Source organism: Devosia sediminis, from assembly GCF_016411825.1.
In the GTDB taxonomy this organism is placed as follows: Bacteria; Pseudomonadota; Alphaproteobacteria; order Rhizobiales; family Devosiaceae; genus Devosia; species Devosia sediminis.
This window is the reverse complement of the sequence record NZ_JAEKMH010000004.1, coordinates 1-56605: the sequence shown is the minus strand read 5'-3', so window position 1 is coordinate 56605 and position 56605 is coordinate 1. Positions and strand designations below refer to the sequence as shown.

The 56605-nt window shown below is 64.1% G+C and carries 55 protein-coding genes; 36 read left to right on the top strand and 19 right to left on the bottom strand.

The window, feature by feature from the left end; translation table 11 throughout:
- Window positions 1-130: 130 nt before the first annotated feature.
- The 5 genes from JEQ47_RS21200 (at window position 131) to JEQ47_RS15975 (ending at window position 4396) form a co-directional block, all read left to right on the top strand.
- Entirely contained in the window at window positions 131-355 is a 225-nt protein-coding gene (locus JEQ47_RS21200; RefSeq protein WP_407931789.1) for a hypothetical protein, read from the top strand.
- On the top strand, window positions 352-1260 hold the full coding sequence (locus JEQ47_RS15990) for a site-specific tyrosine recombinase XerD (RefSeq protein WP_198877432.1): 909 nt from the start codon (window positions 352-354) through the stop codon (window positions 1258-1260). The genes JEQ47_RS21200 and JEQ47_RS15990 overlap by 4 nt, the downstream gene beginning before the upstream one ends.
- A 156-nt stretch (window positions 1261-1416) precedes the next feature.
- Window positions 1417-2370, top strand: a complete 954-nt coding sequence (locus tag JEQ47_RS15985; RefSeq protein WP_236020920.1) for an acetyl-CoA carboxylase carboxyltransferase subunit alpha — start codon at window positions 1417-1419, stop codon at window positions 2368-2370.
- Window positions 2371-2583: 213 nt separating this feature from the next.
- Window positions 2584-3621, top strand: a complete 1038-nt coding sequence (locus JEQ47_RS21090) for a L,D-transpeptidase family protein (protein WP_198877431.1) — start codon at window positions 2584-2586, stop codon at window positions 3619-3621.
- Window positions 3622-3868: 247 nt separating this feature from the next.
- Window positions 3869-4396 (top strand): hypothetical protein, encoded by a 528-nt coding sequence (locus JEQ47_RS15975; RefSeq protein WP_198877430.1) that lies wholly within the window; start codon window positions 3869-3871, stop codon window positions 4394-4396.
- Here JEQ47_RS15975 and JEQ47_RS15970 read toward each other — a convergent pair whose 3' ends face one another.
- Both JEQ47_RS15970 and secA read right to left on the bottom strand, forming a co-directional pair.
- Entirely contained in the window at window positions 4397-4807 is a 411-nt protein-coding gene (locus JEQ47_RS15970; RefSeq protein WP_198877429.1) for a cytidine deaminase family protein, read from the bottom strand. It abuts the gene before it with no gap.
- A gap of 80 nt (window positions 4808-4887) precedes the next feature.
- Window positions 4888-7584, bottom strand: coding sequence for a preprotein translocase subunit SecA (gene secA / locus JEQ47_RS15965; RefSeq protein WP_198877428.1), 2697 nt, complete (start codon window positions 7582-7584; stop codon window positions 4888-4890).
- A gap of 400 nt (window positions 7585-7984) precedes the next feature.
- Here secA and JEQ47_RS15960 point away from each other — a divergent pair, with 400 nt between their 5' ends.
- On the top strand, window positions 7985-8974 hold the full coding sequence (locus JEQ47_RS15960) for a peptidylprolyl isomerase (RefSeq protein ID WP_198877427.1): 990 nt from the start codon (window positions 7985-7987) through the stop codon (window positions 8972-8974).
- Window positions 8975-9025: 51 nt separating this feature from the next.
- Here the strand turns inward: JEQ47_RS15960 and JEQ47_RS15955 are convergent, their stop codons facing one another.
- Complete coding sequence (locus tag JEQ47_RS15955; RefSeq protein ID WP_198877426.1) at window positions 9026-9652, bottom strand: TetR/AcrR family transcriptional regulator; 627 nt, start codon at window positions 9650-9652, stop codon at window positions 9026-9028.
- A 98-nt stretch (window positions 9653-9750) separates the two neighbouring features.
- Here JEQ47_RS15955 and JEQ47_RS15950 point away from each other — a divergent pair, with 98 nt between their 5' ends.
- The 6 genes from JEQ47_RS15950 to JEQ47_RS15925 all read left to right on the top strand — a co-directional run bounded on the left by JEQ47_RS15950 (window position 9751) and on the right by JEQ47_RS15925 (window position 15291).
- Window positions 9751-9984 (top strand): hypothetical protein, encoded by a 234-nt coding sequence (locus JEQ47_RS15950; RefSeq protein ID WP_198877425.1) that lies wholly within the window; start codon window positions 9751-9753, stop codon window positions 9982-9984.
- 101 nt (window positions 9985-10085) lie between these two features.
- On the top strand, window positions 10086-12086 hold the full coding sequence (locus tag JEQ47_RS15945; RefSeq protein ID WP_198877424.1) for a BCCT family transporter: 2001 nt from the start codon (window positions 10086-10088) through the stop codon (window positions 12084-12086).
- 442 nt (window positions 12087-12528) lie between these two features.
- Window positions 12529-13764 (top strand): bifunctional glutamate N-acetyltransferase/amino-acid acetyltransferase ArgJ, encoded by a 1236-nt coding sequence (gene argJ / locus JEQ47_RS15940; RefSeq protein WP_198877423.1) that lies wholly within the window; start codon window positions 12529-12531, stop codon window positions 13762-13764.
- Between the two features lie 134 nt (window positions 13765-13898).
- Entirely contained in the window at window positions 13899-14657 is a 759-nt protein-coding gene (locus JEQ47_RS15935; protein WP_198877422.1) for a GNAT family N-acetyltransferase, read from the top strand.
- Window positions 14654-15061 (top strand): 8-oxo-dGTP diphosphatase MutT, encoded by a 408-nt coding sequence (gene mutT, locus JEQ47_RS15930; RefSeq protein ID WP_198877421.1) that lies wholly within the window; start codon window positions 14654-14656, stop codon window positions 15059-15061. Before JEQ47_RS15935 ends, mutT begins: the two co-directional genes overlap by 4 nt.
- 32 nt (window positions 15062-15093) lie before the next feature.
- Complete coding sequence (locus JEQ47_RS15925) at window positions 15094-15291, top strand: Flp family type IVb pilin (RefSeq protein ID WP_198877420.1); 198 nt, start codon at window positions 15094-15096, stop codon at window positions 15289-15291.
- A gap of 31 nt (window positions 15292-15322) precedes the next feature.
- On the opposite strand, the gene JEQ47_RS15920 is transcribed toward JEQ47_RS15925, so the two are convergent.
- Window positions 15323-16759, bottom strand: coding sequence for a M48 family metalloprotease (locus tag JEQ47_RS15920; protein WP_198877419.1), 1437 nt, complete (start codon window positions 16757-16759; stop codon window positions 15323-15325).
- Window positions 16760-16797: 38 nt separating this feature from the next.
- Window positions 16798-17610, bottom strand: coding sequence for a thermonuclease family protein (locus tag JEQ47_RS15915; RefSeq protein WP_236020919.1), 813 nt, complete (start codon window positions 17608-17610; stop codon window positions 16798-16800).
- Between the two features lie 154 nt (window positions 17611-17764).
- Between JEQ47_RS15915 and JEQ47_RS15910 the strand changes: the two genes are divergently transcribed.
- A complete protein-coding gene (locus JEQ47_RS15910; protein WP_198877418.1) occupies window positions 17765-18595 on the top strand; it encodes a DUF72 domain-containing protein in 831 nt (276 codons plus the stop codon).
- A gap of 78 nt (window positions 18596-18673) precedes the next feature.
- Window positions 18674-19180, top strand: a complete 507-nt coding sequence (locus JEQ47_RS15905) for a disulfide bond formation protein B (protein WP_198877417.1) — start codon at window positions 18674-18676, stop codon at window positions 19178-19180.
- Between the two features lie 21 nt (window positions 19181-19201).
- On the opposite strand, the gene JEQ47_RS15900 is transcribed toward JEQ47_RS15905, so the two are convergent.
- A complete protein-coding gene (locus JEQ47_RS15900) occupies window positions 19202-19837 on the bottom strand; it encodes a queuosine precursor transporter (RefSeq protein WP_198877416.1) in 636 nt (211 codons plus the stop codon).
- Between the two features lie 229 nt (window positions 19838-20066).
- Entirely contained in the window at window positions 20067-20351 is a 285-nt protein-coding gene (gene rpmB, locus JEQ47_RS15895; protein ID WP_198877415.1) for a 50S ribosomal protein L28, read from the bottom strand.
- A gap of 240 nt (window positions 20352-20591) precedes the next feature.
- Here rpmB and JEQ47_RS15890 point away from each other — a divergent pair, with 240 nt between their 5' ends.
- The 5 genes from JEQ47_RS15890 to JEQ47_RS15870 all read left to right on the top strand — a co-directional run bounded on the left by JEQ47_RS15890 (window position 20592) and on the right by JEQ47_RS15870 (window position 27132).
- The gene (locus JEQ47_RS15890; RefSeq protein WP_198877414.1) at window positions 20592-21374 is read left to right on the top strand and encodes a DUF3108 domain-containing protein; all 783 of its coding nucleotides are present in this window, start codon (window positions 20592-20594) and stop codon (window positions 21372-21374) included.
- Window positions 21375-22314: 940 nt separating this feature from the next.
- Window positions 22315-25299, top strand: a complete 2985-nt coding sequence (locus tag JEQ47_RS15885; RefSeq protein WP_198877413.1) for a helicase-related protein — start codon at window positions 22315-22317, stop codon at window positions 25297-25299.
- Window positions 25300-25301: 2 nt separating this feature from the next.
- Window positions 25302-25712 (top strand): RNA-binding S4 domain-containing protein, encoded by a 411-nt coding sequence (locus JEQ47_RS15880; protein ID WP_198877412.1) that lies wholly within the window; start codon window positions 25302-25304, stop codon window positions 25710-25712.
- A gap of 153 nt (window positions 25713-25865) precedes the next feature.
- A complete protein-coding gene (fdxA, locus tag JEQ47_RS15875) occupies window positions 25866-26204 on the top strand; it encodes a ferredoxin FdxA (RefSeq protein WP_198877411.1) in 339 nt (112 codons plus the stop codon).
- A gap of 358 nt (window positions 26205-26562) precedes the next feature.
- Window positions 26563-27132: a CarD family transcriptional regulator gene (locus tag JEQ47_RS15870; protein ID WP_198877410.1), complete on the top strand. Its 570-nt coding sequence runs from the start codon at window positions 26563-26565 to the stop codon at window positions 27130-27132.
- A 227-nt stretch (window positions 27133-27359) separates the two neighbouring features.
- Here the strand turns inward: JEQ47_RS15870 and JEQ47_RS15865 are convergent, their stop codons facing one another.
- The 5 genes from JEQ47_RS15865 to JEQ47_RS15845 all read right to left on the bottom strand — a co-directional run bounded on the left by JEQ47_RS15865 (window position 27360) and on the right by JEQ47_RS15845 (window position 32367).
- Entirely contained in the window at window positions 27360-28316 is a 957-nt protein-coding gene (locus JEQ47_RS15865) for an ABC transporter substrate-binding protein (RefSeq protein ID WP_198877409.1), read from the bottom strand.
- Window positions 28317-28388: 72 nt separating this feature from the next.
- Entirely contained in the window at window positions 28389-28778 is a 390-nt protein-coding gene (locus JEQ47_RS15860; protein WP_198877408.1) for a cupin domain-containing protein, read from the bottom strand.
- Between the two features lie 102 nt (window positions 28779-28880).
- A complete protein-coding gene (locus JEQ47_RS15855) occupies window positions 28881-30893 on the bottom strand; it encodes a methyl-accepting chemotaxis protein (RefSeq protein ID WP_236020917.1) in 2013 nt (670 codons plus the stop codon).
- 98 nt (window positions 30894-30991) lie between these two features.
- On the bottom strand, window positions 30992-31540 hold the full coding sequence (locus tag JEQ47_RS15850) for an AAA family ATPase (protein ID WP_198877407.1): 549 nt from the start codon (window positions 31538-31540) through the stop codon (window positions 30992-30994).
- Window positions 31537-32367 (bottom strand): methyltransferase domain-containing protein, encoded by an 831-nt coding sequence (locus JEQ47_RS15845; RefSeq protein WP_198877406.1) that lies wholly within the window; start codon window positions 32365-32367, stop codon window positions 31537-31539. The genes JEQ47_RS15850 and JEQ47_RS15845 overlap by 4 nt, the downstream gene beginning before the upstream one ends.
- 45 nt (window positions 32368-32412) lie before the next feature.
- On the opposite strand from JEQ47_RS15845, the gene JEQ47_RS15840 reads away from it, so the two are divergent.
- Genes JEQ47_RS15840 through JEQ47_RS15815 form a run of 6 tightly spaced genes read left to right on the top strand, consistent with a single transcriptional unit; the run spans window position 32413 to window position 36002 of the window.
- Window positions 32413-33210: a ComF family protein gene (locus tag JEQ47_RS15840; protein ID WP_198877405.1), complete on the top strand. Its 798-nt coding sequence runs from the start codon at window positions 32413-32415 to the stop codon at window positions 33208-33210.
- Between the two features lie 36 nt (window positions 33211-33246).
- On the top strand, window positions 33247-33501 hold the full coding sequence (grxC, locus tag JEQ47_RS15835) for a glutaredoxin 3 (protein WP_198877404.1): 255 nt from the start codon (window positions 33247-33249) through the stop codon (window positions 33499-33501).
- Window positions 33502-33505: 4 nt separating this feature from the next.
- On the top strand, window positions 33506-34333 hold the full coding sequence (locus JEQ47_RS15830; protein ID WP_268905782.1) for a carbon-nitrogen hydrolase family protein: 828 nt from the start codon (window positions 33506-33508) through the stop codon (window positions 34331-34333).
- Entirely contained in the window at window positions 34330-34752 is a 423-nt protein-coding gene (locus JEQ47_RS15825) for a DUF1178 family protein (protein ID WP_198877402.1), read from the top strand. The genes JEQ47_RS15830 and JEQ47_RS15825 overlap by 4 nt, the downstream gene beginning before the upstream one ends.
- Window positions 34749-35102 (top strand): MmcQ/YjbR family DNA-binding protein, encoded by a 354-nt coding sequence (locus JEQ47_RS15820; protein WP_198877401.1) that lies wholly within the window; start codon window positions 34749-34751, stop codon window positions 35100-35102. The genes JEQ47_RS15825 and JEQ47_RS15820 overlap by 4 nt, the downstream gene beginning before the upstream one ends.
- Window positions 35103-35135: 33 nt before the next feature.
- Window positions 35136-36002 (top strand): aldo/keto reductase, encoded by an 867-nt coding sequence (locus JEQ47_RS15815; protein ID WP_198877400.1) that lies wholly within the window; start codon window positions 35136-35138, stop codon window positions 36000-36002.
- Window positions 36003-36178: 176 nt separating this feature from the next.
- On the opposite strand, the gene JEQ47_RS15810 is transcribed toward JEQ47_RS15815, so the two are convergent.
- Together JEQ47_RS15810 and ilvD are read right to left on the bottom strand one after the other, a co-directional pair.
- Window positions 36179-36331 carry a hypothetical protein gene (locus JEQ47_RS15810; RefSeq protein ID WP_198877399.1) on the bottom strand — a complete coding sequence of 51 codons (153 nt, stop codon included), beginning with the start codon at window positions 36329-36331 and terminating at the stop codon, window positions 36179-36181.
- 101 nt (window positions 36332-36432) lie between these two features.
- Window positions 36433-38286, bottom strand: coding sequence for a dihydroxy-acid dehydratase (gene ilvD, locus JEQ47_RS15805; protein WP_198877398.1), 1854 nt, complete (start codon window positions 38284-38286; stop codon window positions 36433-36435).
- Window positions 38287-38468: 182 nt separating this feature from the next.
- Between ilvD and JEQ47_RS15800 the strand changes: the two genes are divergently transcribed.
- Together JEQ47_RS15800 and JEQ47_RS15795 are read left to right on the top strand one after the other, a co-directional pair.
- Entirely contained in the window at window positions 38469-38834 is a 366-nt protein-coding gene (locus tag JEQ47_RS15800) for a YciI family protein (RefSeq protein WP_198877397.1), read from the top strand.
- A 302-nt stretch (window positions 38835-39136) separates the two neighbouring features.
- The gene (locus tag JEQ47_RS15795) at window positions 39137-40051 is read left to right on the top strand and encodes a hypothetical protein (RefSeq protein ID WP_198877396.1); all 915 of its coding nucleotides are present in this window, start codon (window positions 39137-39139) and stop codon (window positions 40049-40051) included.
- 67 nt (window positions 40052-40118) lie between these two features.
- Here JEQ47_RS15795 and ubiG read toward each other — a convergent pair whose 3' ends face one another.
- Both ubiG and JEQ47_RS15785 read right to left on the bottom strand, forming a co-directional pair.
- The gene (gene ubiG / locus JEQ47_RS15790) at window positions 40119-40862 is read right to left on the bottom strand and encodes a bifunctional 2-polyprenyl-6-hydroxyphenol methylase/3-demethylubiquinol 3-O-methyltransferase UbiG (protein ID WP_198877395.1); all 744 of its coding nucleotides are present in this window, start codon (window positions 40860-40862) and stop codon (window positions 40119-40121) included.
- A 66-nt stretch (window positions 40863-40928) separates the two neighbouring features.
- Window positions 40929-42119: a hypothetical protein gene (locus JEQ47_RS15785; protein WP_198877394.1), complete on the bottom strand. Its 1191-nt coding sequence runs from the start codon at window positions 42117-42119 to the stop codon at window positions 40929-40931.
- Between JEQ47_RS15785 and JEQ47_RS15780 the strand changes: the two genes are divergently transcribed.
- The 6 genes from JEQ47_RS15780 (at window position 42106) to JEQ47_RS15755 (ending at window position 49115) form a co-directional block, all read left to right on the top strand.
- Entirely contained in the window at window positions 42106-42264 is a 159-nt protein-coding gene (locus tag JEQ47_RS15780) for a hypothetical protein (protein ID WP_198877393.1), read from the top strand. The genes JEQ47_RS15785 and JEQ47_RS15780 overlap by 14 nt on opposite strands.
- Window positions 42265-42388: 124 nt before the next feature.
- Window positions 42389-43654 (top strand): aspartate kinase, encoded by a 1266-nt coding sequence (locus JEQ47_RS15775; protein WP_198877392.1) that lies wholly within the window; start codon window positions 42389-42391, stop codon window positions 43652-43654.
- Window positions 43655-43722: 68 nt separating this feature from the next.
- Complete coding sequence (gene ptsP, locus JEQ47_RS15770) at window positions 43723-45990, top strand: phosphoenolpyruvate--protein phosphotransferase (RefSeq protein WP_198877391.1); 2268 nt, start codon at window positions 43723-43725, stop codon at window positions 45988-45990.
- Window positions 45991-46169: 179 nt separating this feature from the next.
- A complete protein-coding gene (gene prfA / locus JEQ47_RS15765) occupies window positions 46170-47246 on the top strand; it encodes a peptide chain release factor 1 (RefSeq protein WP_198877390.1) in 1077 nt (358 codons plus the stop codon).
- Window positions 47243-48184 carry a peptide chain release factor N(5)-glutamine methyltransferase gene (gene prmC / locus JEQ47_RS15760; RefSeq protein ID WP_268905796.1) on the top strand — a complete coding sequence of 314 codons (942 nt, stop codon included), beginning with the start codon at window positions 47243-47245 and terminating at the stop codon, window positions 48182-48184. The genes prfA and prmC overlap by 4 nt, the downstream gene beginning before the upstream one ends.
- 343 nt (window positions 48185-48527) lie before the next feature.
- Window positions 48528-49115 carry a DUF4167 domain-containing protein gene (locus JEQ47_RS15755; protein ID WP_198877388.1) on the top strand — a complete coding sequence of 196 codons (588 nt, stop codon included), beginning with the start codon at window positions 48528-48530 and terminating at the stop codon, window positions 49113-49115.
- Window positions 49116-49175: 60 nt separating this feature from the next.
- Here JEQ47_RS15755 and JEQ47_RS15750 read toward each other — a convergent pair whose 3' ends face one another.
- The gene (locus tag JEQ47_RS15750) at window positions 49176-50159 is read right to left on the bottom strand and encodes a phosphatase PAP2 family protein (protein WP_198877387.1); all 984 of its coding nucleotides are present in this window, start codon (window positions 50157-50159) and stop codon (window positions 49176-49178) included.
- A gap of 270 nt (window positions 50160-50429) precedes the next feature.
- Between JEQ47_RS15750 and clpB the strand changes: the two genes are divergently transcribed.
- The 3 genes from clpB to JEQ47_RS15735 all read left to right on the top strand — a co-directional run bounded on the left by clpB (window position 50430) and on the right by JEQ47_RS15735 (window position 53912).
- A complete protein-coding gene (gene clpB / locus JEQ47_RS15745; protein ID WP_198877386.1) occupies window positions 50430-53063 on the top strand; it encodes an ATP-dependent chaperone ClpB in 2634 nt (877 codons plus the stop codon).
- Between the two features lie 95 nt (window positions 53064-53158).
- On the top strand, window positions 53159-53560 hold the full coding sequence (locus tag JEQ47_RS15740; RefSeq protein ID WP_198877385.1) for a DUF6157 family protein: 402 nt from the start codon (window positions 53159-53161) through the stop codon (window positions 53558-53560).
- A 10-nt stretch (window positions 53561-53570) separates the two neighbouring features.
- Entirely contained in the window at window positions 53571-53912 is a 342-nt protein-coding gene (locus JEQ47_RS15735; RefSeq protein ID WP_198877384.1) for a VOC family protein, read from the top strand.
- A gap of 2 nt (window positions 53913-53914) precedes the next feature.
- Here JEQ47_RS15735 and JEQ47_RS15730 read toward each other — a convergent pair whose 3' ends face one another.
- Together JEQ47_RS15730 and JEQ47_RS20500 are read right to left on the bottom strand one after the other, a co-directional pair.
- Window positions 53915-55873 carry a M23 family metallopeptidase gene (locus JEQ47_RS15730; RefSeq protein WP_198877383.1) on the bottom strand — a complete coding sequence of 653 codons (1959 nt, stop codon included), beginning with the start codon at window positions 55871-55873 and terminating at the stop codon, window positions 53915-53917.
- A gap of 543 nt (window positions 55874-56416) precedes the next feature.
- A partial coding sequence (locus JEQ47_RS20500; protein WP_210338040.1) for a hypothetical protein occupies window positions 56417-56605 on the bottom strand: 189 nt, incomplete at its 5' end.

The following is a 56605-nucleotide window of genomic DNA, read 5'->3' as shown; positions in this document are numbered from 1 at the left end:
GGCCCCCACTGTCAAGCACACCCCATGTCGCGGTTGCTTTGCCCACCTGCTTGGGTCAAGCTGGCGGGACAACAGAACGGCAACCTTTTGCCTCTAAAGTGTTGGCACCCGACCCAATCGGAAGCTCTTTATGCCCTCGCTGATCCGCCTCGTCATTGTCCTGCTTTTTCTCGGCGGCCTGGTCTTTGCGGGCATGTTCGCGCTCGTCACCTTTGTCGAGCCGACGCCCAAGGAAGTCAGCCAGCGCATTCCGACGCGTGATCTGCTGGGCGAGACGGGGCCGGAGGGTGGTGGTGGTGCCGGCGCGGCCCTGCCGCAGCCCAATGTGACATCCGAGCCCAGCACCGCCCAATGAGCGGCGGGCACCTGATTTCGAGTTTTCTCGAAATGATGAGCGCCGAGCGCGGTGCGGCGGCCAACACCATCGAGGCCTATCGCCGCGACCTTTGGCGCTATGCCGATTTTGTTGCTTCGAAAGGCCAGACCCTCCTCACCGCGCCGCGCGAGACGGTGACGGCCTGGCTCGACGATCTCAAGGGCGAGGGGCTTTCGGCGTCCTCGAGCGCCCGGCACCTTTCCGCCATCCGCCAGTTCCACAAGTTTCTCTGCGCCGATGGCCTGCGCGGGGACGACCCGACCCGCATCGTCGCCAGCCCGAAGTCACGCCGCGCCTTGCCGAAGGTCCTCTCGGTATCGGAGGTCGACCGGCTGCTGAGCCTTGCCGAACGAGAGGCCAATGAGGCGGCCGAAACGGACAGGCAAGTCGCGTCGCTGCGGCTCTATGTGCTGCTCGAACTGCTCTACGCCACGGGCCTGCGCGTGTCCGAACTGGTGAGCCTCCGCCGCTCTGCGGTGATGCGCGAGGGCGCTTTTCTCACCGTCGTCGGCAAGGGAAACAAGGAGCGCGTCGTGCCCATGAACGACCGCGCCCGCGATGCGGTGCGGCTCTGGGTCAAGACGCTCGAAGCCGGACCGTTCCTGTTTCCGGCCAAGGGCGAGGACGGCTATCTCAGCCGCCAGGTCTTTGCGCGGGACCTCAAGGCGCTGGCGGCCCGCGCCGGTATTTCTGCGAACCGGGTCGCTCCGCACGTGCTGCGCCACGCCTTTGCCAGTCATCTCCTGGCCGGTGGTGCGGACCTGCGCGTGGTGCAGATGCTGCTCGGGCACGCCGATATTTCCACAACGCAGATTTATACCCATGTGCTCGACGAGAAGTTGCGCAGCCTCGTGGAAAGCCACCATCCGCTCGCCAATGGCTGAATGCGGATATGTGAATCCCAATCATTTCGTGCCCGAAGCTTGACTTGCCATTGCTCCGTCGCCACTTTCCGGCCACTTTAAAGGGCAAGAGCAGCGGGCCAATCACGCATGGGCCGCTGGGCCTTGCCGGAAACGATGACCCTTACGGGCGGTGGGATGCAGTCTTATCTCGATTTTGAAAAGCCGGTCGCCGATCTTGAAGCCAAGATCGCCGAACTGAAATCGCTGGCCGCCACGGATCAGGCCGTCAGCATCGACGAGGAAGTCACCCGTCTTTCCGCGCGTGCCGACGAGGCGCTGGTCGAGATTTATCGCAAGCTGACGCCCTGGCAGAAGACGCAGGTCGCGCGCCATCCGCAGCGGCCGCATTTTTCCGATTATGTGCGCTCGCTGATCACCGAATGGACGCCCCTGGCCGGCGACCGCAAATATGGCGAAGACGCAGCCCTCCAGGCCGGCTTCGGCCGCTTCAACGGCACGCCCGTCGCCATTCTCGGCCAGGAAAAGGGCAATTCCACCGAGACGCGCCTCAAGCACAATTTCGGCATGGCCAATCCCGAAGGCTATCGGAAGGCCGTCCGCATCATGGACATGGCCGACCGCTTTTCCATTCCAGTCATTTCCCTGGTCGACACCGCTGGCGCCTATCCCGGCATCGGTGCCGAGGAACGCGGCCAGGCCGAGGCCATTGCCCGCTCCACCGAAAAGGGTCTCGAACTGGGCGTGCCGAACCTTGCCATCATCATCGGCGAAGGCGGTTCGGGTGGGGCCATTGCCATTGCCACCGCCAATCGCGTGCTGATGCTGGAAAATTCGATCTACTCGGTGATCTCGCCCGAGGCCGGCGCCTCGATCCTGTTCCGCGACGCCGCGCGCGCCCAGGACATGGCCACGGCCCAGAAGATTACTGCCCAGGACCTGCTCGGTTTCGGCGTGATCGATGCCATCATCCCCGAACCGGCTGGCGGAGCGCATCGCCACCACGGTGCGATCATGGAGGCGACGGGCGGCGCCATCGGTACTTTCCTCAAGGATTTTGCCGGCAAGTCGCGGCTCGAAACCCGCGAGCACCGCCGGGAAAAATTCCTCGCCATCGGCACCAATCTCTAGAGACCAGCCGCCCCGGTCCGCCCTTCGATTTCAAAATGTCCGTCGGCTCAGGCCTGCGGGCATTTTTCTTGGCCGGATGGCACACATCCGTGTGATCGGAGGCTGCTTCCGGCGGCAAAAGCCGCGTGGTAAAGGCTTCGTTCACCGCATGGGCTCATATTGCGCTAACCTTTTCGCCCGGCTGCGGGCTTTTTCACTGACGGGCTGATCGTTTTGACTGCCACCTTTTTTCACCGCCTCGGCGCCTTCGTGATCGTTCTCTGGCTCGGTGTTGGCCTTGCCGCCTGCTCCAACTTCGTCAAGGGCGGCGACAACCGCCATAATATTCCGCTTTCGGGCGGCGTGGTGCAGGGTCTGCGCAATATGGGATCGTCGCCCGCCGAGGGCATGATGGTGCGCATCTTCAAGGAAGAATCCACGCTCGAAGTCTGGAAGAAGACCAGCGGGGGCACCTATCGCCTCTTCAAGACCTATGAGATCTGCGCCTATTCGGGCGATCTCGGGCCGAAGTTCAAGGAAGGCGACCGGCAGAGCCCCGAAGGCTTCTATACGATCACGCCGGGGCTGATGAACCCGCGCTCGAGCTACTATCTGGCCTTCAATACCGGCTTTCCCAACAAGTTCGACCGCGTGCATGGCCGCACCGGATCTGACCTGATGGTGCATGGCGATTGTTCCTCGCGCGGCTGCTACGCCATGACCGACGAGGGCATTGCCGAGATCTATGCCTTGGCGCGCGAAACTTTCCGCGGCGGCAATACCAGCTTCCAGCTCCAGATTTTCCCCTTCCGCATGACCACCGCCAATATGGCCAAGCATTCCACCAGCCCGCATATGGACTTCTGGAAGGACATCAAGGAAGGCCACGACTATTTCGAGTTGACCAAGACCCCGCCGGTCTGGGACGTTTGCGAAAAGCAGTACATCTTCAATCCTTCCAGCGCCGGCCCGCTCGATGCCGCCGGCATCTGCCCGCCCTCCGTGCAGAATGCGGCGCTGACCGCCAAGCTGCAGGCCGACGAGGCCGACCTGGCCAACAAGGCGGCGTCCGCGCAGCAGGCCGCCGAACGCAAGGCCGCCGAGGAGGCGGCGCTCAAGGCGCGCGGCGAGGCAGTCAACGGCTTCTTCTCCGGCATCGGCACCAATATCGGTGGGCTCTTTGGTGGCAATCCGGGCCAGGATCCCAACCTTGCCCCGGTGATTTCGGGCAAGCCGGCCAGCCTGCCGACGCCATCGACGCAGCGGCCCTGACGGTTCCGCCGCTCTTCCGGCATCGGGCTTGTCCCTGCCCCGCTTCGGCCCCACTTGGGTGAAAGGGCAGTAAGGCCCAATTCGGAGACGCAGAGTGGACCAGCCAGAGAGTGTCGCACCGGCAAACAGTGCCCGGGTCACGGTGACGCCCGACATGCGTCCGCTCGCTTCGGAGCGCGGGGGGCCGTTACCTTCTCCACCACCGCCCACGCCCGCCCCAAAAACGAGCGGCCGTTGGGGCATCGCAATGGGTCTCGGCGGCCTCGCCGCGGGCCTCGTGGCATTGGGCTTTGCCGCCTGGAGCTATGGCGAAGGGCAGAAGGAAATCCTGAGACTATCGACCGAAGTCGCGCAATTGCGCGTCAGCCTGGATCTTTATGCGCGCAATAGCCCCGGCGCCGACCTCGCCCAGTTCGGCGATCGGCTCACGGCGCTCGAGCAGGGCGCGCTGGGCACCACCGTGCCCATGCCCGGCACCGGTGCTGCGCCCCAGTCCGGCGAAGCGCCCGCATCGGCCAGCACTCCCGCCGAGGACTGCCTGCCGGCCGGCATGCGCCTGCTTGTCGCGGCCGGTGACAGCTACCCAATCTGCGACCAGGATGCCGAGGTCACGGTCAGCGCCGTCGCCAATGGCTATATCACGCTCAGCGACGGCACCTCGGTCGCTTCGGGCGGCACCACGCCGCTGCCGGGCCTGCCGGCCTGTACCCTGGCGGTCACCTCCGGTGGCGATGAGGGGCTGACGGGTTATGCGGAGATCCGCGTCAACTGCTGATCAGCCGTCCGAGAGCGGCGCCGGCCAGGCGTGTTCGGGCAGGAGCTCGGCCAGCGTCTTGCCGCTGTTCCGTCCCAGGATCACCAGTGCCGACAGATTGGCGTCGTCGAGCTGGCGCATGAAGTCGCGGCACACCCCGCAGGGCGGCAGCACATGAAGGGCTTCGGTTTCGGGATGGCGCCATACGGCGACGACCGAGCGGAAGCGATATTCCCCGGCGCTGACCATGGCCGCCAGCGCACTGCGCTCGGCACAGAGGCCCCAACTGGCCGTGTCCACGCAGACCCCGCCATAGACCGTGCCGCCTTCCGAGACGACCACGGCAGCCACATCGCCGATCAGCCGGCCCGCGCCGGTCGTATGGGGCTTGAGCAGCGCGCTGGCCTGCTCGATGAGGTGGGTGTGGGTCATGCCTGAGGCTAGCGCAGGATGGCAGACGCGAAAAGGGCGGCACAAGGCCGCCCTTTCTAGTCCATCCGGTCCTCACGCCCTCAGGCGAAGGCGCCGTGGCAGTGCTTGAACTTCTTGCCCGAGCCGCAGGGGCAGGGGGCATTGCGCGACACGCCGAGCAACAGCTTGGGGTCGATCGGCGGCAGGCCCTCGCGGCTCGCCACGGCATCGCCCGCGGCATCGTTCTCGCCGGTGATCGGATCGATATGGGTCTCGGTCAACTGGCTGGGATCGGGCGCCTGCGGGGCGTCCGGCTGGCGGATCGTCAGTTCGACATGGCTGATCTGGGTGGTCACCAGCTCGCGCAGGTTTGCCAGCATGGCCTGGAACAGCTCATAGGCTTCCTGCTTGTATTCGTTGAGCGGATCGCGCTGGGCGATGCCGCGCCAGCCCACCACCTTCGAAAGGTGATCCAGCATAACGAGGTGTTCGCGCCAGAGCCCGTCCACCGACTGCAGCAAGATGGACTTTTCCACCTGGCGCATGATCTGGGCCGAGTACTTTTCCGTTTTGGCCGCGATATGGGCGTCGGCGGCGGCGCGCACGCGCTCTTCCACGTCCTCGGGGCCGATGCCTTCTTCCTGCGCCCATTCGGCGGCGGGAATTTCGACATTGAGGTAGGTTTTGGCGGCGGCGGCGAGCTGCTCGGTATTCCACTGCTCGGGGAAGGAGCGCGGCGGGCAGGCCTTGGCGACGATGTTCTCGACCACGTCATGGCGCATGTCGGCGATGGTCTCGCTGACATCTTCCTCATCCATGAATTCGAGACGCTGCTCGAAGATCACCTTGCGCTGATCGTTCATGACGTCGTCGTATTTGAGGATGTTCTTGCGGATGTCGAAGTTGCGCGCCTCGACCTTGCCCTGGGCGCGTTCGATCGCCTTGGTGACCCAGGGATGGGTGATGCTCTCGCCCTGTTCCAGCCCCAGCTTGCCGAGCATGGAATCCATGCTGTCGACCGGGAAGATGCGCATCAGGTCGTCCTGCAGGGACAGGAAGAATTTCGAGTGCCCCGGATCGCCCTGGCGGCCGGAACGGCCACGTAACTGGTTGTCGATGCGGCGCGATTCATGGCGCTCGGTGCCGATCACCATGAGGCCGCCGGCGGCCAGCGCCTTCTGCTTGTCCTCGGCGATCCTCGCCTTGATCTGGGCGATCTTGGCCTCGCGCGCTTCGCCCTCGAGTTCGCTCGCCTCGCGCTGGATGCGCATCTCAAGATTGCCGCCGAGCTGAATGTCGGTGCCGCGGCCGGCCATGTTGGTGGCAATGGTAATGGCACCCGGCAGGCCGGCATCGGCCACGATGAAGGCTTCCTGCTCGTGGTGGCGGGCATTGAGCACGTTCATCTGCCCCACATTCTTCTTGCGAAGGATGTCGGCGAGCATTTCGCTCTTTTCGATCGAGGTGGTGCCGACGAGCACGGGCTGGCCGCGATCCTGGCATTCCTTGATGAGGTCGGCGATGGCGTCGAACTTTTCTTCCGCCGTGCGGTAGATGGCGTCGTCTTCGTCGATGCGCTGCACCGGCAGGTTGGTCGGCACGGTGGTGACGCCGAGCTTGTAGATGTCGGCGAATTCCTCGGCCTCGGTGGCCGCCGTACCGGTCATGCCGGCCAGCTTCTTGTAGAGGCGGAAATAGTTCTGGAAGGTGATCGAGGCCAGCGTCTGGTTCTCGGCCTGGATCTTGACGCGTTCCTTGGCTTCCAGCGCTTGGTGCAGGCCTTCAGAATAGCGGCGGCCCGGCATCATGCGGCCGGAGAATTCGTCGATGATGACCACGTCGTCATTGCGGACGATGTAGTCCTTGTCCTTGCGGAACAGCTTGTGCGCCCGCAGCGCCGAATTGGCGTGGTGGACGAGGGCGACATTCTCCACGTCATAAAGCGACTCTCCCTTGAGCAGTCCGGCCTCGGCCAGAGCCGCTTCGAGCTTTTCCACGCCCTGGTCGGTATAGGTGGCGGCGCGGTGCTTTTCGTCGAGTTCGAAATCGCCCTCGCCGATCATCGGCATCAGTCCGTCGATCTTGATATAGAGTTCCGACCGGTCTTCGGACGGGCCCGAAATGATCAGCGGCGTGCGCGCTTCGTCGATGAGGATGGAGTCCACTTCGTCGACGATGGCGAATTCATGCCCGCGCTGCACCATCTGGGCGCGCGTATACTTCATGTTGTCGCGCAGGTAGTCGAAGCCCAGCTCGTTATTGGTGCCATAGGTGATGTCGGCGGCATAGGCGGCCTTGCGCTCGGTATCGCTGAGGCCGTGGACGATGACGCCCCAGCTCAGGCCGAGGAAATTGTAGATCTGGCCCATCCAGGCGGCGTCGCGGCGCACCAGGTAGTCGTTCACGGTGACCAGATGCGCGCCCTTGCCGGTCAGCGCATTGAGATACATGGGCAGGGTGGCGACCAGGGTCTTGCCTTCACCGGTGCGCATTTCAGCAATGGCGCGGTCGTTCATGACCATGCCGCCGATCATCTGCACGTCGAAATGGCGCATGCCGAGCACGCGCTTGGACGCTTCGCGCACGGTGGCGAAGGCAGGCACGATCAGGTCGTCGAGGCTGGTGCCCTGTTCGAGCTGGCGCTTGAACTCGGCGGTGCGGGCCCGGAGTTCGTCGTCGCTGAGCTTGACCAGTTCCGGCTCGAGCGCATTGATCGCCGCGACTTTGCCCTGATACCGCTTGACCTGCCTGTCCGACGGTGACCCGAAGATTTTCCGGGCAAGCGACGCAAGTGCCATTGTGTGGTCCTTTGTTTGTGAGCGGCGGGGCTGGTGGGGCGGGCTGCCTGCCGGAGCGGGCGCTGGCGGGCCTCGTTTCGCCTCGTCACAACTTGGGGAACCCTTCTCGGTTCCCGATGCGGATTATCGCCTGGCGAGCGCCGCCCGAACGGGCGCAGCCTCTCCCCAGGCTCTGTTGAAAAGCGGGTGAGATGTAAGATTGGGGGTCTGGCTTGTCAACGTATCCGAAATCGGCCACACCTTCGCAACCTTTTGACCGGCCGCGTATTGCGCTCTGGTTATGGCGCCGGCAAATGCCGGCCGAGGCGGCACAGTTTGGCCCACTTGCCATGCGAGTTCGGGCCGACAACTTTCTGACCATGCCGGCCTCTAGTGGTCCGGCCAAGGAGCACGTAATCCCATGTCGAACCCGACCCAGCGCCTTCTGCGCGCCGCCAGCCTCGCCGCCCTGCTCGTCGCCGTACCGGTCCTGTCGAGCGTGGCGCAGGATGCCCCGGCGCCTGCCAATGAAGCGGCGGCCCCTGCCGAAACCGCGCCGGCCGTCGATCCGGCCACCGTGGTCGCCACCATCGGCGACCAGTCCATCACCGAGGGCGACCTGGCCTTTGCCGCCGAAGACATGGCGCAGGACCTGGCGCAGATGCCACCCGAAGAGCGCCGCGCCTTCCTGGTGCGCATCCTCATCGACATGAAGGTCATGTCGCAGGCGGCGCGTGATGCCGGCATGGACCAGACCCCGCTCTTTGCCCAGCGTCGCGAATATCTCGAAGAACGTGCGCTGCGCCGCGCCTATTTCGCCGAGGCCATTGCCGGCGCCGTGACCGAAGAGGCGGTGCGGGCCAAGTATGACGAATTCGTCAGCACCTTTGTGCCGGCCGACGAAGTGCGCGCCAGCCACATCCTGGTCGAGACCGAGGAAGAAGCCAATGCGCTCAAGGCCGAACTCGATGGCGGCGCCGACTTTGCAACCCTCGCTCGCGACAATTCCATCGATCCGGGCGCGGCCAATGGCGGCGATCTCGGGTTTTTCGGCAAGGGCATGATGGTCGCCCCGTTCGAAGAAGCCGTGTTCGCGCTGGCCGAGCCGGGCGACGTCTCGGCGCCGGTGCAGTCGCAGTTCGGCTGGCACATCATCCGGCTCGAGGAAAAGCGCCAGTCCGCGCCGCCGACCTTTGAACAGGTCGCCGCACAGATCCAGAACCAGCTCCTGATGGAAACCTTCACCCAGAAGGTGGAAGAACTGATGGGCGGGGTCACCGTCGACATCGTCGATCCCGAGCTCAAGGCCAAGTTCGACGCTCAGGAAGCCGCCGAGGCTGCGGCCGCCGGTGCGGCTGCCCCGGAAGGCGCCGCTCCCGCGGACGCCACTACGGAAGCCGCTCCGCAGTAATCCTGAGCCTCAGGCCAAAGCTCAAAGCCCGGCCCAGCGCCGGGCTTTTCTTTATCCCTTGTAGCCCGCCACGCCGCGGAGGATGAGGTCGACGACGGCGGGCGCTTCGGCCAGGGCCGCGTCGAGCTGGCCCAGCAGCAGTTGATGCCAGGCATAGGAAACGACAAGGTCGATCACCAGCGCGGAATTGGTGTCCTCCGGCACTTCCCCGCGCGCCTTGGCCCGTTCGACAATGCGCGCCGAATAGGCCTTGCGGTCGGCCTGGTAGGCGATCAGGACCTTGGCCGCCTCCCTGTCGGTCTGCGCTTCGGCGACGATGGCGCGATAGACGGTGCCGCAGAGGCTGTTGTTCCAAAAGCCCAGGAGGTGATTGTCGAGCAGGCTGACGAGATCGCCACGCAAGGTGCCGGTGTCGGGAAAGCCCTTGGTGTTCTTGAAGCGCCGGTAGACGTCGAGCATCAGCGCGGTGCGATGCGGCCACCAGCGATAGATGGTGGGCTTGCCGGCCCGGGCCCGCCGCGCCACGGCCTCGATGGAAAAGCCGGCAATGCCGCCTTCGCGCAACACCGCTTCGGCGGCATCGAGAATGGCTTCCTGGCTGGCCGGATTGCGCCGCGCGCCAATGGAGCGGCGCGTGCCGTCTTCGCTGTCTTCGGTCTCGGGCTGGGTACTGTTCATGGCCCATATATCGGTCAAAAAGAATGCAAAGAAAAGACTTGAACGAAACGGCTCGTTTCGATACATAACGAAACGTAGCGTTTCATTAAAGGTGCTTCATGTCTCTCTCCGCCCGCGCCCGCATGGCTTTCCTCATGAGCTTTGCCGTCTATCCCGTCGTTGTCGCCTATGCGACCCTCATCAGCCTGCTCACCCCCGGCTGGGAATTCTGGCAGCGCAGCTTCATCATTGTGCCGCTGATGGCCATCACCATCGTCTTCTTCATCGTTCCCTTCATCACCACCCGCTTCGGCGCTTTCATCGCCGGACGTCGCCCTGCCAAGGCCAACTAGCGCTAAGTTCCGCGACGGAACCAAACTGGCTCTGGCGCCTTTGGCCTGAGGCGCCTCCTAACCAAAACACCGCATCAGGTGCCCTGCGTCATAGGTGCCTCATGCTCAAGCCATTCATCATCAACCCACCCGTATTCTGGGGGGCGTTGCTGATCATCGGACTTTTCCTTGCAGTCGGCATTTTCCTGCCCGACCAGGCAGGCGAGATTTTTGGCGCCATGCAGGTGCTCATTCTGAGCTGGTTCGGCTGGCTTTACCTGCTGGCCGCCGGCATTTTCTTGGTTACGGTGCTGCTTCTTTGCCTCGGTCGCTACGGCCGCCTGAAGCTTGGACCGGACGATTCCAAGCCGGATTTCAAGTTCACCTCGTGGATAGCCATGCTGTTTGCGGCCGGCATGGGGATCGGCCTCATGTTCTATGGGGTGGGCGAGCCCATGAGCCATTTCCTCGCGCCACCGACCGGAGAGCCCGGTTCGGTCGCGGCGATGCGCGAGGCCATGAGCATTACCTTCTTCCATTGGGGCATCCACGCCTGGGCCATTTATGCCGTGGTTGGCCTTGCCCTTGCCTATTTCGGCTACCGCTACAACCTGCCCCTCACCATTCGCTCCGGCCTCTACCCGCTGCTCAAGGAGCGGATCAACGGGCCCATCGGCCATGCCGTCGATATCTTCGCCATCGTCGGCACCATGTTCGGCATTGCCACCAGCATGGGTACGGGCGTCACACAGATGAATGCCGGCCTGTCGTTCCTGCTCGGCTGGCCCGCCGGCCCGACCATCCAGCTTCCGTTAATCATCATCGTGACCGGCTTTGCCATTCTTTCGGTCACCACTGGGCTCGATAAAGGGGTGCGGATTCTGTCCGAAACCAATCTTGTCGTCGCGATCTGCCTCATGCTGTTCGTCCTCCTCGTCGGGCCAACGGCTGAGCTGTTCCGCGATTTTGTCCAGAATATCGGTCTCTATCTCGACCGTCTGGTTTTGCGCACGTTCAACATCTATGCCTATGAGCCCACGCCCTGGGTGGATGCGTGGACCTTGTTCTACTGGGCCTGGTGGATTTCCTGGTCGCCATTCGTCGGCATGTTCATCGCCCGCATCTCGCGCGGCCGTACGGTGCGCGAATTCGTCTGTGCGGTGCTGTTCATTCCAGCAGGCTTCACCTTTTTCTGGATGACCGTCTTCGGCAATACCGCAATTTTCATCGATACCGGTATTGCTGCCGGCGCCCTGGGCCAGGCGATCACCACCGATGTGTCGACCGGCCTGTTTGTCTTTTTCCAGTACCTGCCCTGGCCGATGGTAACCTCGACCCTCGCGGTCATCCTCGTCGGCATCTTCTTTGTCACCAGCGCCGACTCCGGCTCGCTGGTCATGGATGCCATCTCCGCAGGCGGCGAAACCGAAACCACCACGCTCCAGCGGGTTTTCTGGTGTGTCATGGAAGCGGTGGTCGCCGGTTCGCTGTTGCTGGCGGGCGGCTTGACCGCCTTGCAGTCGGCTACAATCGCGACCGCCCTGCCATTCACCTTCGTCCTTCTGGCCTTGGTATGGTCCCTGATACAGGGCATGCGATCGGACCTGGCCCAGCAATATGCCCAGATCGCTCTCGTCGCCCCATCACCCGTCACCAACCAGCCTGCCGCGGGCCTCACTTGGCAGAGGCGGCTGTCGCTGATGCTCAATGCACCAAGCCGGCGCGACGTCCTCGAATATATGGGCAAGAAAGTCCGTCCGGCACTGGATCAGGTCGCCGAGGAACTGACCCGCCGTGGCCGGCCGGCCAATGTCCAGCAGCAACCCGATGGGACGCTCGAACTGCGCTCACCGGCCGAGAATGTGCGCGACTTCGTCTATGGCGTCAGCCTCGTCTCGGAGCCGCTTGCCAATTTCTCGCCCATGGCGGCCAGCAAGCCCGAACAGCGCTACGAGGCCCGCACCTATTTTTCGAGTGGCGGCCGCGGTTATGACATCATGGGCCTGCACCGCGACCAGTTGATTTCGGACGTGCTCGCCCAGTTCGAGCGCTATCTGCAACTGGTTCAGTCGCCTGAAGTTCAGCTCGTGCACGCCGCGCCCGAGCACCCGGCGGGCAGTTGACCTCGACGCCGCCTTGCGCACCTTGCGCCTCCGCGCGAGCCTAAGAGCGTTCTACGTCCGCCGCATGCGACAAAGATATCCCCGCTTTCGGAGCGTCCCCCATAATGCCCCGCATCTCCCGGCGCGGCGGCCTGCAGGCGAACAGTGGCCGGGTGAGCCGGGTGGGGTTTTTGCCTGTCCCACAGGTTCCAGTCCGGCCGCGACGGGACGAGCGATCCCCCGCCGCCGGACAGTTCCAAAAACCGGCGCCCCGAGGCGGTAGGCGTCTCATTTTTTGTTCTCATGGGGCGCTATCCGCCTCGGGGTCCGTCGAACAACCGTCCAACCGGAGGCCGACAGCCGACCGGCGCCACAACTTGCCGAAAGCTTCGCCCGCTCCTGCCTTGCGCACGTCACACCTTTGAGGCACACCGGAGCACCAATCGTTCGCAAGGTTCTGACCATGGCTGCAATTCCGGTTTCGCCCCTCGCCCCCCAGTCCTATCCGGACCTGCCCGAAATCGCGGGCGTGCGCTTTGCCACGGCCGAAGCCGGCATCAAGTACAAGAACCGCACAGACGTCCTGCTGATGGAATTCGACGAGGGCACCACGGTTGCTGGCGTCCTGACCCGCTCCAAATGTTCGTCGGCTGCGGTCGACCTCTGCCGGGCCAACCTGCCGGGCGGCAAGGCGCGCGGCCTTGTCGTCAATTCGGGCAATTCCAATGCCTTTACCGGCATGAAGGGGCGCGAAAGCGTCCAGCATATTGCCGATATCGCCGCCAAGGCGCTCGGCTGCCCGGCCTCGGAAGTGTTCATCGCCCAGACCGGCGTCATCGGCGAGCTGATCGATGCCAGCAAGTTCGACGGCGTCCTTGATCAGGCGGCGACGCGGATGAACGCGCTGCCCTGGATCGAGCCGGCCAAGGCGATCATGACCACCGATACCTTCCCCAAGCTGGCGGGCGCGGTGCTCGAATTCGACGATGTCGAAGTTCGCATCAATGGCATTGCCAAGGGTTCGGGCATGATCGCGCCCGATATGGCCACCATGCTCTCCTTCGTGGTCACCGACATGCCCATCGCGGCCGATGTGCTGCAGGCGCTGCTCAGCGAGCATGTGCAGAAAAGCTTCAATTCCATCACCGTCGACAGCGACACCTCGACCTCAGATACGCTGCTGGCCTTCGCCACCGGCAAGGCCCAAGTCGAGCCGATCACCAGCCTGTCCGACCCGCGGGCGCAGTTCTTCGGCGAAGCGCTGTTCGACGTGCTGTTCGAGCTCGCCATTCTCACCGTGCGCGATGGCGAGGGCGCGACCAAGCAGGTGTCCGTCCATGTCGAGGGCGCCGTCTCCGACGAAAGTGCCTTCCGCATCGCCAAGGCCATTGCCGACTCGCCGCTGGTCAAGACCGCCATTGCCGGCGAGGACGCCAATTGGGGCCGCGTGGTCATGGCCGTGGGCAAGGCCGGCGAGCCCGCCGATCGCGACAAGCTGTCCATCCGCTTCGGTGATCTGCTTGTGGCCAAGGATGGTGAACGCGCCGCCGGTTACGACGAAAAGGCCACCAGCGCCTATATGAAGGGCGAGGACCTCGAACTCACCGTCAGCCTGGGCCTGGGGGAGGGGAGTGCCACGGTCTATACCTGCGACCTCACCCATGGCTACATCACCATCAATGGCGACTACCGGAGCTGATTTCAGCCCTTTCGGAGGCCTTGCCTCACCCTCGACTGTCACCCCGGCCTTGAGCCGGGGCCCATCCCGCGATCTCAGGATGGATCCCGGCCTGCGCCGGGATGACAGCCGGTGGATGAATACGGAAATAGATCATGACATCATCCACCCTCCCCACAGTCGAAAGCTTCGAGCGCGCCGGCCTCAAGGCCTGGCCGGGCATCGAGGAAAAATGGGACGGTTCCTGGGTCCGCCGCGCCGCAGGGGGCTATACCAAGCGTGCCAATTCCACCCAGTGCTTCGATCCCGATGATTTCGAGGACGCCGATATCAGGGTGATCTCGGCAAGCACCTGGATGGTGATCCGCAAGATCAAGCCGGTCTTTCGCATCACGCCCCTGTCGAGCCCCGAGCTCAATGCGACGCTGGCGGAGGCCGGCTGGGTCGAAATCGACCCCTCCCATCTCTATGCCATGGAGCTGGGCGAGCACGAGCCCGATTCCGGCGCCGAGTACCTGCCGGTTCTCGATCCGAAATTTCTCGCCGTGGCGCAGCGCCTCCAGGGCTATGACGATGCCGCCATGACGGCGATGAAAAACCTCCTCGCCGTGTTCCAGGTCCCGGCGGTCGGCGTCGTCCTCACGCGCGATGGCGAGGCGGTTGCCTCCTCGATCATGGCGGTGGCCGACGGCATCGTCATTACCGGCAATGTGGTCACCGATCCCACCCGGCGGCGGCAGGGTCTTGCCGGCGCCATGATGCGCTCGGGCCTTTATTGGGCCCGCGGAGAAGGTGCGAAATTTGCAGCGCTCAATGTGCAGGCGGACAACGCGGCCGCCAAGGCGCTCTATGCCGGCCTCGGCTATGCCCACCAGTACGACTACGCATACCGCATTCCGGGAGAAGCCAAGTGAGCGCCAAACCGCTGCTGCTGGTCGTCGCCTGCGCCCTCGTGGACACCGACCGCCGGGTGCTGATTGCCCAGCGGCCGGAAGGCAAGTCCATGGCCGGCCTGTGGGAATTTCCCGGTGGCAAGGTGGAGCCGGGTGAAACGCCGGAAGCGGCGCTGATCCGCGAACTCCATGAAGAGCTGGGCATCGAGACCAAGGAAGCCTGCCTCGCGCCGCTTTCCTTCGTCAGCCACGCTTACGAAAACATTCACCTGTTGATGCCACTTTACGTCTGCCGGAGATGGCAGGGCACTCCCGAGGCCCGCGAGCATATTGCCCTCAAATGGGTGCGCCCGCAGGCCTTGAGGGATTATCCCATGCCGCCGGCAGACGAACCCCTGATCGCGGCCCTCTGCGATCTTCTGTGATGGCCAGAAGGCCACAAGTGCACGGAGCGACCATGCTGGCGCAAGCAATCAGGCGATTTGCAGCCGACGAGAGTGGCGCGACGGCCATGGAATATGCCCTGCTCGGCACCCTGATTGGCGTGGCCCTGATCGCCACCTTTACCGTCGTCGGCAATAGCCTGGGCAATATCCTCGGCACCGGCGCGGGCGGAGCCGCCAATGTCATCTCAGAGGCGATGGAAGACCTCTGAAGCCCTCCAGTCGCGTCGCTGATCAGGCAGCTCAGGGCCGCCCGACGATCTTGTAGCGCTGCCCCGGTACTACCGGGTCGCCGGGATAGAGGTTGTTGAGGATATAGAAGAGATCGCGCCCGCCGGCGATGTCGGCCATCTGGCCGGCCAGCCGGTCGGCATTGTCGCCGGCCCGGGCCGTCACCAGCCGGATCGACAACTGGCGGATCTGCGCCAGGTCCGCCGCCGTGGTCGGGCGGAAGCTCTGGATTGTCGCATCGGCGCCCTGCTGGAAGCGCGGACTGTCGGCCTTGGCCGCGAAGATGAAGCGATACACGTCGCCATTGTGCCGCATCACCGCCACGCGGAAGAACCACTGATCGGTCTGGGCCAGGCCCGAGGCCATTTCGAGCCCGTTATGCTCGAGCGCCGTCACCGTCTCCGCCTTGAGCCCGGCAATCCAGCCGGACTTGAGATAGTCGGTGAGCGACATGTTCTCCTGCACCTGGGCGCTGTCGAAGCGCACGGCTTCGCCATCGCCGGCAACGCCTACCACCGCGCTCTGCGAGGTCTGAAGCGTATAGCCCTGCGGCACGGTGAAGGTGAACTTGTTGGCCGGGTGGATGAAGCGCTGGCCGACCACCGAGCCCTGAGACGGGCTGTCGCCGAAGGTGAGGCCCGAAATCGCCGAGAGATAGGCTTCGCGATCGGTTTCGCCGGCTTCGGCCGAGCCAAACATGCCCCGCGCCGTGGAAAGGGCCGTCTCGATGCGCGAGGGCGTCGAGGGGTGAGAGGACAGGAACCCTTCCCCGCCACTGGCCGCGCCGGCCGAGAAGGCGGCAAAGCGGCTCATGACGCCGAGGAAGCGCGCGGCGGCCTGCGGGTCGAAGCCGGCCTTACCGGCAAACTTGATGCCTTCCTTGTCGGCATCGAGTTCCTGGTTCTGGCTGAAGGCGGCGAGTTGTTCGCGGGTGCGGTTGGCGGTGGCGTCGGTCGAGGTGTCGCCGCCGAAAATGCCAGTAATGACGCGGTCGACGATCTGCGTCTGCCTGGTGCGGTCGGTCCGGGCCCGTGCATGGCGCAGGGTGACGTGGGCGATTTCGTGCGCCAGCACAGCCGCCAGTTCGCTGGTGTCGGAAGCAAGCGCCAGGATGCCGCGCGTCACGTAGATATAGCCGCCCGGCAGCGCGAAGGCATTGACCTCCGAGGTATCGAGAATGGTGACCTGGAACTTGGCATTGGGCTGGTTGGCGGCCGCCAGCAGGCGTCCGACAATGCGCGCCACCATGATTTCGGCCTGCCGGTCCTCGTAGACCCCGCCATAGGCCGCGACGATGCGCGGATGCTCGCGCAGGCCGAGCACGGCATCATCCGGCTCGGTGCCCTGCGGCACGACGGTGGGCGCCGGATTGTCACCGGTGCGCGCCACGTTGACATTGGACCCGACCAGCGACGAACAGGCCGTCAAAGCCACGAGGCTGACGGTCATCATTGCGGTCCGCAAAACCCTTTTACCCAATTGCGCGGTCATGGCCTCGCGAGAACCTCGATCTGCTCGGGATGCGTGATTTCGATGCGTGGACCATCCCGGACGTCCACCCAGCCGCGCACCCTCACGAGCGCGCCTTCCAGCGACAGCGGATCCCGGCCATCGCCGCTGAAGAGCTTCAGGGCAGGGGCTTCGATCACCGCGGTGAAGTCTTCCTTCCAGAACCGGCCGAAATTGAGATAGACCCGCGAGCCGCTCTGGTCGGCCAGCAAGACCCGGCCTTCCACCAGCTCGTAATGTCCTGCCAGGTCCAGCAATTGGGAGGGACGATCCGCCGCACGCACGCTGTAATAGGGATCGGCCCAGATGCCAAGCCGTTCGGCGCGCGCACGTCCTTCTGCCGCCAGGAGCTGATCAAGGCATTGCCGGTTGTCGGGGAAGGAGTAGACCCGCGCCAGCCCCTTTTCGACCATGTGCTGCTGCGCCCAGACCGGCGTGTCGGTGCCGGTTTCGACGAAAACATGAGCCAGGGCACGCTCATAGCGGTCCACTTCCTCGCCGCCATAGCCCAGCGTCACGCTGCGGTTGAGAGCCAGGGCCGTCAGCTCCGCCTGCGCTTCGGGCGCCAGTGGCCAGGTGGGGAAGCCTTCGCGTCCCAGCGGCAGCTTGGGCGCCTGGGTGCCGATCAGCCGCACCACGAGGCCCGAATCGAGCACCAGCGTATCGCCATCGGTGACCTGCGTGACCGTGCCGCCCGGCACCAGGCGCAAGGTCTCGCAAGCCTGCGCGGCAGCCGGATCGAGCCCGATCAGCATGGTGGCAGTCATGGTGGCGATGGTAGCGCGGCGCAAGCAAACGACCCTTTGAACGTGCGGATCACCATGCACCCAATTGCGGCAAAAAAGGATGGGAGATTGCGTCCCGGCGTCATTCCGGCGCGCTTTCCCGCCAACCATTGCCAATTGGCAACGGCCCGGCCAAGCTGGGCGCATCGGAGGGACAGAAATGAGCACATCGGGAACCGTTCGCACCGGCACCGCCGGCTGGGTGTTCGAGCCCTGGCGCGGCACCTTCTTTCCCGCCGGTCTCGTGCAGAAAAAGGAACTGGCCTATGCGGCCAGCCACCTCACCGGCATCGAGATCAACGCTACCTTCCGCGCCAACCAGAAGCCGGCGAGCTTTCTCAAATGGGCGGGCGAGACCCCCGAGGGCTTCCAGTTCTCGATCAAGGGTCCGCAACTGGTGACCCATATCAAGCGCCTCAAGAACTGCGCCGAGCCGCTGACCAATTTCTTTGCCTCGGGGCCGCTGGCGCTGGGCGACCGGCTTGGGCCCTTCGTGTGGCAATTGCCGCCCAACCTCGCCTATGACGCGGCGAGCTTTTCGGCCTTTCTCGAACTGCTGCCCAGGGATATCGAAAGCTACCTGGCCCTGGCCGGCAAGGCCGACGGTGCAAAGCAGGAGCCTTATCTCGATGCCACTGGGGTCGGGAAAATTCGCCATGCCATCGAGCCGCGTCATCCCAGCTTCGACAAGGCGGAGGTCAATGCGCTCCTTACCCGGCACAATGTGGCGCGGGTGATTGCCGATACGGTGGAAAATCCGGCGCGGGAGCTGACGGCCGATTTCGCCTATTGCCGGCTCCAGGGCCCGGCCCGGCCCGATGCGGCCGGCTACGGCGAGGCCGACATTGCCGATTGGGCACGGACCATTGGCGGCTGGCGCGATGGCGGGCGCGACGTCTATGCCTATTTCGTCCACGAGGACAAACTGCACGCCCCGGCCAATGCCACGGCCCTGCGAAAGGCCCTTGGCATCAGCCTGCCGACCGATTGATCACGGACGCGTTTGCGTCTGGATTTTGCCGCAAGCTGAGCCTATTGGCCTTGCTCAGCGTCACATCGAGTGTCTCACATGACCACTGCCCGTCCCCTCGACAAGATCCTCACCGGTCTTGCCTTCATCCTTGGCCTCGCCACCATTCTCGGCGCGCTCGGCTCGCAGTATTTCGGCGGTCTGCAGCCCTGCGCTCTCTGCCTCGAGCAGCGCCTGCCCTATTATTGGGGCCTGCCGCTCCTGGCGCTGGTCCTCGTATTCTGGAACCGCCTGCCTCTGCCTGCCTGGTACGCGGGCATGGGCATCGTCACTGCGCTTTTTGCCTGGGGCACCTATCTTGGGGTCTACCATGCCGGCGTCGAATGGGGTTTCTGGCCCGGCCCGACCGCCTGCAGCGGCGCCGCCACTGGCGGTAGCATTTCGCTCGAATCGCTGACCAATCTCCAGCCCATCATCGGCTGTGACGTGGTGCAGTTCCGCTTCCTCGGAATCTCTCTGGCCGGCTACAACGCGCTGGTCTCGGGCGCCGTCACGCTGTTGCTGATCGGGGCCATGGTGGTGCAGTACCGGCGGAACCGCGCCTAGCGTCGCCGGTACCGATAGGCGTCAGGCGCGGCTGGGTACGCCGCGCAGCAGTACATCGCGTACGGTCTTGTAGGGCGCCAGCATCAGCACGGTCATGCCCAGCTTGACGAGAAAATCGCCCAGGGCCAGCGACTGCCAGAGCTCGACCTCCGGCCCGACGCCCAAGAGCGGCGCCGGGAAGCCGAGCGAGCCGTCTTCCATGCCGAAGAAGAAGTCGATGCCGGCCAGCGCCGGTGCCAGCGCCAGCGAAAAGAAGATCACCGTGTCCAGCGCCGAGGACACCAGCGAGGAGAACATCGGCGCGTGCCACCAAGCGCTGTTGCGCAGCCGGTGGAAGATCGACACGTCGAGCAGTTGCGCCACGAGGAATGCCGTGCCCGAGGCGATGGCAATGCGCGGCGTCGCCAGCCAGACCGAAAGCACCACGGCTACCGCAAAGCCGGCGACCACCACCCAGCGCGCTCCGGCGGGACCGAAGGCCCGGTTCGAGAGATCGGTGACGAGGAAGGCGATGGGGTAGGTGAAGGCGCCCCAGGTGAGAATGTCACCCAGGTTGACGCCGCCCAGTGTCACCTGGACGGGAAACTGCAAAAGGATATTGGAAGCGGTGACCACGGCCACCATGGCGGCCACGGCCACCAGGAAACGAGACAGCATCAGACTGTACCTTCAATTTACCGCAGTCCGGCAAAAGACCGGCGCGGATGTCGTCATTGAGCGGGATTTTCCCGCAGTCGTCACTACCCGGCTTGACCGGGTAGTCCAGGGGCGCTGTCGCATCGTCTGAATTGCCCGGTCAAGCCGGGCAATGACGAAGGTGGAGAGCCCAAAACAAAACCGCGTGGCAGTCGCCCACCACGCGGTCGAAACTTTAAGCGGAAATCGCTCAGGCGGCCTGGGCCGCGCGGATTTCCTTCTTGATGCCCAGGGCCAGCGGCGACAGGTCGGCGTCGTCCTGCTTGAGCAGGAAGGCATCGAGGCCGCCACGGTGCTCAACGGTGCGCAGGGCTGCAGCGGAGACGCGCAGCTTGACCGGACGATCCAGCGTCTCGGAGATCAGCGTGACGTTGATCAGGTTGGGGAGAAAGCGGCGGCGGTGACGGTTGAGGGCGTGCGAAACAGTGTTGCCCATCAAAACGCCCTTGCCGGTCAATTCGCAGCGACGTGCCATTGGTGATATCCTTGTTTGTGTAAAGGTCCTGCGTGGCGGCAATACCGCTACGGGCCTCGATTGTGATGAAATCGAGCGGGTCTTTAGAGAATAGTGGGCGGCGCGTCAACCCGAAGGCCGACTCAAAGGCCCGCGAGCGCCTTGCTTCGGCCCGGAGGGAGCGGCACTTTGGGGTCAAACACTGATTCGACCTGCCCGGCCTCTGTCTTGCACGGGCAGCCCCAGCCGAGAAGTCCCGACGTGATCCGTACCGCCCTTGTCCTTTGCTCCGTGCTTGCCCCTCTTGCCGCCCATTCGGTCCCGGCCGCCGAGGTCGATGCCCGCGCCAGCTATGCGGTCACGGTGGGCGGCATCAATGTCGCGGTCATCGATATCGATCTCGATGACGACGGCCGGCGCTACGGGCTCGATCTGTCGGCGCGTGTCGCGGGGCTCGGCACCATCGTCGCCAGCGGCACCGCCACGGCGCAGGCCACCGGGTCTTCCTCCGGCGCGACCCTCCAGTCGCAGAATTTCGCGCTCGAAACCCGCGCCAATGGCGAACTCTTCACGGCCAATGTCGATTACGAGGGCCGCAACGTCACCGCCTTCCAGGTCAATCCGCCGGTTCTCGATAGTTATGACCGGGTGCCGCTCGAACGCGCGCAACTGACCGGGGTCGGCGATTTCCTCTCCGCCTTCGTGCTCAAGGCCGATGGGCTCGACAGGAGCCTCTGCGAGCGTACGCTCAAGATATTTACCGGCGTCGAGCGCTTCAACATCGCGCTCAACTTCCTCGACAATGACGAGGCCACCTCGCCGCGCACCGGCTATCAGGGGCCGCTGGTTGCCTGCTCGCTCAAGTACCAGCCGGTCTCCGGGCATTTCGAAAGCTCGGAAATGACGACTTATATGGCCGAGACCAGCCGCATGATCCTCTGGTATGCGCCGCTCGGGGCGACCGGTTATTTCATTCCCTATCGCGTCAATATCGGCACCAGCATGGGCGACCTGTCCATCGTGCTGACCCGCGCCGAAAGCTGATCGGCAGCAGGACCGCTGTCCCGATTTGTGACGGTCAAAAGCTTTTTTGCCAATTTTACACGTCCGTGCGCCCGGCTGGCCGGGGTGCATCGGTTAATGCCCGCGCTTGGCAGCCGTCTTGCGCGGTAACGCCATGGCAGGAAAGCACCGAAACCAGGCCGGATTAACTCGAAATTCATTCGTCTGAACGGGATTTCGTCTGTTCCGGCAAGCACTTGTCCCCTCTAGTGGGGTCGGTCGCCGCGCTACGCCATATGTGGTGGAGAACAAAGCCGCATTGGCGATTCCGGCCCGATTCTGTCTCCGTTCGTTCCGGCTTTGGCCTCAAGGTTAAGGCCAGATCGCAATCCGGCGCCAAATCGTGCCGGAACAGGACGATGGTGCCACCCGGCTTTCGCCCTTGGTGCTGAAATCCGCCGCGCGAGGCACGGGCGGGGCCCTGGGGTCGAAACTGGACAGGGTGCTCTCCGCAAGTGTCGAGAATCCATGCGGGCAGCCGGCTGCGACGGCGTCACCGCTGTGCCATTGCGGCACGTCAACGGGCTTTTTCGTAATTCCGGCTCAAGAGCCCCCTGTCACACCGGCGTGACGGCGTGAAGAAGGAGAAAATCTTGGCGGAGACGACGTTTACCTTCCGTTGAGATTTGAGCCAATCCGCCCGAAATTAAGTCTCTGGCAACCAGTGTGAAGGCGTTTTGGCCGTTGGCGGTGATGCCGCGACCCAGCAGACCCCTGCTTGTGGAGAATCGGGTCGGTCGGCCACCACATCTAGCCGTGAACAAATGCGGATTTGGCGTGTCGCGCCGATTCGGTTCTGTTTCGTTCCAGTTGCGTTCCCGCCGTTAAGGCTCGTGACAAATCTGTGTCAGAACCGTCCCGTGTTGGAACGCGTTGACGAAGCCTCTCGCAAGCCTTGCCGGAAGACCCTACATAGAGCGCAATGACCTTTTCTCCTTCCCAGTCGGTCAAGGCCATCCTCGGACCGACCAATACCGGCAAGACCTATTACGCCATCGAGCGCATGCTGGCCCATCCCACCGGGATGATCGGCCTGCCGCTGCGCCTGCTCGCCCGCGAGGTCTATCAGCGTGTCGTCGAGCGGGTGGGTGAGCAGACCGTGGCGCTGATCACCGGCGAAGAACGCATCGTGCCGGCCAAGCCGCGCTATTGGGTGGCGACGGTGGAAGCCATGCCGATGGACATCCATGTCGATTGCGTCGCCATCGATGAAATCCAGACCGCCATCGATTTCGATCGCGGCCATGTCTTTACCGACCGCATCCTCAAGGCTCGCGGCTTTCATGAAACGCTGCTGCTGGGCGCCGGCACCATGGCCAATGTGGTCAAGAAACTGGTGCCGCATGTCGAAATCATCGATCGGCCGCGCTTTTCGCAGCTTACCTATGCCGGCTCCAAGAAGATTTCGCGGCAGCCGCCCCGCTCGGCCATCGTCGCCTTTTCGGCGCGCCAGGTTTACGCCATTGCCGAGCTGATCCGGCGCGAGCGCGGCGGCGCGGCCGTCGTGATGGGCGCCCTCAGCCCCCGCACCCGCAATGCCCAGGTCGCACTCTACCAGAATGGCGATGTCGATTTTCTCGTCGCCACCGATGCCATCGGCATGGGCCTCAATCTCGACATCCACCACGTGGCCTTTGCCGACGACACCAAGTTTGACGGCCACCAGAGCCGGCCGCTGACCCCGGCGGAGCTCGGCCAGATTGCCGGCCGCGCCGGCCGGCACCGGCATAACGGTACGTTTGGCGTCACCGGCGGCACCGAGAATTTCGACGAGGAACTGGTGGTCCAGCTCGAAACCCATGATTTCGAGCCGATCCGGCAGGTGCAATGGCGCAACAGCAAGCTCGATTTCTCCTCCATCGAGCGCCTGCGCAATTCGCTCGAGGAGGCGCCGGATGACTGGACATTGACCCGTGTGCCGGTCGCGAAGGACCAGCATGCGCTCGAATTCGTCGCGCGCAACGAAGCCGGAGCGCTGGCGCGCGGCCATGATGCGGTCAAACTGCTCTGGGAATGCTGCCAGATTCCCGACTATCAGGGGATATCACCGGCCGCGCATGGCGAGATTGTCACCCGCATTTATTCGGATTTGAGACGAATTGGATCGGTCAGGGCAGACTGGATTGCCGAGCAGGTGCGGTTTTGCGACAATGCGGAGGGCGACATTGACACACTCAGCAATCGGATCAAGCAGATCCGGACCTGGACCTTTGTCGCGAACCGTAAAAACTGGCTTGAAGACCCTACCTATTGGCGCGAAAAGACGCGAGACATTGAGGATCGCCTGAGTGACGCTCTGCACGAGCGACTCACCCAGCGCTTCGTCGACCGGCGCACCAGCGTGTTGCTCCGCCACCTGAAAGACAAACGTATGGTATCTCCCGAAATTACCGAGCGCGGCGAAGTGCGGCTGGAAGGCCACCTCATCGGCACGCTTGAAGGCTTCCGCTTCACCCTGGCCCGCAACGATGGCGACGTGGACGCCAAAGGCCTGCGTGGAGCCGCCGACTCAGTGGTCGCCCCGGAGATGCGCCATCGTGCCGAACGCCTGGCCGGTTCGCCAAATGAAGAATTCGTGTTGGCGACCGACGGCCGCCTGCGCTGGCGCGGCGAGATCGTCGCCGAGCTGGCCGAGGGCGACAGCCTTTATCGCCCGCGCATCATCATGCTGGCCGACGAGACGCTGACCGGTCCCGATCTTGAAAAGGTCCAGGATCGTCTCTCGCTCTGGCTGCGCCACCACATCAATACCGTGCTCGAACAGGTCATGGCGCTGGAAGCGCCGGCCGATCTCGATGGCACCGCCCGTGGCCTGGCCTACCAGCTCTTCGAACATATCGGCCTACTGCCGCGCGCCGGCGTGGCTGACGAGGTCAAGGGGCTCGATCAGGATGTCCGCGGCAAGCTCAGGAAGCTCGGCATCAAGTTTGGTGCCTATCACATCTACCTGCCGCTCAGCCTCAAGCCCGCCCCGCGCGAACTGGCGCTGATCCTCTTTGCATTGAAGCATGGCGGCATCCGCCAGCCCGGCGTCACCGACATCCCCCATATCGTGCTTTCGGGCCGCACCTCCTTCGTGGTCGATCCGGAAGTCGATACCCGCCTTTATGAAATCGCCGGCTTCAAGGTGGCCGGCGGCCGCGCCGTCCGCGTCGATATCCTCGAGCGCCTGGCCGACATCATCCGTCCGCTGATCGCGCTCGATGCCGCGCGCCCCTATGCCGGCGACTTGCCGGCCGGCGCCGCCGAGGGCAACGGCTTCCGCGTCACCGTCGAAATGACCAGCCTGCTCGGTTGCTCGGGTGAAGATTTCGCCTCGATCCTGACCTCGCTGGGCTATCGCGTCCGCCGTACGCCCAAGGCCCCCGCGGCCGTTCCGGCGGAAGCCTCGGCCGAAGTACCGGCGCTCGAGGCCAGCCTCGATGCCGCGCCGGCCGGCGTCGATCCGGTCGACGAAGCGGCGCCCGCCGCGCTTGAAACCGAAGTGCCGGCCGTTGCCGAGGGCGCGGTGCCCGACGCGGCGCCGGCAGATGCCGCACCCGCCGAGCCGGAATTCGACGAGATCTGGTTCCCCGCCGGCCGTCGCCACAACGACAACAATCACCGTGGCCGCCAGTCCGAAAGCCGTCCGCGCCGTGAGGGCGATGCCGAAGGCCAGCAGGGCAAGCGCCATGACCGGCCGCGGCAGGGCAAGGGCCCGCGCCGCCCCGAGGGCGAGGTGCAGGACCTGTCCAAGGCCCGGCACCTGCAGAAGGGCAAGGGGCGGCCGGACAATCGCCGGCCGGATGACCAGAAGGGTGAACGTGCCCGCTTCCAGCCGCCGCGCGACGAGCGCAAGGAAAAGGCGTTCGATCCGGATAGCCCCTTCGCCAAGCTGATGGCGCTCAAGTCGCCCAACGGGCAATAGGATTGGAAGGGCCGGGCGAAACACCGCTCCGCAAGGAGCGGCTCGACCGGTTCCTGTTCTTCTCGCGCGCCGTGAAGTCGCGCACCCTGGCGCAGAAGATCATCGAGAGCGGCGCCATCCGGGTCAATTCCGAACGCACCGAACGCACCGATCATAAGGTTGGGGCCGGCGACGTGCTGACCATGTCGCTGCACAATCGCATCGTGGTCTGGCGCATTCTCGATCCCGGCACCCGCCGCGGTCCTGCCAACGAGGCGCAGGGCCTTTACGAGGACATATCGCCCCCGCCCGTGCCGAAGGCCGAGCGTTCGCCCTATGAGGCGGCGATCGCCGAACGCCCGCCCGGCGCCGGCCGCCCGACCAAAAAGGAGCGCCGCGACACCGATCGCCTGTCCGGGGACCACGAGGACTAGACAGTCATTCCGCATCCGGGCGCGCCTGCGCCAAACCGTCCCCTCGGACAGCCTTGCGGGCGCCAAGAAAACGGTTTAGCACCGGTCCCGTTGAGACAGGCGGGCTGACCTGCCCCAGGGGTCAGGCCGCATTTACATGGGATCGCCTCCTAGATGACCTATATCGTCACCGACAATTGCATCGCCTGCAAATATACCGACTGCGTGGAAGTGTGTCCGGTGGACTGCTTTTATGAGGGCGAGAACATGCTGGTGATCCATCCGGACGAGTGCATCGATTGTGGCGTGTGCGAACCCGAATGCCCGGCCGAGGCGATCAAGCCCGATACCGAAAGCGGTCTCGACGAGTGGCTGGAGCTTAATCGCAAGTTCGCCTCCGCCTGGCCCAATCTCACCGAGCGCCGCGATCCCCTGCCGGAAGCAAAAGAGCGTGACGGCGAGGACGGCAAGCTTGCCAAGTACTTCTCGGAAGCCCCGGGCGAGGGCGACTGAGGCCGGGTCATCAGGCAAATCTCCAGACGCGGCAAGGCTTTGTCGCGCTTTCGTCACATAGGGTCGCCCCATCGGCGGCCCCGCTGGCACTGGCTGATTCGTTCTTTTTGATTCTGCTGAAAAATTGTGCTATGGTCCCACCATATGCAGTTGAGCCCTTCACCCAGCCCGTGCCGCAAGGCACGATTTTTTTGACACCAGACAAAGTGGATGCGTGGCGTTCCCGAAAAAAGCGGATTCGGGACGACAGTGGGTTTGATTGCGCGTGCGCGCCCAGGTCGGGCGCCAAACAAGTAGGAAGGCAGGTCCTTGCCGCAGGGAACCTGCCGATTGGGGCGTCAACAAGGAGTTCCAGGATATGGTAGCCAAGAAGCAGCAGCAGCGGCTCGGGTTCAAGACGGGTGAACACGTGGTGTATCCCGCCCATGGCGTCGGTATGATCACCGCCATTGAAGAACAGGAAGTCGCTGGCCTGACCCTCGAGCTGTTCGTCATCAGCTTCGAGCAGGACAAGCTGACCCTTCGCGTGCCTGTTGCCAAGGTCAAGTCTGTCGGCATGCGCAAGCTGGCCGAGGAAGATGAAGTCAAGAAGGCCCTCGATACCGTCACCGGCCGTGCCCGCGTCAAGCGCACCATGTGGTCGCGCCGCGCCCAGGAATACGAAGCCAAGATCAATTCGGGCGATCTGATCGCCATTTCCGAAGTGGTCCGCGATCTCTATCGCTCCGAAGAGCAGCCCGAGCAGTCCTATTCGGAACGCCAACTGTTCGAACAAGCCATGGATCGCATGAGCCGCGAGATCGGCGCCGTGCGCAAGCTGACGCTGACTGAAGCCGTGCAGCTCATCGAAAAGCAGCTCGCCAAGAGCCCGAAGCGCACCAAGGCCGACGCGGCTGAAGCCGAAAGCGACGAAGAAGCTGCCGCGTAAGCAGCTATTTCGAGTTGAATGAAAAAGGGCCGGTGGTGACACCGGCCCTATTTTTATGTCTCAGCCACAGAGTCATTCCCGCGAAAGCGGGAACCCCTGTTTTGGCCGTGGATCATCAACGGAGATTCCCGCTTTCGCGGGAATGACACGGTGGGCGACCAAGAACCCGCGGCAAGCCCGATCGGTCCCTCCCCCTGTTTCAGGGGGAGGCCAGGTGGGGGTGAACCTCACTCCGCCGTATCGAGCGCCGCTGCCAGCTTCGGCGCGAAATGCTCGGCCGCATAGCCGATCGAAAGCGGTGTATAGAACCACAGCGCGGCGGCCAGCGCATCCTCGCCTTCGCCGGGAAACACCGAGCGTCCTTCCTTGAAGAGCCGCGTATTGGCATAGGTGGAAATGGCTTCGACTTCTTCCCTCTTGCCATTGGGCCAGACGACGACATCGAGCAGGTCGAGTTCGTCGGCCTTTTCGGCGCTGAGATAGATCCAGCCGGCCTCGTCGGCCTGGGCGTCGAGCGCCTCGGGGAAGCTGAAGCCGAGGCTTTCGAGGAAGCGGGTCGGCGCATGCTCCCGGGCCCAGAGCGTGAACTGCCCTTCACGCAGGTCGGCCATGGAGGCGGTGTGCTCGGCAAATTGCGGATAGTCCTGCCTGATGGCTGCCAGTTGCGCATCGAGCTCGGCGGCGATCGCATCGGCCTTTTCGGTCGAGCCTGATGTGGCGAGGGCAATCAACTCGAGCTGTTCCTGCCAGGGCGCGCCATAGTCCTTGAAGCCTTCCGGCGTCGCCACCACGGGCGCGATCTGGCTGAGGAGCTCGTAGGTGGCTTCGTCCAGTTCGTAATAGGTCGCGACGATGAGGTCCGGCTTTTGCGCCGCGATCCATTCGAGGTCGGCCTCATAGGCCATCAGCACGGCGGGTTCGGCGCTAAGAGCCAGCCGCGCCTCCTCGGCCCAGGGCCAGGTGGCGTAGGGCTGCTCGCCCCACCATTCATGCACAGCCACCGGCGCCACGCCCAGGGCATAAAGAAAGTCCTGGTCATTGAGGCCAAGCGACAAGACGCGCTGCGGCTCGGCGGCAATGGTGATTTCGCCCTTGGCGTGGGTGAGGGTGACCGGGAAGGATTGGGCCCAGGCAGGGCTGGCCAGCAGCATTCCGGCAACGACAGTGAGACAGAAGCGACGCATGGAGAAGTCTCCGCATGAAGGATGCGAAGGCTCCTAGCGCATATGAGAACAACAATCATGTTTCGTGCCGCCCTAGAGCCGGCTCATCGCCTCGGGCAGCAGCACGACGCTTTCCTGCTCATTGGGATCGGTGCGGGCAATCAGGGCGCGCGCCATCCTGTCGGTAGGGTTGAAGGGCTGGTGCGGCACGCCGGCGGGGATATAGACATAGTCGCCCTCCCGCACCTCATCGAGAAATTCGAGGTTGGGCCCATGATAGAACGAGGTCGAGCCCTCGAGCTGGAAGATCGCCGTTTCATGGCTTTCATGGTAATGCGGCTTGGCTTTGCCCCCGGGCGGCAGCACCAGCATATGCATGCAGATGCCCTCCGAGCCGGCACTCTCGGCCGAGATGCCGGCAAAGTAATCCATGCCCTGCTTGCCGCGAAACGCCTCGCCGCGCACGATTCTGCATTCTTTCATGCCTGCCTCCCGGGTCCGCCGCCGACGATACGATCAGCCAGTCGATGCCGGAAGGGTTCGCGCAACGAAAAGGGGCGGCACCGAAGTGCCGCCCCCAAAACCTCAGAACTCGTCCCAATCGGCTGAAATCGCCGCGCCGCCCTGGCTCAGGTAGCGGGGGCTGGCTGCGGGGCGGGCAACCGGTGGTTCGACCGGCTGGTTGCGCACTGTTGCCTGTGGCTGTGCCGCCGCCCCGGCCTTGAGACAGAAGATGTCGACCATGCCATCGAGTTCACTGGCCTGGCCTTCGGTCTGCTCGATGGCCGCGTTGGTTTGTTCGACCAGCGCCGCATTGTGTTGGGTCATTTCGTCGAGCTGGCGCACGGCCACGGCCACTTCGTCGATGGCCGAAGCCTGTTCGCGGCTGTCGCGGGCAATTCCGTCCATCAGCCCATGGCTGGTGCGCGCCATTTCGAGCATGAGGTTCAGCTTTTCGGCGGCGTCGACGACGAGGCGCGAGCCGCTGGCCACTTCGCCGGCGCTCTGTTCGACCAGGTGCTTGACCTCGCGCGAGGCTTCCGCCGTGCTCTGGGCCAGGCGCCGCACTTCCACCGCGACGACAGCAAAGCCTTTGCCGGCCTCGCCGGCGCGCGCCGCTTCCACCGAGGCGTTGAGCGCCAGGAGGTTGGTCTGGAAGGCGATGTCGTCGATCAGTCCGATAATGTTGGAGATCGATGCCGAGGAAGCCGAAATGCGCTCCATGGCGGCGGTGGTCTCGGACATGACCAGCCCGCCCTCTTCGGCTTCGCGGGTCAATGCGCCGGACGCCTGGCTGGCGTCGCCGGCGCGCTTGGCATTCTGCTGCACCGTGCCGGCGAGCTGTTCCATGGCCGCCGAGGTCTCCTCAATGGTGGCCGCCTGCCGCGTCGTGCGTTCGGCCAGGTCGTTCGTCCCGGAGAGGATTTCACCGGTGGCGGTCTTGAGGGTGCGGGAGGTGGCGCGCAGCCGCGTCACGATCTCGGTTAGGCGCTCGGCCACCGCATTGGTGTCGTCCTTGAGATTGGCGAAGGCGCCTTCATAGTGACCCTCGACGCGCGGTTCGAGATCCGCCTTGGCCAGGGCCGACAGCACCGCGCCGCTTTCCGTGAGGCCGCGATCGACGGTTTCGATGAGGCCGTTGACGCTGGTGGCGATGGCGTTGAAGCCGTCATCGCCGAAATTGGTCGAGACCTGGCAGGAAAAATCGCCGTGTGCCGCCGCATCGACTGCGGTGTGCACCTCGGTGGCCAGCCTGTCCATGACCTGGGCGCGGTCGGCGAGCGAGCGGGCACGCTCCTGTTCCTCGGCGCTGAGCGCCGCGATCTGGCGGGCATTTTCGCGGAACACTTCCACCGCCCGGCCCATGGCGCCGATTTCGTCGCGACGGGTCGCTTCCTCGATGGTGATGTCGAGATTGCCCTCGGCCAGGTGGCCCATCTTGTCGGTCAGCGCCTTGACCGGCGCGACAATGGTGCGGCGGCCGATGAGGATCGAAAGCACGAGGCCCAGCGCAACGCCGATGCCGGCCGTGGCGACCACGACGATTAGGGCAAGGTTGGAGCCAGCCTCGGCGCGCTCGCGCATCCCGGCCATCAGTTCACCCGAATAGGTCGAATAGAGCTTGACCGTATCGGTTACCACTTTCTGGGCCGCCAGCGCTTCTTCGAGCGCGGCGCCGATCGCGGCCGGGTTGCCGGCCGGCGTGGTCGCCAGCATGGCGTCGATCTTGCCGAAATAGGCGTCCAGCACCGGCTTTACGTCGCCAAGCAGGCGCATTTCCTCGGCATCGGCAGCCGCTTCGATGATGGGAAAGCGGGCGCGCATTTCCTCGGTACGGCGGGCAGCTTCGGCAACGAAGTCCTCGGTGCGCTCGGGTGCTGCCGCAAGCTGATAGGTCATGCGCGAAATGGCGATGATGTCCATGCGCAGGTCCATGGCTTCGCGGGCGGCCTCTTCCTTGGCGCCGACGGTCAGCATGGTATCGCGCAGGCTGGTGATTTCGCGCCAGCTGACGGCGCCGAGGACCACGGCGGCAACCGCCATGACCATGATCGTCAGCAGGAACTTCTGGAGGATCGGCAGATGTTTGAGCGACATATTACCCCTGGGCCCGCCTTCTGCGGTCTGGAATTGGTCCTCCGGTGGCCCCTTCGGGGTCTCGGCTCCAGCCCTAGCGGTACATGGATAATTTTTGGTTAGCCGCTCCGCGTGAGCAGGTGAGCGCCTGACGCCATGGCCTCCAGCACCCGATCGACCGCGTCGTCGCGGCCGCGCCCACCGACGTCGAGGGCGAAACCTTCGTATTCGCCCAGATCGGAAAATTCAGCGTGGAGGGACGCCACCACATCCGGATCACTGAGGCTGTCGCCGCCGCGTCGGACGCAGCGGGCCACGGCCTCATTGGCGGATGTGCGCAGCACCACATAGTGCAGGGCCAGGCCGAGGGCCTCGAAATGCGGCAGCGTCCAGGGCCGGATGACCCCGTCGAGCACGACGGCATAGCCGTTACGGGCATAGGTGCCCGCGACGCCTGCCGCAATGTCCATGATCATCTGGTTCTGCCGGTGCGATTCCGGCAGCCAGGGCTGAATGAGGCCGGTCTTGATATAGCCCCAGAAATCATCGGAGTGGAGGTGCACCTTGGGCACGCCGGGCCGGTGCGCCAGTGCCTCGGCGGTGGTGGTCTTACCCGAGCCGGGATGGCCGGACAGCAGCAGGATTTGACCGGCGACGAGGTCCGTCATGCCTTGCCTCCCAGAATATCCTTCATGCTCACGGTGGCGCTGCCGGGCCGCAGTGGTTTCTGCTGGCTTTCATGCGGCACCCAGCCGGCGATCCAGATGATTTCCAGCGTCGCGCGCACCCTTCCATCGGGGTCGCTGTCGCGCTCCGCATAGGCCTGGGCGGCAGCCGCGAGCAGCGTCCGCGTGGCAAATCGCCGGGGCCGGTCGGCCAGTGGATTGCTGGCGCCGAGCGCCTTGAGTTCGGCCATCAGCGCAAAGGGCGTCCCATAGCGCACGCGATGGGTTTCGACATCGGCAACCGGCAGTGCAAAGCCGGCGCGCTGCAGCAGGGCGCCAGCATCGCGCACCTGCGCCATGGGCGCCACACGGGCCGAGGCGCCGCCGGAAACCTGCAGATCGGCCGTGAGAAAGGCTTCGCGCAGTTCCGTGAGACTTTCCCCGCCGACAAAGGCTGCCATAAGCAGGCCATCGGGCTTGAGCAGCCGCCGCAGCCGCGCCAGGTGGCCGGGCACGTCATTGACTGCCTGCAGGTGCAACAAGCTAACGATGAGGTCCTGCTCGCCCTCGGGCAGATCGGGGAAGTCGGCGCCGGAGAATGCCTCCACCCGCTGCGCAGCAACCGGCCCGTTGGCGGTGAACAACGTCGCGGGCAGGATGGCGGCGTCCGGCCCGATCAGCACGGCGTGGGTGAAATCGCGCTTATAGGCGCTGAGGCGATCGGCCAGGTCCTCCAGCACGAGGTCGCGCACGAAATTGTCGCCACCCGGTCGCCGGGCGAGGTTGCGGACAATCTTGGCGTCATCAAAGAGGCGGGGCGGGGTGGTCATGGAAGGGGCTTTCGCCAAGGCCGCGTCAGGGGCAATATCGCCCTTATGAACAGCAGGCTTGGGGAAGTCAAAGAGATCGGCCTGGGGGCGCGGCTGGGGCAGGGCCTCGGCGCTATCGGTCGCGTGCTGCTCGATCAGCTCTATCCGCCCGCCTGCATCGCCTGCCAGGCGCCGTTGACGACCAGCGACGGTCTGTGCCCCCAATGCTTTGCCGGGCTGAGGCGGATTTCCGCGCCGCTCTGCCCGGTGCTGGGACTTCCCTTCGATGCCGATATGGGGCCGGGCGCCCACTCGGCCGAGGCGCTGGCCGACCCGCCTCCGTTCGAGCGGGCCCGGGCCGCCGTCTGCTACGGCGACATTGCCGGTACCCTGGTCAGCCGTCTCAAATATGGCGACCGCCCGGAGCTGGCGCGCTTCTGCGCCCGGCTGATGGTTGCTGCAGGCCGCGATTTCTGGGATGCACGGCCCATCCTCGTGCCGGTGCCGCTCCATGCCAGCCGCCTGCGTTTCCGGCGCTACAACCAGTCCATGCTGCTGGCCCGCGAAGTCGCTCGCCTCACGGGCCTCGCGGTCGATCCGCACCTTGTCCGGCGCCATCGCAATACTCGCCAGCAGGTGGGACTTTCGGGCGATGGGCGCCTGCGCAATGTGCAGGGCGCCTTTGCCGTTCATCCATCGTTCATCGAGCGGGTCCACGGCCGGCCCCTGGTCCTCGTCGACGACGTCTATACCACCGGCGCCACCGTCAAGGCGGTGACGCGGGTGCTCAAGCGCGCCGGCGTCGGCGAGGTGAACATTCTGACCTTTGCCCGCGTTGTCATCGGCGAGGATCTACCCATATAAAGGATCAACCCCCTGATTTCCGGAGCCGAAAACACCATGGCCAAGGTCGAAATCTACACGACGCCCACCTGCCCCTACTGCCACGCCGCCAAGGCGCTGCTGAGCGACAAGGGCGTCGATTATACCGAGATCACCGTGCTCGACCCCGATCTGCGCGAGAAGATGACGCAGCGCGCCCACGGCCGCCGCACCGTGCCGCAGATCTTTGTCGGCGACACCCATGTAGGCGGCTATGACGACATGGCCGCGCTCGATCGCCAGGGCGGCCTCGATCCCCTGCTGGCCCGGTAACGCCTTGAAAATCGCCGCAATTCAGATGCGATCGGGCCTCGATCCCGACGCCAATCTTGCCGCGCTGGAGCCTCTCCTGGCCGAGGCGGCAGCGCAGGGCGCGCGCTATGCGCTGACGCCCGAAGTCACGTTGATCTTTCCGGAAAACCGCGACCAGCTCCGCTCCGTCGCCGCGCCGTTCGAGGGTCACCCGCAGCTGGCGGTGGTTGGGGCACTGGCGAAACAGCACGGCATCTTCGTCCATATCGGCTCGCTGCCGATCCCGCTCGATGACGGGCGCTTCGCAAACCGCTCGGTGCTGTTCGGATCGGACGGAGCGCAGGTAACGACCTATGACAAGATCCATCTTTTCGACGCCGACATCGCTGGGCTCAACGCCTATCGCGAAAGCGCCACCTACAAGGGCGGCGAGCGGGCGGTGACGGCCCCGGTCGGCGACTTCACTCTCGGCTTTTCCATCTGCTACGACATGCGCTTTCCACGGCTTTACAATGCCCTCGCCAATGCCGGGGCCAATCTCATCGCGGTGCCGGCCGCCTTCACCGTGCCCACAGGCCAGGCGCACTGGCATGTGCTGTTGCGCGCCCGCGCCATCGAAACCGGCTCCTATGTCATTGCTGCGGCACAGGGCGGCACCCATGCCAATGGTCGCGCCACCTATGGGCATTCGCTGGTTGTCGATCCCTGGGGCAAGGTCATTGCCGAGCTCGATCATGATGAGCCGGGCGTGCTGGTCGCCGAGATCGATCCTGCCGCCGTCACCGAGGCGCGGGGCAGGGTGCCGGCGCTGGCTAATGCGCGGGACTTTGCCCTGCCGGGTGCGCAGGCATGATCCAGTATGCACTCCAGTGCTCCAACGGCCATCGCTACGAGGCCTGGTTCAAGAACGCCGCCGCCTATGACGAGCAGCAGGCGCGCGGCATCGTCACCTGTGCCCAGTGCGGTGATGCGCATGTCGAAAAGGCCCCGATGGCCCCCAATGTGGCGCGCACCGATACCGGGCGCGTGCCGCTTTCGGCAGCCCATCCCGAGGCGGCAAAGATCCGCGAGATGCTGCGGCTCTATCGCCAGAAGGTCGTGAGTGAGGCCGAGAATGTCGGCCCCCGCTTTGCCGAGGAAGCGCGCAAGATCCACTTCGAGGAAACAGAAGCGCGCGGCATCTATGGCGAGGCGACGCATGAAGAGGTGGCTGGCCTGATCGAAGATGGCGTCGATTTCCTGCCCCTGCCTGACGTGGGCGACGACAATTGAGCCTCTATGAGCGCAAAGGCTTCGATGCGGCGCTCGCCGCCCTGCCCGGCGTGACGTTTGTCGATCAGTGGGAGGCGCATATCGCCAAGGTCGGCAGCAAGGTCTTCTGTCTTCTCTCCGACGCGGCGCCGCATCGCCTGGTGTTCAAATGTGGCGAGGACAGTTTTGATATCCTGACCGCGCTCGACGGGGTCGAGCAGGCCGCCTATTTCGCCAAGCGGCAATGGGTGAGTGTCGTCCAGGGGTCCGATCTCACCGAGGCCGATCTTTTCGCCTATGCGTCCCGCTCGCACGCGCTAATCGCTACCGGCCTCACCAAGAAACTCCGTACGGAACTGGGCATAGCCTAGCGCCCTTTATTCAATACCATTGGAGACTCTGACATGACCAAACTCGACGCCTCCCTGTCGGGGCGCTTTGCCATTGGCGGCGACCTCGAGGTCAACCGCCTCGGCTTCGGTGCCATGCGCATCACTGGCAAGGGCATCTGGGGTCCACCGGAAAGCCATGCCGACGCCATTGCCGTGCTCAAGCGCCTGCCCGGGCTCAACGTGGATTTCATCGATACGACCGAAAGCTATGGCCCCTATATCAGCGAGGAGCTGATCGGCGAGGCGCTGGCGCCCTATGACAAAGGCACGGTCGTCGCCACCAAATCCGGGCTCACCCGCACCGGTCCCGATGAGTGGCACCAGGTCGGCCGGCCCGAATTCCTGCGCCAAGGCGTGATGACCAGCCTTCGCCGGCTCAAACTCGAACGCCTCGATCTCTGGCAATTGCATCGCATCGACGGCAAGACGCCGCGCCAGGACCAGTTCGAAGTCATCGCCGCCATGCAGAAGGAAGGGCTGATCCGCCATGCCGGCCTTTCCCAGGTCAGCGTTGCCGACATCAAGGAGGCCAGCAAGTACTTCAAGGTCGCCACGGTGCAGAACCTCTACAATTTCGCCAATCGGCAGAGCGAAGATGTGCTCGATTATTGCGAAGCCAATGGCATCGGCTTCATCCCCTGGTTCCCGCTGGCCGGCGGCGACCTGGTCGAGGGCCACGACAAGGCGCGCGCGATCATGGACAAGCATGGCGCCAGCGGCAGCCAGATCGCGCTGGCTTGGCTCCTCAAGCGTTCGCCCGTCATGCTGCCCATTCCGGGGACGGGCAAGGTCAAGCATCTCGAGGACAATGTCGCCGCAGCCGCGATCGACCTCAGCGACGAGGACTTTGCGGCGCTCGACGCAATCGGCAGGCGCTGACGATTTGGGGGATTAGGGTCGGCTCGATAGGGAGGGTGGAATCCCCGCTATCGAGCCTGACCAGGCCAGCAGACCTTGGCAGGCCGCTGGTTGGCTGGGCGGGGTACTAGCACTGCAATGGGGGCTTGTCACGCGATTGTCGCATGAAAGCACCGCTGGCGTTTGCGGCCCGGCGATCAGCGATAGATCAGCACGAGTGCAAAGCACAGCACCACGCCGGTACCGATCAGTGACATGTCGGCCGGGTAGCCGCTCAGGGCGACCCAGGCAGCGCCAGCAAGGGCGCCGCCACTGACGAGGGGAAGAAGTTTTTTGGAAAGTGCCGACATTCTTGTCTCCAGGTTGCCGGCACACTAGGTGCCGGCCCTGAAGGAAGGGCTCGGGATATCGCTACAATTTTATCCTTCGCGTCGACCCGACCGGCGCGGGCTCAGTTCCAGAGCTTGTCGATGGCGGCGGTATCGCGCACGGCGCCCTTGGCGGCTGAGGTCACCAGTGCCGCATAAGCCTTTAGGGCCGTGGTTACCTTGCGCTTGCGCGGATGCTCGGGCTTCCAACCCTTGGCATCCTGCTCGGCGCGGCGGGTGGCCATCTCGGCATCGGTCACCAGCACGTTCACAGTGCGGTTGGGGATGTCGATTTCGATGATGTCGCCTTCGCGGACAAGGCCGATGGCGCCGCCTTCGGCCGCTTCAGGCGAAGCATGGCCGATAGAAAGACCCGAAGTGCCGCCGGAGAAGCGGCCGTCGGTCAGCAATGCGCAGGCTTTGCCCAGGCCCTTCGATTTCAGGTAGCTCGTCGGGTAGAGCATTTCCTGCATGCCGGGGCCGCCCTTGGGGCCTTCATAGCGGATGACGATGACATCGCCTTCCTTGATTTCGTTGGAGAGGATCGCCTTGACGGTCGAATCCTGGCTTTCGAAGACGCGGGCCGGGCCGGTGAATTTGAGGATGGATTCGTCGACGCCCGCCGTCTTCACGATGCAGCCGTCGAGAGCGATATTGCCCTTGAGCACGGCGAGGCCCCCGTCCTTGGAGAACGGATTGTCCGGCGAGCGGATCGCGCCATTGGTGCGGTCGGTATCGAGCTCGGCCCAGCGGTTGGACTGGGAGAAGGCTTCCGTGGTGCGCACGCCGCCGGGCGCGGCCAAGTAGAAATTGCGCACCGCTTCCGAATTGGTGCGGGAAATGTCCCACTTGTCGATGGCGTCGCCCATGGTCGCGGCGTGGACAGTGGGTTCTTTGCGGTTGATGAGGCCGGCGCGATCGAGCTGGCCGAGGATGGCAAAGATGCCGCCGGCGCGATGCACGTCTTCCATGTGGACATCGTTCTTGGCCGGCGCGACCTTTGAGAGCACCGGGACGCGACGGCTCAGTGCGTCGATATCGTCCATGGTGAAATCGACGCCGCCTTCATGGGCCGCGGCCAGGATATGGAGCACGGTGTTGGTCGAGCCGCCCATGGCGATATCGAGCGCCATGGCGTTTTCGAAAGCCTCCTTGGTCGCAATCGAGCGCGGCAGCACGCTTTCGTCTTCCTGCTCGTAATAGCGGCGGGCGAGATCGACGATCAGGTGTCCGGCTTCCTGGAACAGGCGCTTGCGGTCCGAATGGGTGGCGAGGGTCGAGCCATTGCCCGGCAGGCTGAGGCCCAGCGCTTCGGTGAGGCAGTTCATGGAATTGGCGGTGAACATACCCGAGCAGGAGCCGCAGGTGGGGCAGGCGGCTTCTTCGACGGCCTGCACTTCCTCGTCGGTATAGTGGTCGTCGGCGGCCATCACCATGGCGTCGACCAGGTCGAGCGCCTGCAGCTTGCCCTTGACGATGGCCTTGCCCGCTTCCATCGGCCCGCCGGACACGAAGACCACGGGAATGTTGAGCCGCATGGCGGCATTGAGCATGCCGGGGGTGATCTTGTCGCAATTGGAAATGCAGACCATGGCGTCGGCAGTATGGGCGTTGACCATGTATTCCACCGAGTCCGCGATGATATCGCGGCTGGGCAGCGAATAGAGCATGCCGTCATGGCCCATGGCGATGCCGTCATCGACCGCGATGGTGTTGAATTCCTTGGCCACGCCACCGGCCGCCTCGATCTCGCGGGCCACGAGCTGGCCGAGATCCTTCAGGTGCACGTGACCGGGCACGAACTGGGTGAAGGAATTGACCACCGCGATGATGGGTTTGCCGAAGTCGCCGTCCTTCATGCCAGTGGCGCGCCAGAGGCCACGCGCGCCGGCCATGTTGCGGCCATGGGTGGTGGTGCGGGAACGATAGACGGGCATGACGAAATCCTCGGTGCGATACCGGTGGGGCCGGTTGAGTGGTCGGAATTCTTAGACCCATTCCAAGGCGACAGCAAGGAATATCCGTACCGTACCGTACGGTTCGGTTTGTGTCGAAATTGTCGAAGCGCGTCCGTTGCCCCCGTGTCAGTATCGCGAACCCAGCCCAAAGGAGGCCTTTCATGCGCTACTTCATGAGCATCATTCCCCCCGCCGATCTCAAGCCCGAGGACATTTCGCAAGGCCTGATGGACGCGATGGGCCCCTGGATGGACAGCCGCATCGCTTCGGGCGCCCTCATTTCCACCGGTGGTCTCAAGGGCGCCGAGGAGGGGCGGCGCCTCAGCGGCCATACCGGCACCATCATCGTCACCGACGGTCCGTTCTCCGAAACCAAGGAAGTCCTCGGCGGCTATGCCGTCTTCGAGGCGCCCGATATGGATGCGGCCGCCGCCCTGGCGGGTGAATTCATGCAGATGCATATCGACAACGGTATTCCCGGCCTTGTGCTCGAACTGCGCGAAATCGCCGGCGGCGCCAATTTCTGATCAGCAGCGGCGTTCGGGCGGCATGAGTTTTCCCGCCGTCCGGACGTCTTTGCCAGCTCGAAATGGAAGCTTTTCCGACAGTTCCAGGCCCTTGCCAGGACTGGTTCTGGCGGGGCTTGTGCCTATGGTTACCGAAGAAAAGCGTTATGAATCAATGGCCGGGGCCCGCTTTAACTAGGTCGGTTTACCACCCGGACGCTCGGCAGGGTGCGAGTAGGTAGAAGTTCGGATTTCCGGGATCGGAGACCGGCCGATGCTCTCAATCACGGTGGCACGCGCCATCGCCTCATTGGGAGATGATCATGTTGTACAAGCGTATGATTGCGGCCGTCATGGTGTCGGTCGTGTTGATGCCATCCATCGCGTCGGCCGAGGGCCTCTTGGGTGGTGTTCTGGGTGGCTCCAGCGATGGCGGCCTGCTTGGTGGTGTGCTCGGCGGCGGCTCGGACAATTCCAGCGTCCTGGGCGTCATCGGTGGCGGGGACAGCGGCGCCCTGATTACCCTCGAATCCGGCAATGCCGGCAATTCCGGACTCGTCAATCTCGGCCTCGGAGGCAGCGACGGGCTTGTGACCGCCAATGTCGGGGCCAATGATCCTGTCATCGGCGCCCAGGTCCTGGGTCCCCAGGGCATTGTCGACGTCGATCTCGACCTCGGCGACATCGACGCCAATGTCAATGTCGGCGGCCCCAACCTCATCGACGTCAATATCGGCCTGCCCAATGCCGGCAATGGCGGTAACGGTGGCAATGGCGGGAACGGTGGAAACGGCGGTAACGGCGGAAACGGCGGCAACGGCAATGGCGGCAATGGCGGGGGCAACGGCTCCAATGGCAATAACGGCAACAATGGCGCCGGCGGCAACAATGGCGGCAATGGGTCGATCATTACCCGCAACACCACGTCCGGTTCGTCCGGTATGAATGCTGCCTGCGAAGGCTACAACACCAACCAGTTGGTCGACGTCTTCAACAAGACCAGCATGCGCGACTGGCATCGCGCCATCGGCATCCAGCTCGTTCCGATCAAGGTCTGCGCCGATCTGCGGCGCCAGGTTGCGGCCTGGCTCGCCTCCAACGGCAACTACCACAACATGGTGGGCGCCGTGGCGCAGGACCCCCTGATCAACGCCGCCCTCAGCCGTACCCAGTACCGGCCAGGCCATGTGCTTGGCGTTCACCGGCAGGGGTCGACGCTGATGGTCTACGTGTTCTGATCCTGCCTCCGGTCAGACCGTAGCAAGCGGACCGGTCGCCATCCCCAGGGCGGCCGGTCTCGTCGTGTCAGGCGGCAGCGGGTCGCTCGGCCAGCACCATGTAGTTGACCGCCATGTCCGCCGAGGCGCGCCATTCGTCGGCCAGCGGATTGAAGGTCACTCCGGTCTGGTCGATCACCTTGAGGCCATTGCGCCGCAATTGCGCGCCGATCTCTTCCGGCGTCAGAAACTTCTTCCAGTCATGGGTGCCGCGCGGCAGCCAGCGCAGCACATACTCAGCCCCCACAATAGCCAAGGCCCAGGAGCGGGCGGTGCGGTTGAGCGTCGCGGTGAACATGAGGCCACCCGGCGCCACGAGGTCGGCGCAGCTCTTCATGTAGAGCGGCACATTGTCGACATGCTCCACCACTTCCATGTTGAGCACGACGTCAAAACGTTCCCCAGCCGCCACCAGCGCCTCGGAAGTCGTGGCGCGATAATCGATGGCGAGTCCTGCTTTCTCGGCGTGGATCCTGGCAATGGCGATATTGCGCTCGGCCGCGTCGATGCCGGTCACCGTGGCGCCCAGCCTTGTCAGCGGCTCGCACAGCAAGCCCCCGCCGCAGCCGACATCAAGGATACTGATGCCCTCGAAGGGCCGGATCGAGGTGGCGTCGCGGCCGAACTGGCGGATCAGGTGGTCGCGGATATAGGAGAGACGCACCGGATTGAACTTGTGCAGCGGCTTGAACTTGCCCTTGGGGTCCCACCATTCCTCGGCCATGGACGTGAATTTTGCGACTTCTGCGTCATTGACGGTGGTGGCGGTCATGGCGGGCTCCTTTGCCCGCCATATGACCCAGCCATCGTGGCATGGGCAAGACGCCGCCGCGTCGCATCAGGAGCCGGCTGCGAGCATCTCCCGGCGATAGACCGCCTTGTAGTTCCAGCCGCTCTGGACGCGCGGATCGTCGGGCACCGTTTCGAAGCCCTCCGGCTGGTCACTGAAGAAGAAGCGGTATTCGGTACCCGACGGCGCGGTGGCGAGCGCCTCGAGAAGAGCGGCAGGCATGGCAAAGCAGGGGCCACCCAGGCAGGTATCGATCACCAGTTCCCCCTCGTAGCGGGTGGCGCCGTCCCACCACTCCTGTGAGCGGACCAGGTCGTATCCCTGTATCGCCAAGCCCTCCTTGGGCGGGTGCACGAGAAAAGTGACGGTGCCGTCGCGCATGCGGTCGGCGCCCTCGCCAAAGGTCATCAGCCGCATTTCATCGCCCATGCTGACGCCGAGCACGGCGTAGAACCGCGTGCCCATGCCCAGCGCCTCGTAGCGGCCCGGCAGGTCGAGCAGGTCGAAGACCGGCTCGAAAGTGGGCGTGGCAAGCTGGTCGCGGAACCAACTCTCTCCGGGTGTGGCGGATTCAATGCGACGATAGCCGAATTGCTGCGCGATCATTTCAAAGAGGATCGTATCGGCGACGCCGAGCGAACTATCGATCAGCGACTGGAGATAGAAGCCGTTTTCTCCTTCGGCATAAAAGCCATAGGGATCGCCGTCGCCAATGAGCCCGCCGGCGCCACCAAGACCGCCGAGACTGTCGTCTCCGAAAATGCTGTAGCCGGTATCCCCGGTATTGGCCTCGTCGATCAGGGAGCGGGCGAGGACGCTGGCCGACTGGACAAAGCTCGGCCAGTTCGCCTCGCCGTAGAGCGGGCCGATCATGTTTTCGTAGGCCATTGCGGCATTCTGCTGCTCGGCGGTGATCTCTCCCAACTGGTAGGCGATCATCAGGTCGGCATAGACCATCTGCGCGATCTGGCCGCGCAGCGGCACGATCATGCTGCTGGTCCGCGCCGCGTCGGCGCAGTCGATGCCCGCTGCCGCCTCTCGTGCGGCCGCGTCATGGTCATCATACTGTTCCAGATACTGTTCCTGGGTCAGTTTGCCCGCAGTATAGGCGCCGTAGAAGGAGAGCGGTTCGAGCAGTTTCTCTTCGATGGCGCCGAGGCGGTGGCGCTCGAAGAAGGCCAGGAAATGACATTTGTCGTCGAGGGCCACTGCCGTGCGAAAATCGGTGAAGGCCTGCATCTGCGCATCCTGCGCAAAAGCCGGCATTGCCAGCAATGGCAAGATCGCCGCCAATCTCGAATACCGCTTCACCCTGTTTCTCCCCCAGAATTACATGATGGCAACAGACTATCGAAACAACCTGGCGGTCAATACTTCACTTTGATCATGTCGCGGCGCTGATGCCGGGATGCCCATTGATCGGCATTCGCGTTTGTCGTATGTCCGCGCCCAACAACAAGCGTACCGCCGGGTTCGGCGGTCGGCCCTTCAGATTTCCGGGGAAGCAATTGGCCCGTATCGTCGTCAAGTTCGGTGGCACATCCATGGCCAATATCGAACGCATCCGCCACTCGGCGCGCCATGTGAAGCGCGAGATCGACGCCGGCAACGAAGTCGCGGTGGTCGTTTCGGCCATGAGCGGCAAGACCAATGAGCTGGTCGGCTGGGTCAACGAGGCCAGCAAGTTCCACGACGCGCGCGAATATGATGCCGTGGTCGCCTCAGGCGAGCAGGTCACTGCCGGGCTCATGGCCATCGTGCTTTCGGAAATGGGCGTGCAGTCGCGCAGCTTTGCCGGCTGGCAGGTGCCCATCCATACCGATGACGCCCATGGCACCGCCCGCATTACCGGTATCGATCCCACCGAGCTCGACAAGCGGATGAAGGATGGCTGGGTGCCCGTCATCACGGGCTTCCAGGGCATTTCCCCGCATGGTCGCGTCACGACGCTGGGCCGTGGCGGCTCGGATACGTCGGCCGTGGCCGTGGCCGCCGCCGTGGGCGCCGATCGCTGCGATATCTATACCGACGTCGACGGCGTCTACACCACCGACCCGCGCATCGTGCCCAAGGCCCGGCGCATGACACGCATTTCCTTCGAGGAAATGCTGGAAATGGCCTCGCTCGGCGCCAAGGTGCTGATGATCCGCTCGGTGGAAATGGCCATGGCGCATAAGGTGCGCCTCCTGGTCCGCTCCAGTTTCGATGACCCGGACGCGCCGCAGATCGCGCCCGACGGCACGCCCGGCGTTCCGGGCACTCTCGTCTGCGATGAGGAAGAGATCATGGAAAAGCAGATCGTTTCGGGCGTGACGCTCGCCAAGGCCGAGGCCAAGATCACCCTGCGCGATGTCAAGGACAGCCCCGGCGTCGCCGCCGCCATTTTCGGCACCCTGGCCGACAAGGGCATCATCGTCGACATGATCGTGCAGAACATTTCCGACGATGGCGCCACCACCGACATCACCTTCACCGTGCCCGACAGCGAATATGACAAGGCCGTCAAGGCGCTCGAAGACAATGGCGGGCGCTTCGAATATGCGCGCCTTTCCGGCTCCAAGGGCGGGGCCAAGGTGTCGGTCGTGGGCGTGGGTATGCGCAGCCATGCCGGCGTCGCCTCCTCGATGTTCAAGGCTCTGGCCGACAAGGGCATCAATATCCAGCTCATCACCACGTCCGAGATCAAGACCTCGGTTCTGATCGATGAAGAATATGCCGAGCTTGCGGTTCGCGCGCTGCACACCTATTACGGTCTGGACAGACAGGACGCCTGACCCAGTCGAGGGGACTACGGGCCGCGTCCTTTGAAGGGGGGCGGCTGTGCGGGCCGCCGTGAAGAGGCATGGTCACGACCATAGGCGGCCCCAGGGTGCTGCTGCGGCAATTGCGCGAGACGATGGCGGAGCCGCTGGCTTCGCAGGATCGTCTCGACAAGATCGTCGCCCTCATCGCCGACAATATGCGGGCCGATGTCTGCTCCTTCTATGTGCTGCGCGATGACGGCGCGCTCGAACTTTTCGCCACACGCGGCCTCAAGGCCGAATCGGTCCACCTGACGACGCTGCGCCTCGGCGAGGGTCTTGTGGGCCTGATCGCGGCCGAGGCCGAACCATTGAGCCTCGACGACGCGCCCAGCCATCCGGCCTTCGCCTATCGGCCGGAAACCGGCGAGGACAAATATAATTCCTTCCTCGGCGTGCCCGTGCTGCGCGCCGGCCAGACGCTGGGCGTGCTGGTGGTCCAGAATGCCGAGCGGCGGCATTATGGCGAGGATGAAACCGAGGCCATGCTGACCACGGCCACAATCCTGGCAGAGATGATCGCTACCAGCGACTTCGACAATCTGATCAAGCCCGGGTCGGATATCGATCTCAGGCGGCCTCGCATGTATTCCGGCGTTAGCTTCACCGATGGCATAGCCCTCGGGACCGTGGTGCTTCACGATCCCCGCGTCGTCGTGACCAATTTCATCGCCGAGGATACCGACGCCGAAAAGCAGCGCCTCGACGCCGCTTTGGCCTCGATGCGCGTGTCCATCGATGCCATGCTCGACCATGGCGACATGCAGCCGACCTCGGACCATCGGGAAATCCTCGAAACCTACCGCATGTTCGCCAATGACCGGGGCTGGGTGAACCGTCTCGCCGAGGCGATCGACAACGGCCTGTCGGCGGAAGCGGCCGTCGAGCGCGTGCAGAACGATACCCGCGCCCGCATGCTCAGGCAGACCGATCCCTATATCCGCGACCGGCTCCACGATCTCGACGATTTGGCCAATCGCCTCCTGCGCGTCCTGACCAATTCGAGCCAGCCCGCGCATCGCGAACTGCCCGACAATGCCATTCTCGTCGCCCGCAATATGGGCCCGGCCGAGCTGCTCGAATACGATCGTAAGAAGCTGCGCGGCGTCGTGCTCGAGGAAGGTGGCGCCACCGCCCATGTGGCCATCGTGGCGCGTTCGCTGGGCCTGGTTGCCGTGGGGCAGGCGCAGTCCATCGTTTCCATGTGCGAAACCGGCGACGATATCATCATCGATGGTCCGCTGGGCCAGGTGCATCTGCGGCCGACGCCCGATGTCGAGCAGACCTATGTCGACAAGGTGCGGATTTCCGCCAAGCGGCGTGCCCACTATGCCGAGCTCAAGGACAGGCCGAGCATCACCCGCGACGGCATCGACATCACGCTGCTGCACAATTCGGGCCTCGTCGCCGACCTGCCCATGCTCGACGATACCGGCGCCTCCGGCGTCGGGCTGTTCCGCACCGAACTGCAGTTCATGATCGCCAGCCGCCTGCCGCGTCTCAACGAGCAGGTGGACCTCTATGCCGAGGCGATGGAAATCGCCGGCGACCGCCCGGTGGTGTTCCGGCTCCTCGATATCGGTGGCGACAAGGTCGTGCCCTACCTGCGCTCGGCGGCCGAGGAAAACCCGGCCATGGGCTATCGCTCGATCCGGCTCGGGCTCGACCGGCCCGGCCTCCTGCGCACCCAGATCCGCGCCCTCCTGCTTGCGGCGCGCGGCCGGCCGCTCAAAATCCTCGTGCCCATGGTCACCGAGACCTTCGAGTTCCGGCAGACCAAGCTGGTGCTGAAAAAGGAAATCGAACGCCTCGCCCGTGCCGGGCAGAAAGTGCCCGAAAAGGTCGAGATCGGCGTCATGGTCGAAGTGCCGTCGCTGCTGTTCGAACTTGACCAGATCATGCCCGAGGCGGATTTTGCCTCCATCGGCTCCAACGATCTGGTGCAGTTCCTGACGGCTGCCGACCGCGCCAATCCGCGTGTGTCCAAGGCCTATGACCCCATTGCCCTGCCGCGTCTCCGGGCCATTCGCCTCGTGGTTGACGCGGCCCGGCGCCACAACAAGCCGGTCACCATGTGTGGCGAGCTGGCCGGGCGCCCGATGGAGGCACTGGCCCTGATGGCCATCGGCATGACCCGCCTCTCCATGGGCCCCGCCTCGATCGGCCCGATCAAGGAACTGGTGCTTAATGTCGAATTGAAGCCCATCCAGGCCGCCGTTGCCGAGGCCCTCAGCGTCGGCGCCGATGGTATCACCATACGGCAATTGCTCACCGAATGGGTGGACAGGCAGAACCTGCCCATGGGGTAGCGCGCCCGCAAATGCTTGATGTTGGCGTCCAGCCTCATTAAACGCTCGGTGTCACCCCGGCGAAGGCCGGGGTCCATGTTTTGAACCATCCACACGGTCGGTGCCTCGCGCCTGGATTCCGGCCTGCGCCGGAATGACGTGGTGGTTGTGACGAGGGCGTTGGCCCACAGGAACAAAAGATGCCCAGCCTGCCCCAGGACAAGCTCGACGCCCTCGAAACCCGCTTTCAGTACATCGAGGCGGCCTTGTCCTCTGGCGCGAGCCCGGATGAACTGGCCCGGCTCTCCAAGGAGCATTCCGACCTTTCCGAAATCGTCAGCGAAATCACCGCCTACAAAAAAGCGCAGCGCGATCGTGCCGAGGCCGAGGCGCTGCTCAAGAGCGGCGACAAGGAAATGGCCGAGATGGCTCAGGCCGAGATCGAGGAACTCGACGAGCGCCTCGAAGCATTCGAACAGTCCATTCGCATCCTGCTGCTGCCCAAGGACGAGGCCGACGACAAGTCCATCATCCTTGAAATCCGCGGCGGCACCGGGGGCGACGAGGCGGCCTTGTTCGCGGGCGATCTCTTCCGCATGTATGAGCGCTACGCTGCGACCCGCGGCTGGAAGGTCACGGTCATGGAAGAAAGCCCCGGCGAAATGGGGGGCTTCAAGGAAATCATCGCCAATGTCTCTGGCAAGGGCGTCTATGCGCGGATGAAATACGAGAGCGGCGTGCACCGCGTCCAGCGCGTGCCGGCGACTGAAGCCCAGGGCCGTATCCATACCTCGGCCGCCACCGTGGCGGTGCTTCCGGAAGTGGAAGACATCGACATCGAAATCCGCAACGAGGATATCCGCATCGACACGATGCGCGCCTCGGGCGCCGGCGGCCAGCACGTCAACACCACCGACTCGGCCGTGCGCATCACCCACATTCCCACCGGCATCGTCGTCACTTCGGCAATGAAATCGCAGCACCAGAACCGGGCTCAGGCCATGATTGTGCTGCGCTCGCGCCTCTACGAAATGCAGCGCGAGGAACGCGACTCGGCCCGCTCGGCCGAACGAAAGGGCCAGGTCGGCTCGGGCGATCGCTCCGAGCGCATCCGCACCTATAATTTCCCGCAAGGCCGGGTGACCGACCACCGCATCAACCTGACGCTCTACAAGCTCGACAAGGTCATTGCGGGCGAAGCACTGGATGAACTCATCGAGGCGCTGATCACGGAAAACCAGGCAGCACAACTGGCGGCCATGGAGCAGGTCAACTGACGGATGGCACCAGCATCGGCGCGCTCTGGCGCGGCTGGCGCGATGTGCTGACGCGGCTCGGTTTCGCAACCGCGGCGCTCGACGCAAAACTGCTCACCGGCCACGCCCTCGGCCTTGATACCCTGGCCCTCGCCACCCGCGAGCAGGACGGTGTCACCGATGCCGACGCACTCCGGGTCGCGGACCTGCTGCAGCGGCGGATGAGCGGCGAGTCGGTGGCGCGGATCATCGGCGAGAAGGAATTCTACGGGCTCCCGTTCCGCCTCTCGCCCGCAACGCTGGAGCCGCGCCCGGATACCGAACTTCTCGTCGACCTCGCTCTCGAGCACCTGCCGCCCGGCGGGCGGCTTCTCGATCTGGGAACCGGCACGGGCTGCATCCCCATCGCCGTCCTTGCCAATCGCCCGGATGCGACAGGTCTGGCCACGGACCTCAATCCCGACGCACTGGCCATGGCGCAAGACAATGCCGAACGCAACGGCGTCGCGGAGCGGCTGGATTTTGCGCTGGGGAGTTGGTTCGAGGCCTTGGTAGGCCCCCCACCCTTGATCCCTCCCTCCCCTCGATGGGGAGGGACTGAGGGTGGGGTGACCGCGGGCTCATCGCCTGCGTCGGGAGACCAATTCCACCTCATCACCTCCAACCCGCCCTATATCGCCAGCGCCGTGGTGGAGACTCTGGCGCCGGAGGTGAAAGATTTCGACCCCCGCCTGGCGCTCGATGGTGGGGCGGACGGGCTCGCGCCCTACCGGGTCATCGCCGCGCAATCGGCGCGGTTTCTCGCCCCTGGTGGTATTGTGCTCGTTGAAATCGGCTACGATCAGGGCGCGGCGGTCGCAAAACTCTTCGCCGACCACGGATTTGCCGATATTGCGGTACACAAGGACCTTGGTGGCCTTGATCGTGTGGTCTTGGCGCACCACTTCAAGGACAAGTAACCGGCCCGGTCAGGCAAAGCACAGTTTGTGCTGGTCAAATCCGGGCGAAGCGGGTAGTTTGCCCTTGCTGTCAATGGCGCATCATGGGCGCCGCGGCGATCACCCGATCCAAAATGTATGGGCTGCTTCAAGCAGCGCGGTTCCGGCGGGCCGGAGCGACGCGAGGGACGGGACGGACTAATCCGTAGGTCGTTGCAGACCGCACTCGGTCTTCATGAAGCCAGACCAATCCCCGCACGGTGCGCACTTACCACCGCCGGGGTCACGGGCCGGATCGGGCCAAATTGCACCGGTCAGCCCCCTGATGTGACGCTTAACTTTCAGAGTTAGACAAAGCGACCCGATGAGACCTAACCAGAACAAGAACCGGCAGCGTGGCCGGAATGGCGGACGCAAGCATGTCAATCCGCTGTCGCGCAATTACGAAAGCAACGGTCCGGACGTGAAGGTGCGCGGCAACGCTGCCCATATCGCCGAAAAGTACCTGCAGCTTGCTCGCGACGCCCAGTCTTCGGGTGACTCGGTGATGGCCGAGAACTACCTGCAGCATGCCGAGCACTATTTCCGCATCGTCTCCTCCGCCCAGCAGGCCATGAACGGCCCACGTGACGGCCAGAGCCAGGACGACGTCGATTTCGACGACGATGCCAACGACATCAATTCCCGTTTCTCCTCGCCCCAGCCGCAGCAGCATGTGCAGCAGGGCAACGAGAACGAGGGTGAAGGCAGTCCGGCCGAGAGCCAGCCGCAGCCGGTTGAAGAAGCCGTTCCTGCCGCTGCTGCCGAGGGTGAGGGCGAGCAGGCCGCCCGCAAGCCGCGTGAGCGCCGTCCGCGCCGCCGCCGTCCGGCAGGGGGCGAGGGCGCTGCCGACAATGGCAATGAGGCTCCGGCCGCGCTGCCGGCCTTCCTCACCGGCAACGTGGCAGAATAGACCAATCGCAAACGGAAAAATGCCGGGCCCAGTGCCCGGCATTTTGCTTTCGACGTACGCCTAGGCCGCGACCGGCGCCGCCTGGGGCAGGGTGGCGCTGCGCCGCGCCAGGCGTCCCACGGCCCACCAGATCAGGCTCACCGCGGCGATGGAGAAATAGCCATCGAGCGCATAGTGCCAGCCGAGATAGACCGAGCCGATCTGGATCACCCCGACATAGAGCCAGGCGAGGATCCCCACGTAGCGGTTGAGCCCGCTCAGCATGCAGGCATTGAGCGTCACGATGGCCAGATGCATGCTCGGCATTGCCGAAATGCCGGTGCCCATGGCGTGTGCGCCGGTCTCGTAGCTGGTCAGGAGATAGGCGGACGCCTGCGCCATGTAGTCGCCGATGGCAGTACCCCTGATCTTGTCCATCAGCCCGATGAAGCGGTTCGGATCGACGAACTCGTCATAAAAGATCGGGCCAACCGAAGAAAAGGCCGTCGCCGCAACCGTGCCGATCAGCCCCATGGTCAGGCTCATCGACCAGAAGTAGCGCCGGCGCAGGGCAGCGTCCCGATGCAGGGCAATAAAGGCCAGGAGACCGAACCAGAGCACGAACCAGATCGGGCCATAGAGATAGGCGAGCGGATACTGCGCCCAGGCTGGTACGATGGCATGGGCAAAATTGCCCGGATCGCCGCCATGCAACCACGCATCGGCCTTGGCGAGGAATGCATCGGCGTAGAAAGGCACCAAGTCTGGTATGGCCAGCTTGAACGTGGTGAAGGCCGCGGTGCCCAGGCAGAAAATGGCCATGACCACGCCGAGGCGCAGCGCGCCGCCACGCAGGATATCGAATATCATCGCGATGGGCGATTTCGGCTGCAGGACAAGCGCCGCCGCGGGAATGCCAACCAGCAGCAGGATCGGCAATATGGTGGCCTGCCGCAGATACAATTGCAGCATGGTGCCATAGGTGTCGGGTGATACAGCGAAGGCGAGCGCCGCGTAGGTCAGCACCGCCAGCGGCAGCGCGCCTATCCTGAACTGTCCTGCCATCGTCCCCTCGCGCCCGCATGCCAAAAGCGTTTCGTCCGGCCATGGTAACTGCGCGGCGTTGCGCGCGGGTTAACTAGGACGTTCGGGTTGGTTGGGTTCTCTAGATGCGGACGCCACAAATGTCGCCACCGGGCCCTTTTGTTCCGGCTGCCAATACCTACATCTGAACGCGAACGATGTGCCGATCCCGGGCATTGTTCAAAACGACGCTTCCGCCGTCATGCCGGTGCCTTTTCTGGGCCGCTGACGGGCGAGACAAGGAGAGTTGCATTGAATATCGAGAAATACAGCGAACGCTCGCGCGGCTTCATTCAGAGCGCGCAGACCGCAGCGCTGGGCAAGGGCCATCAGCAGTTCAGCCCCGTTCACCTGCTCAAGGTGCTGCTGGATGACGACCAGGGCATGGCCAGCGGGCTGATCGAACGGGCCGGCGGCGACCCCAAGGCGGTCCGCGCTGGTGTGGAAGCGGCCCTCAACAAAATTCCAAAAGTGTCCGGCGATGCCGGCCAGCTCTATCTCGGCCGCGAATTGGCGCGGGTCTTCGACACGGCCGAGCAGGCCGCGCAGAAGGCCGGCGACAGCTTTGTCACGGTCGAGCGGCTGCTGCTTGCCCTTGTGATCGAAAAGGACACCGATGCGGGCAAGATCCTCGCCTCTGGTGGCGTGACGGCGCAGGGCCTCAACACCGCTATCGAGGCCATCCGCAAGGGCCGCACTGCTGACAGCGCTTCGGCCGAGAACACGTATGATGCTCTCAAGAAATATGCCCGCGACCTCACCGAGGACGTGCGCGAGGGCAAACTCGACCCGGTCATCGGCCGCGACGAGGAAATCCGCCGCACTATCCAGGTCCTGAGTCGCCGCACCAAGAACAATCCCGTGCTGATCGGCGAACCCGGCGTCGGCAAGACCGCCATCGCCGAGGGCCTTGCCATCCGCATCGTCAATGGCGACGTGCCGGAATCGCTCAAGAACAAGAGCCTTCTCGCGCTCGACATGGGCGCGCTGATCGCCGGCGCGAAATATCGCGGCGAGTTCGAGGAACGCCTCAAGTCCGTGCTCTCGGAAGTGCAGGCGGCGGAGGGGCAGATCATCCTCTTCATCGACGAGATGCATACGCTTGTGGGCGCGGGAAAGAGCGAGGGCGCCATGGACGCGTCCAATCTCCTCAAGCCTGCGCTGGCGCGGGGCGAGCTGCATTGCGTCGGCGCCACCACGCTCGACGAATATCGCAAGCATGTCGAAAAGGACCCGGCGCTGGCCCGTCGCTTCCAGCCGGTTTTCGTGAGCGAGCCGACGGTGGAAGACACCATCTCCATCCTGCGCGGCCTCAAGGAAAAGTACGAGCTGCACCACGGCATCCGCATCGCGGATTCGGCGCTGGTGAGCGCGGCGACCCTGTCGAACCGCTACATCACCGACCGTTTCCTGCCCGACAAGGCCATCGACCTGATGGACGAGGCGGCGGCGCGCCTGCGCATGGCGGTCGACAGCAAGCCCGAGGCTCTCGATGAGCTCGATCGCCGCATCATGCAGCTCAAGATCGAGCGCGAGGCGCTGAAGAAAGAGACCGACGAGGGCTCCCGGACGCGGCTCGAACGGCTCGAACATGAGCTGGCCGGCCTCGAGGAGCAGGCCCAGGCGCTGTCGGCCAAGTGGCTGGCCGAAAAGGAACGCCTCCAGGGGGCGACCAAGATCAAGGAAGAGCTCGACGCAGCCCGCTCGCAACTCGAGATCGCGCAGCGCCAGGGTGATCTCGCCAAGGCGGGTGAGCTCGCCTATGGCGTCATCCCCGATCTCGAAAAGCGCCTCGCATCCGCCGACGATGCCGATGGCGACGGCAAACCCGATCCGGTCATGGCCAAGGAAACCGTCGAGCCCAGCGACATCGCCCAGGTGGTGTCGCGCTGGACCGGCATTCCCGTCGACCGGATGATGGAAGGCGAAAAGGAAAAGCTGCTGCACATGGAGGCGTCGCTTGGCGCTCGCGTCATCGGCCAGGCCGAAGCGGTCAGGGCGGTGTCCAAGGCGGTGCGCCGGTCGCGTGCGGGCCTGCAGGACCCGAACCGGCCGATCGGTTCGTTCATGTTCCTCGGGCCGACCGGCGTGGGCAAGACCGAACTGACCAAGGCACTGGCGCAGTTCCTGTTCGATGACGAGACCGCCATGGTGCGGCTCGACATGTCCGAATTCATGGAGAAGCACTCGGTGGCCCGGCTCATCGGTGCCCCCCCGGGCTATGTCGGCTATGACGAAGGCGGTGTCCTGACCGAGGCCGTTCGCCGCCGGCCCTACCAGGTCGTGCTCTTCGACGAGATCGAAAAGGCCCATCCCGACGTCTTCAACGTGCTGTTGCAGGTTTTGGACGACGGACGCCTGACCGATGGGCAGGGCCGCACGGTCGATTTCCGCAACACCGTCATCATCCTTACCTCCAATCTCGGTGCCGAGTATCTCGTGGACCTCAAGGACGGAGAATCGGTGGAGCTGGTGCGCGGCAAGGTGCTCGATGCGGTCAAGGCAGCGTTCCGGCCGGAATTCCTCAACCGCATCGACGAAATCCTGCTGTTCCACCGCCTCGGCCGCGAGCATATGGGCGATATCGTCGATATCCAGTTCGGGCGCCTCGAATCCCTGCTGCGGGATCGCGACATCACGCTCGAGCTGACCCCCATGGCCCGCGAATGGCTGGCCAATGAGGGATACGATCCTGCCTATGGCGCCCGTCCCCTCAAGCGCGTCATTCAGCGCGAAGTGCAGGACGAGCTGGCGGAGGAAATTCTCTCCGGTACGGTCAGCGATGGCGGACGCGTGGTGGTCGATGCCGACGATAGTGGTATTGTTCTTCGCTCGGGCGCCACGGGCGATACCCACGCCGCTGCAGGATCGGCAGCGTTTCCATGATGAAGGGCCGGTCCCAAGACCGGCCCTTTCGTTGCGTCCGGGCTTGCCGAACTGATCAAACCCAATTAGAACATATAGCGAACATGGGGGCGGGCATGCATACGACCAATTATTTCGATACCCTGATCCTGCCCTCGCCGGACTGCCCGGTCGAAGTGGCCGGTGCGCCGAAGAAGCCGGGTACGGTCGCCGCCATGCAGTATGAGCGCCTCCTGGCCGATCCCTATCGTTTCACCAGCGACGACCTGCAGTTCGAGATCTTTGCCGATCGCAAGGAGATGGAGGCGGAGGATCGCGGCCCGGCACGGATGGAATATTTCTCGAAGGGCCAGCCGTGCCTGCGCAGTTCGCCGCTGGTCAAGACACTGGGCTGGGCACTGCATCACGATGGGGAGGGGCGGGTGGCCCTGGTCGATCCGGTGAGCCCCGCCTTTGCAGAACTCATGGCCCGGGACGACATTACCAAGCGCCCTGGCCTTCGCTCCAAGCGCGCCTGAGGAGAAGACCGTGGCAGATCGTCTGGACTATATCGAATTCCCCTCGACCGATCGCGAGAAGAGCAGTGCGTTCTTCCGTTCAGCTTTCGGCTGGGGCACGACCAGTTACGGCCCTGTCTATGACGGGATAGAGGGTGCCGGCATCGATGGCGGCGTCGATGCGAGCGCCGAGCGGGTGGCGGCCACGATGGCCGTGGTCCGCACCGATGATCTCGATGCTGCCGAGCAGCGGGTCGTGGCGGCAGGCGGCACGATCACCCGTCCGCAGTTCGATTTCCCCGGCGGACGGCGCTTTCATTTCCGCGAACCGGGCGGCAATGAATTGGCCGTCTATGTCAGCCGGCCCGAATAGGCTCAGTTCGTCGCTGCGGCTACGGTGACAGGGGCCGGGTCGCGCGCCATCAGTTCGCTGATCTGGGCGATGGTCTGGTCGAATTCCTCGCGGTACTGAGCGGCAAGGACATTGTCCTTGGGCAGCTTGACGCTGAGAGGATCCACGAGATTGCCGTTGATCAGGATTTCGAAATGCAGGTGCGGTCCGGTCGACTGGCCGGTCGAGCCGACATAGCCGATCACCTGGCCCTGGCGCACCTGGCTGCCCACGCCCAGGCCGTCGACGAAACGCGAGAGGTGGCCATAGGCCGTCTCGTAGCCGTTGACGTGCTGGACTTCGATCTTGTTGCCGTAGCCAGACTGCCACTTGTAGTAGCTGATGACGCCGTCGCCCGCCGCATAAATGGGCGTGCCGGTCCGTGCGGCCAGGTCGACGCCGGTATGGAGCTTGCGGGTCTTGAAGATCGGATGGATGCGATAGCCGAAGCGCGAGCGCAGCGTGCCGCCGCCTTCAAGGGGGCGACGGTTGAGGAAGCGCTTGCCGGTCTCGCCATCGGGATCATAGAAATCAACGACGCCGTCGTCGGTCGAGAAGCGATAGAATTCCCGCTTGGTCCCCGACAGGGTGAGGCTCACATAGAGCAACTCGTCCGCGCCGGTTCCACCCGCATCATCAGCCTCGAGGATTTCGATCGTATCGCCGGCGGTGATGCGCTTGGTCATGTCGATGTCATAGGCGAACATGCCGATGATGCGCTCGATGGTCGTGTCGTCGAGATCGTGCTTGCGGCCGGTTTCCCAGATGGACCGGTAGATGGTGGGCAGGTTGCCCACATTGATCTGCTCGACGTCCTCGGCGGGAAAATCCACCCAGTCCGGCTGCAGGCCGACCACATATTGGCCGTTGTCGCTGAGAGCGACAGTGGCGATATGCCGGTCGCCCGGCGCGCCATCCGGCTGGTAGATGGACATGCGATAGGGCACGAGGCTGTCGCCCGACTGCGAAATCGGACCATAAAGAATGCGCAGGCGAAGGCCGGCCGGCAAACCGCCCGCAGGGATGAGATTTGCCAGCGTGTTTTCCACCATGCCGACCTGGGCGCCGGTAAAGCCGTTGCGCAGCAGGGTGTCGCCGAAGGGGCCGAGTTCGCGCACCGTGAGGAAGCGTTCGGTCCGCCCCAGGCTTTCGCCCGATGCCAGGGCGGTCTTGGGAACGACCGTGACGTTTTCAGCGACGCCGCTGATCGTGCCGGCCTGGCCCAGTTCGCTCACGGCAGGCGCAAGAGCGGCATAGGCAAGGGCCGGCCCGCCATCGACGGTGAATTGCGAGCCGCCGATGCCGCGGACGAAGTCGGCCGCGCTCTGGTCCGATACGCTCCGCACCGGCACGAAATCGGCCGGCAGGCTCGACTGGCTGACGGCGACTTCGCCGTCGACATCCGTGCCATAGACATCGGACGCAATATCGAGGGCGACGCTCGTGATCGGCTGGGTCTTGTTGAGAATGGCGACCGGGTCGTAGGCCGGAATATCGGCCGAAAGCGAGGTACCGGTGGTGGCGAGGGTGGCGCTGATGCGCACGAAAGGCTGGTTGCGGATGATCTCGCGGCCTTCGACCATCTGCCGGGTGGACGCCTCGATGACCTCACGGTCCGAGCGGGTCGCCGCAACCGGGCGCAGGCGGGAGGTTTTCGAGGTCAGGTCGGTGGCCAGCGGCTGGTCGATGCGCGGGGCCGCCAGGTTGAGCGCCGCATAGGCCGTGGAGAAAGTGTCCTGACCCTGAAAGGAGACATAGAGCGCCGCGCCCATCAGCAGCACGCTGGTCAGGCCCGTCATCACGGTGCCGGTGAGCCAGGCGAAGCTGAGTTCGCGCCCCTGCGGAATTTCGCCGTCCGTCGACTGCACGGTCAAAGCCGGGCTGTCCTCGTAACCGGTGGAATGCAGCAGCGCTACATGGCGTCGTCTCTGCGTTGCGTTCAACGCTCCATCCTTCTGGTCGTTGCCAGGATCAGTCCCTGCCGGGTCGCTACCGGCCTCGGCCGCCTCGTTGCCGCGCGTAACCTACGTAGGCGCGCACGCGTTAGCAATGCTCTGGGCCTATCGGGCACAATTGCGGCGAAACTGGGAGTCGGGGACGTCTCGCCACCGTGTCACGCCCGCCCTTGAAATGCGTACTCGGCGCACCCATTTTGGTGGTCCGCCGGAAATGCCCTAAATCACTGGTACTTTGGTCGAGTTATCCACACGGCCAGATCCCGCTGACGAGAAAAATGGCGTTTTCGTCACAAGGGGGCTTCCCAAGGCAAAACCGCCTGACTATAACCCGCCCATCGCTGAAGAGCGCGGCGCCAAACGGCGGCGAACTTGGAAGCAAACCTCTGAAATCAAATGCAAATTTCGGTTTCAGGTTTTCGAGTTTCAGCCACGGCAGAAAAACGAAAATAGGTTGTTGACAGACCAAAACGTCTCGACTACAACCCGCCAGCGTTGACGACGCGAGCACTTCAAAGTTGCTCCCACTGATCAGCGCAATCTTACAGGGCAGACGATCTGCCGGTTCGCCGGACGGAGAATTCTGTTTCCCTGAAGAACATGGAAGCCCTGCTTCCTCCGACGTGTCAGCCGGTGACGGCGATGGGTCAGCTCTTTGACATTGTGAAGAATTGAAGAAAGAGAGACGTGGACGGCGAGGTTCTTGCGAGCTGGATCTGG

Coding starts and splice junctions, on each gene's coding strand:
- JEQ47_RS21200 (WP_407931789.1), top strand. CDS start 131: ATGCCCTCGCTGATCCGCCTCGTCATTGTCCTGCTTTTTCTCGGCGGC.
- JEQ47_RS15990 (WP_198877432.1), top strand. CDS start 352: ATGAGCGGCGGGCACCTGATTTCGAGTTTTCTCGAAATGATGAGCGCC.
- JEQ47_RS15985 (WP_236020920.1), top strand. CDS start 1,417: ATGCAGTCTTATCTCGATTTTGAAAAGCCGGTCGCCGATCTTGAAGCC.
- JEQ47_RS15975 (WP_198877430.1), top strand. CDS start 3,869: ATGGGTCTCGGCGGCCTCGCCGCGGGCCTCGTGGCATTGGGCTTTGCC.
- JEQ47_RS15970 (WP_198877429.1), bottom strand. CDS start 4,807: ATGACCCACACCCACCTCATCGAGCAGGCCAGCGCGCTGCTCAAGCCC.
- secA (WP_198877428.1), bottom strand. CDS start 7,584: ATGGCACTTGCGTCGCTTGCCCGGAAAATCTTCGGGTCACCGTCGGAC.
- JEQ47_RS15960 (WP_198877427.1), top strand. CDS start 7,985: ATGTCGAACCCGACCCAGCGCCTTCTGCGCGCCGCCAGCCTCGCCGCC.
- JEQ47_RS15955 (WP_198877426.1), bottom strand. CDS start 9,652: ATGAACAGTACCCAGCCCGAGACCGAAGACAGCGAAGACGGCACGCGC.
- JEQ47_RS15950 (WP_198877425.1), top strand. CDS start 9,751: ATGTCTCTCTCCGCCCGCGCCCGCATGGCTTTCCTCATGAGCTTTGCC.
- JEQ47_RS15945 (WP_198877424.1), top strand. CDS start 10,086: ATGCTCAAGCCATTCATCATCAACCCACCCGTATTCTGGGGGGCGTTG.
- argJ (WP_198877423.1), top strand. CDS start 12,529: ATGGCTGCAATTCCGGTTTCGCCCCTCGCCCCCCAGTCCTATCCGGAC.
- JEQ47_RS15935 (WP_198877422.1), top strand. CDS start 13,899: ATGACATCATCCACCCTCCCCACAGTCGAAAGCTTCGAGCGCGCCGGC.
- JEQ47_RS15925 (WP_198877420.1), top strand. CDS start 15,094: ATGCTGGCGCAAGCAATCAGGCGATTTGCAGCCGACGAGAGTGGCGCG.
- JEQ47_RS15920 (WP_198877419.1), bottom strand. CDS start 16,759: ATGACCGTCAGCCTCGTGGCTTTGACGGCCTGTTCGTCGCTGGTCGGG.
- JEQ47_RS15910 (WP_198877418.1), top strand. CDS start 17,765: ATGAGCACATCGGGAACCGTTCGCACCGGCACCGCCGGCTGGGTGTTC.
- JEQ47_RS15905 (WP_198877417.1), top strand. CDS start 18,674: ATGACCACTGCCCGTCCCCTCGACAAGATCCTCACCGGTCTTGCCTTC.
- JEQ47_RS15900 (WP_198877416.1), bottom strand. CDS start 19,837: ATGCTGTCTCGTTTCCTGGTGGCCGTGGCCGCCATGGTGGCCGTGGTC.
- rpmB (WP_198877415.1), bottom strand. CDS start 20,351: ATGGCACGTCGCTGCGAATTGACCGGCAAGGGCGTTTTGATGGGCAAC.
- JEQ47_RS15885 (WP_198877413.1), top strand. CDS start 22,315: ATGACCTTTTCTCCTTCCCAGTCGGTCAAGGCCATCCTCGGACCGACC.
- fdxA (WP_198877411.1), top strand. CDS start 25,866: ATGACCTATATCGTCACCGACAATTGCATCGCCTGCAAATATACCGAC.
- JEQ47_RS15870 (WP_198877410.1), top strand. CDS start 26,563: ATGGTAGCCAAGAAGCAGCAGCAGCGGCTCGGGTTCAAGACGGGTGAA.
- JEQ47_RS15865 (WP_198877409.1), bottom strand. CDS start 28,316: ATGCGTCGCTTCTGTCTCACTGTCGTTGCCGGAATGCTGCTGGCCAGC.
- JEQ47_RS15860 (WP_198877408.1), bottom strand. CDS start 28,778: ATGAAAGAATGCAGAATCGTGCGCGGCGAGGCGTTTCGCGGCAAGCAG.
- JEQ47_RS15855 (WP_236020917.1), bottom strand. CDS start 30,893: ATGTCGCTCAAACATCTGCCGATCCTCCAGAAGTTCCTGCTGACGATC.
- JEQ47_RS15850 (WP_198877407.1), bottom strand. CDS start 31,540: ATGACGGACCTCGTCGCCGGTCAAATCCTGCTGCTGTCCGGCCATCCC.
- JEQ47_RS15845 (WP_198877406.1), bottom strand. CDS start 32,367: ATGACCACCCCGCCCCGCCTCTTTGATGACGCCAAGATTGTCCGCAAC.
- JEQ47_RS15840 (WP_198877405.1), top strand. CDS start 32,413: ATGAACAGCAGGCTTGGGGAAGTCAAAGAGATCGGCCTGGGGGCGCGG.
- grxC (WP_198877404.1), top strand. CDS start 33,247: ATGGCCAAGGTCGAAATCTACACGACGCCCACCTGCCCCTACTGCCAC.
- JEQ47_RS15825 (WP_198877402.1), top strand. CDS start 34,330: ATGATCCAGTATGCACTCCAGTGCTCCAACGGCCATCGCTACGAGGCC.
- JEQ47_RS15815 (WP_198877400.1), top strand. CDS start 35,136: ATGACCAAACTCGACGCCTCCCTGTCGGGGCGCTTTGCCATTGGCGGC.
- JEQ47_RS15810 (WP_198877399.1), bottom strand. CDS start 36,331: ATGTCGGCACTTTCCAAAAAACTTCTTCCCCTCGTCAGTGGCGGCGCC.
- ilvD (WP_198877398.1), bottom strand. CDS start 38,286: ATGCCCGTCTATCGTTCCCGCACCACCACCCATGGCCGCAACATGGCC.
- JEQ47_RS15800 (WP_198877397.1), top strand. CDS start 38,469: ATGCGCTACTTCATGAGCATCATTCCCCCCGCCGATCTCAAGCCCGAG.
- JEQ47_RS15795 (WP_198877396.1), top strand. CDS start 39,137: ATGTTGTACAAGCGTATGATTGCGGCCGTCATGGTGTCGGTCGTGTTG.
- ubiG (WP_198877395.1), bottom strand. CDS start 40,862: ATGACCGCCACCACCGTCAATGACGCAGAAGTCGCAAAATTCACGTCC.
- JEQ47_RS15785 (WP_198877394.1), bottom strand. CDS start 42,119: ATGCAGGCCTTCACCGATTTTCGCACGGCAGTGGCCCTCGACGACAAA.
- ptsP (WP_198877391.1), top strand. CDS start 43,723: ATGGTCACGACCATAGGCGGCCCCAGGGTGCTGCTGCGGCAATTGCGC.
- prfA (WP_198877390.1), top strand. CDS start 46,170: ATGCCCAGCCTGCCCCAGGACAAGCTCGACGCCCTCGAAACCCGCTTT.
- JEQ47_RS15755 (WP_198877388.1), top strand. CDS start 48,528: ATGAGACCTAACCAGAACAAGAACCGGCAGCGTGGCCGGAATGGCGGA.
- JEQ47_RS15750 (WP_198877387.1), bottom strand. CDS start 50,159: ATGGCAGGACAGTTCAGGATAGGCGCGCTGCCGCTGGCGGTGCTGACC.
- JEQ47_RS15740 (WP_198877385.1), top strand. CDS start 53,159: ATGCATACGACCAATTATTTCGATACCCTGATCCTGCCCTCGCCGGAC.